The sequence below is a fragment of the Flavonifractor porci genome, assembly GCF_037572415.1.
GTDB classification, from domain to species: Bacteria; Bacillota; Clostridia; order Oscillospirales; family Oscillospiraceae; genus Flavonifractor; species Flavonifractor porci.
The window spans coordinates 52,134-109,028 of sequence record NZ_JBBHLB010000005.1; the positions used below are offsets into that span (position 1 = coordinate 52,134).

Annotated in this window: 53 protein-coding genes, 5 tRNA genes and 1 other annotated feature (2 of these 59 running past the window's edge); of the genes, 18 read left to right on the forward strand and 40 right to left on the reverse strand. The window is 58.7% G+C overall.

Annotated elements, in window-relative coordinates; all coding sequences use genetic code 11:
• Positions 1 to 366: the 3' portion of an HIRAN domain-containing protein gene (locus tag WHJ28_RS05915; protein WP_340040585.1), read on the forward strand. The gene continues 204 nt to the left of window position 1, outside the view; the window shows 366 of its 570 coding nt (coding positions 205-570); its start codon lies beyond the left edge, outside the window; it ends in the stop codon at positions 364 to 366.
• A gap of 88 nt (positions 367 to 454) precedes the next feature.
• Positions 455 to 1,663, forward strand: a complete 1,209-nt coding sequence (locus tag WHJ28_RS05920) for a tyrosine-type recombinase/integrase (RefSeq protein ID WP_340040587.1) — start codon at positions 455 to 457, stop codon at positions 1,661 to 1,663.
• 123 nt (positions 1,664 to 1,786) lie between these two features.
• Here the strand turns inward: WHJ28_RS05920 and WHJ28_RS05925 are convergent.
• The 5 genes from WHJ28_RS05925 to WHJ28_RS05945 all read right to left on the reverse strand — a co-directional run bounded on the left by WHJ28_RS05925 (position 1,787) and on the right by WHJ28_RS05945 (position 2,254).
• Positions 1,787 to 1,862: transfer RNA gene (locus WHJ28_RS05925), tRNA-Lys, on the reverse strand.
• A 3-nt stretch (positions 1,863 to 1,865) separates the two neighbouring features.
• Positions 1,866 to 1,940 (reverse strand) — tRNA-Gln (locus tag WHJ28_RS05930).
• Between the two features lie 61 nt (positions 1,941 to 2,001).
• Positions 2,002 to 2,077: transfer RNA gene (locus WHJ28_RS05935), tRNA-His, on the reverse strand.
• Between the two features lie 23 nt (positions 2,078 to 2,100).
• Positions 2,101 to 2,177, reverse strand: a tRNA-Arg gene (locus tag WHJ28_RS05940).
• Positions 2,178 to 2,180: 3 nt separating this feature from the next.
• Positions 2,181 to 2,254 (reverse strand) — tRNA-Gly (locus tag WHJ28_RS05945).
• Positions 2,255 to 2,425: 171 nt separating this feature from the next.
• Here WHJ28_RS05945 and WHJ28_RS05950 point away from each other — a divergent pair.
• Positions 2,426 to 3,088 carry an HD domain-containing protein gene (locus WHJ28_RS05950; RefSeq protein WP_340040589.1) on the forward strand — a complete coding sequence of 221 codons (663 nt, stop codon included), beginning with the start codon at positions 2,426 to 2,428 and terminating at the stop codon, positions 3,086 to 3,088.
• A 46-nt stretch (positions 3,089 to 3,134) separates the two neighbouring features.
• Here the strand turns inward: WHJ28_RS05950 and WHJ28_RS05955 are convergent, their stop codons facing one another.
• The gene (locus WHJ28_RS05955; RefSeq protein ID WP_340040591.1) at positions 3,135 to 3,911 is read right to left on the reverse strand and encodes a hypothetical protein; all 777 of its coding nucleotides are present in this window, start codon (positions 3,909 to 3,911) and stop codon (positions 3,135 to 3,137) included.
• Between the two features lie 218 nt (positions 3,912 to 4,129).
• Between WHJ28_RS05955 and WHJ28_RS05960 the strand changes: the two genes are divergently transcribed.
• The 6 genes from WHJ28_RS05960 (at position 4,130) to WHJ28_RS05985 (ending at position 8,041) form a co-directional block, all read left to right on the forward strand.
• Positions 4,130 to 5,164, forward strand: a complete 1,035-nt coding sequence (locus tag WHJ28_RS05960; protein WP_340040593.1) for an FAD:protein FMN transferase — start codon at positions 4,130 to 4,132, stop codon at positions 5,162 to 5,164.
• The gene (locus tag WHJ28_RS05965) at positions 5,145 to 5,546 is read left to right on the forward strand and encodes a NusG domain II-containing protein (RefSeq protein ID WP_340040595.1); all 402 of its coding nucleotides are present in this window, start codon (positions 5,145 to 5,147) and stop codon (positions 5,544 to 5,546) included. The genes WHJ28_RS05960 and WHJ28_RS05965 overlap by 20 nt, the downstream gene beginning before the upstream one ends.
• Before the next feature lie 46 nt (positions 5,547 to 5,592).
• Positions 5,593 to 6,102: a Gx transporter family protein gene (locus WHJ28_RS05970; RefSeq protein ID WP_340040597.1), complete on the forward strand. Its 510-nt coding sequence runs from the start codon at positions 5,593 to 5,595 to the stop codon at positions 6,100 to 6,102.
• A gap of 86 nt (positions 6,103 to 6,188) precedes the next feature.
• A complete protein-coding gene (gene cdd, locus WHJ28_RS05975; RefSeq protein ID WP_340040599.1) occupies positions 6,189 to 6,584 on the forward strand; it encodes a cytidine deaminase in 396 nt (131 codons plus the stop codon).
• Positions 6,584 to 7,744, forward strand: a complete 1,161-nt coding sequence (locus tag WHJ28_RS05980) for a DUF362 domain-containing protein (RefSeq protein ID WP_340040601.1) — start codon at positions 6,584 to 6,586, stop codon at positions 7,742 to 7,744. Before cdd ends, WHJ28_RS05980 begins: the two co-directional genes overlap by 1 nt.
• An 87-nt stretch (positions 7,745 to 7,831) precedes the next feature.
• Positions 7,832 to 8,041, forward strand: coding sequence for a DUF378 domain-containing protein (locus WHJ28_RS05985; protein ID WP_087187755.1), 210 nt, complete (start codon positions 7,832 to 7,834; stop codon positions 8,039 to 8,041).
• 56 nt (positions 8,042 to 8,097) lie between these two features.
• Here WHJ28_RS05985 and WHJ28_RS05990 read toward each other — a convergent pair whose 3' ends face one another.
• The 7 genes from WHJ28_RS05990 to WHJ28_RS06020 all read right to left on the reverse strand — a co-directional run bounded on the left by WHJ28_RS05990 (position 8,098) and on the right by WHJ28_RS06020 (position 15,573).
• A complete protein-coding gene (locus tag WHJ28_RS05990; protein ID WP_340040605.1) occupies positions 8,098 to 9,114 on the reverse strand; it encodes a S41 family peptidase in 1,017 nt (338 codons plus the stop codon).
• Positions 9,115 to 9,315: 201 nt separating this feature from the next.
• Positions 9,316 to 10,578, reverse strand: coding sequence for a murein hydrolase activator EnvC family protein (locus WHJ28_RS05995; RefSeq protein WP_340040607.1), 1,263 nt, complete (start codon positions 10,576 to 10,578; stop codon positions 9,316 to 9,318).
• A 39-nt stretch (positions 10,579 to 10,617) separates the two neighbouring features.
• Positions 10,618 to 11,850 (reverse strand): murein hydrolase activator EnvC family protein, encoded by a 1,233-nt coding sequence (locus WHJ28_RS06000; protein ID WP_340040609.1) that lies wholly within the window; start codon positions 11,848 to 11,850, stop codon positions 10,618 to 10,620.
• A 32-nt stretch (positions 11,851 to 11,882) separates the two neighbouring features.
• The gene (gene ftsX / locus WHJ28_RS06005) at positions 11,883 to 12,773 is read right to left on the reverse strand and encodes a permease-like cell division protein FtsX (RefSeq protein ID WP_340040611.1); all 891 of its coding nucleotides are present in this window, start codon (positions 12,771 to 12,773) and stop codon (positions 11,883 to 11,885) included.
• Complete coding sequence (gene ftsE / locus WHJ28_RS06010) at positions 12,757 to 13,449, reverse strand: cell division ATP-binding protein FtsE (protein ID WP_087187751.1); 693 nt, start codon at positions 13,447 to 13,449, stop codon at positions 12,757 to 12,759. Before ftsE ends, ftsX begins: the two co-directional genes overlap by 17 nt.
• Positions 13,450 to 13,538: 89 nt before the next feature.
• Positions 13,539 to 14,630: a PucR family transcriptional regulator gene (locus tag WHJ28_RS06015; RefSeq protein ID WP_340040615.1), complete on the reverse strand. Its 1,092-nt coding sequence runs from the start codon at positions 14,628 to 14,630 to the stop codon at positions 13,539 to 13,541.
• A gap of 217 nt (positions 14,631 to 14,847) precedes the next feature.
• Complete coding sequence (locus WHJ28_RS06020) at positions 14,848 to 15,573, reverse strand: pseudouridine synthase (protein WP_340040617.1); 726 nt, start codon at positions 15,571 to 15,573, stop codon at positions 14,848 to 14,850.
• 100 nt (positions 15,574 to 15,673) lie between these two features.
• Between WHJ28_RS06020 and WHJ28_RS06025 the strand changes: the two genes are divergently transcribed.
• Positions 15,674 to 16,147: a DUF4830 domain-containing protein gene (locus WHJ28_RS06025; protein ID WP_340040619.1), complete on the forward strand. Its 474-nt coding sequence runs from the start codon at positions 15,674 to 15,676 to the stop codon at positions 16,145 to 16,147.
• A gap of 18 nt (positions 16,148 to 16,165) precedes the next feature.
• On the opposite strand, the gene WHJ28_RS06030 is transcribed toward WHJ28_RS06025, so the two are convergent.
• The 11 genes from WHJ28_RS06030 to WHJ28_RS06080 all read right to left on the reverse strand — a co-directional run bounded on the left by WHJ28_RS06030 (position 16,166) and on the right by WHJ28_RS06080 (position 28,837).
• A complete protein-coding gene (locus tag WHJ28_RS06030) occupies positions 16,166 to 16,717 on the reverse strand; it encodes a hypothetical protein (protein WP_340040621.1) in 552 nt (183 codons plus the stop codon).
• A 14-nt stretch (positions 16,718 to 16,731) separates the two neighbouring features.
• On the reverse strand, positions 16,732 to 17,574 hold the full coding sequence (locus WHJ28_RS06035) for a mechanosensitive ion channel family protein (RefSeq protein ID WP_340040623.1): 843 nt from the start codon (positions 17,572 to 17,574) through the stop codon (positions 16,732 to 16,734).
• A 298-nt stretch (positions 17,575 to 17,872) separates the two neighbouring features.
• Entirely contained in the window at positions 17,873 to 19,075 is a 1,203-nt protein-coding gene (tuf, locus tag WHJ28_RS06040; protein ID WP_340040625.1) for an elongation factor Tu, read from the reverse strand.
• A gap of 149 nt (positions 19,076 to 19,224) precedes the next feature.
• Positions 19,225 to 21,330: an elongation factor G gene (fusA, locus tag WHJ28_RS06045; RefSeq protein ID WP_340040627.1), complete on the reverse strand. Its 2,106-nt coding sequence runs from the start codon at positions 21,328 to 21,330 to the stop codon at positions 19,225 to 19,227.
• A gap of 11 nt (positions 21,331 to 21,341) precedes the next feature.
• A complete protein-coding gene (rpsG, locus tag WHJ28_RS06050) occupies positions 21,342 to 21,812 on the reverse strand; it encodes a 30S ribosomal protein S7 (protein WP_009259261.1) in 471 nt (156 codons plus the stop codon).
• A gap of 216 nt (positions 21,813 to 22,028) precedes the next feature.
• Entirely contained in the window at positions 22,029 to 22,451 is a 423-nt protein-coding gene (gene rpsL / locus WHJ28_RS06055) for a 30S ribosomal protein S12 (RefSeq protein ID WP_204882449.1), read from the reverse strand.
• 74 nt (positions 22,452 to 22,525) lie between these two features.
• Positions 22,526 to 22,768: a ribosomal L7Ae/L30e/S12e/Gadd45 family protein gene (locus WHJ28_RS06060; RefSeq protein ID WP_340040645.1), complete on the reverse strand. Its 243-nt coding sequence runs from the start codon at positions 22,766 to 22,768 to the stop codon at positions 22,526 to 22,528.
• Positions 22,769 to 22,996: 228 nt separating this feature from the next.
• Positions 22,997 to 24,382 carry a YfcC family protein gene (locus tag WHJ28_RS06065; RefSeq protein WP_340040647.1) on the reverse strand — a complete coding sequence of 462 codons (1,386 nt, stop codon included), beginning with the start codon at positions 24,380 to 24,382 and terminating at the stop codon, positions 22,997 to 22,999.
• 39 nt (positions 24,383 to 24,421) lie between these two features.
• Positions 24,422 to 25,645, reverse strand: coding sequence for a M20 metallopeptidase family protein (locus tag WHJ28_RS06070; RefSeq protein WP_340040649.1), 1,224 nt, complete (start codon positions 25,643 to 25,645; stop codon positions 24,422 to 24,424).
• Between the two features lie 39 nt (positions 25,646 to 25,684).
• Positions 25,685 to 27,268 carry an amidohydrolase gene (locus WHJ28_RS06075; RefSeq protein WP_340040651.1) on the reverse strand — a complete coding sequence of 528 codons (1,584 nt, stop codon included), beginning with the start codon at positions 27,266 to 27,268 and terminating at the stop codon, positions 25,685 to 25,687.
• Between the two features lie 225 nt (positions 27,269 to 27,493).
• Positions 27,494 to 28,837 (reverse strand): sigma-54 interaction domain-containing protein, encoded by a 1,344-nt coding sequence (locus tag WHJ28_RS06080; protein WP_340040653.1) that lies wholly within the window; start codon positions 28,835 to 28,837, stop codon positions 27,494 to 27,496.
• Between the two features lie 341 nt (positions 28,838 to 29,178).
• On the opposite strand from WHJ28_RS06080, the gene rpoB reads away from it, so the two are divergent.
• The 5 genes from rpoB to WHJ28_RS06105 all read left to right on the forward strand — a co-directional run bounded on the left by rpoB (position 29,179) and on the right by WHJ28_RS06105 (position 39,500).
• Positions 29,179 to 32,886, forward strand: a complete 3,708-nt coding sequence (rpoB, locus tag WHJ28_RS06085) for a DNA-directed RNA polymerase subunit beta (RefSeq protein WP_340040655.1) — start codon at positions 29,179 to 29,181, stop codon at positions 32,884 to 32,886.
• Between the two features lie 22 nt (positions 32,887 to 32,908).
• A complete protein-coding gene (rpoC, locus tag WHJ28_RS06090; protein WP_340040657.1) occupies positions 32,909 to 36,697 on the forward strand; it encodes a DNA-directed RNA polymerase subunit beta' in 3,789 nt (1,262 codons plus the stop codon).
• A 90-nt stretch (positions 36,698 to 36,787) separates the two neighbouring features.
• Positions 36,788 to 38,176, forward strand: coding sequence for a conjugal transfer protein TraL (locus WHJ28_RS06095; RefSeq protein WP_340040659.1), 1,389 nt, complete (start codon positions 36,788 to 36,790; stop codon positions 38,174 to 38,176).
• A gap of 74 nt (positions 38,177 to 38,250) precedes the next feature.
• The gene (locus tag WHJ28_RS06100; protein ID WP_087187735.1) at positions 38,251 to 38,541 is read left to right on the forward strand and encodes a hypothetical protein; all 291 of its coding nucleotides are present in this window, start codon (positions 38,251 to 38,253) and stop codon (positions 38,539 to 38,541) included.
• A gap of 41 nt (positions 38,542 to 38,582) precedes the next feature.
• Positions 38,583 to 39,500, forward strand: a complete 918-nt coding sequence (locus tag WHJ28_RS06105) for a C40 family peptidase (RefSeq protein WP_340040661.1) — start codon at positions 38,583 to 38,585, stop codon at positions 39,498 to 39,500.
• Between the two features lie 110 nt (positions 39,501 to 39,610).
• On the opposite strand, the gene WHJ28_RS06110 is transcribed toward WHJ28_RS06105, so the two are convergent.
• From WHJ28_RS06110 to WHJ28_RS06150, 9 genes are all read right to left on the reverse strand, one after another.
• Positions 39,611 to 41,671 carry a hypothetical protein gene (locus WHJ28_RS06110; protein WP_340040663.1) on the reverse strand — a complete coding sequence of 687 codons (2,061 nt, stop codon included), beginning with the start codon at positions 41,669 to 41,671 and terminating at the stop codon, positions 39,611 to 39,613.
• Positions 41,672 to 41,686: 15 nt separating this feature from the next.
• Entirely contained in the window at positions 41,687 to 43,234 is a 1,548-nt protein-coding gene (locus tag WHJ28_RS06115; protein WP_340040666.1) for an XAC2610-related protein, read from the reverse strand.
• A gap of 13 nt (positions 43,235 to 43,247) precedes the next feature.
• A complete protein-coding gene (locus WHJ28_RS06120) occupies positions 43,248 to 44,912 on the reverse strand; it encodes a hypothetical protein (protein ID WP_340040668.1) in 1,665 nt (554 codons plus the stop codon).
• Positions 44,909 to 45,811: a M56 family metallopeptidase gene (locus WHJ28_RS06125; protein WP_340040670.1), complete on the reverse strand. Its 903-nt coding sequence runs from the start codon at positions 45,809 to 45,811 to the stop codon at positions 44,909 to 44,911. Before WHJ28_RS06125 ends, WHJ28_RS06120 begins: the two co-directional genes overlap by 4 nt.
• Complete coding sequence (locus WHJ28_RS06130) at positions 45,808 to 46,182, reverse strand: BlaI/MecI/CopY family transcriptional regulator (RefSeq protein ID WP_340040672.1); 375 nt, start codon at positions 46,180 to 46,182, stop codon at positions 45,808 to 45,810. The genes WHJ28_RS06125 and WHJ28_RS06130 overlap by 4 nt, the downstream gene beginning before the upstream one ends.
• Positions 46,183 to 46,309: 127 nt before the next feature.
• Entirely contained in the window at positions 46,310 to 46,657 is a 348-nt protein-coding gene (locus tag WHJ28_RS06135; protein WP_340040674.1) for a serine proteinase, read from the reverse strand.
• A gap of 98 nt (positions 46,658 to 46,755) precedes the next feature.
• Positions 46,756 to 47,163: a GtrA family protein gene (locus WHJ28_RS06140; protein WP_340040676.1), complete on the reverse strand. Its 408-nt coding sequence runs from the start codon at positions 47,161 to 47,163 to the stop codon at positions 46,756 to 46,758.
• Entirely contained in the window at positions 47,147 to 48,112 is a 966-nt protein-coding gene (locus WHJ28_RS06145) for a glycosyltransferase family 2 protein (protein WP_340040678.1), read from the reverse strand. The genes WHJ28_RS06140 and WHJ28_RS06145 overlap by 17 nt, the downstream gene beginning before the upstream one ends.
• Before the next feature lie 71 nt (positions 48,113 to 48,183).
• On the reverse strand, positions 48,184 to 48,384 hold the full coding sequence (locus tag WHJ28_RS06150; protein ID WP_340040680.1) for a helix-turn-helix transcriptional regulator: 201 nt from the start codon (positions 48,382 to 48,384) through the stop codon (positions 48,184 to 48,186).
• A gap of 119 nt (positions 48,385 to 48,503) precedes the next feature.
• Between WHJ28_RS06150 and WHJ28_RS06155 the strand changes: the two genes are divergently transcribed.
• Positions 48,504 to 48,782 (forward strand): hypothetical protein, encoded by a 279-nt coding sequence (locus WHJ28_RS06155; RefSeq protein ID WP_340040682.1) that lies wholly within the window; start codon positions 48,504 to 48,506, stop codon positions 48,780 to 48,782.
• Between the two features lie 79 nt (positions 48,783 to 48,861).
• Here the strand turns inward: WHJ28_RS06155 and WHJ28_RS06160 are convergent, their stop codons facing one another.
• The 6 genes from WHJ28_RS06160 to pyrB form a co-directional block, all read right to left on the reverse strand.
• Entirely contained in the window at positions 48,862 to 49,572 is a 711-nt protein-coding gene (locus WHJ28_RS06160; RefSeq protein WP_340040684.1) for a sigma-70 family RNA polymerase sigma factor, read from the reverse strand.
• Positions 49,569 to 50,012: an anti-sigma F factor gene (gene spoIIAB, locus WHJ28_RS06165; RefSeq protein WP_340040686.1), complete on the reverse strand. Its 444-nt coding sequence runs from the start codon at positions 50,010 to 50,012 to the stop codon at positions 49,569 to 49,571. Before spoIIAB ends, WHJ28_RS06160 begins: the two co-directional genes overlap by 4 nt.
• Before the next feature lie 15 nt (positions 50,013 to 50,027).
• On the reverse strand, positions 50,028 to 50,333 hold the full coding sequence (locus WHJ28_RS06170; protein WP_340040688.1) for an anti-sigma factor antagonist: 306 nt from the start codon (positions 50,331 to 50,333) through the stop codon (positions 50,028 to 50,030).
• 93 nt (positions 50,334 to 50,426) lie between these two features.
• The gene (locus WHJ28_RS06175) at positions 50,427 to 51,155 is read right to left on the reverse strand and encodes a hypothetical protein (RefSeq protein WP_340040690.1); all 729 of its coding nucleotides are present in this window, start codon (positions 51,153 to 51,155) and stop codon (positions 50,427 to 50,429) included.
• 178 nt (positions 51,156 to 51,333) lie between these two features.
• On the reverse strand, positions 51,334 to 53,967 hold the full coding sequence (locus WHJ28_RS06180; RefSeq protein ID WP_340040692.1) for a valine--tRNA ligase: 2,634 nt from the start codon (positions 53,965 to 53,967) through the stop codon (positions 51,334 to 51,336).
• 46 nt (positions 53,968 to 54,013) lie between these two features.
• Positions 54,014 to 54,224: a binding site (T-box leader), on the reverse strand.
• A 76-nt stretch (positions 54,225 to 54,300) separates the two neighbouring features.
• A complete protein-coding gene (pyrB, locus tag WHJ28_RS06185; RefSeq protein ID WP_340040694.1) occupies positions 54,301 to 55,359 on the reverse strand; it encodes an aspartate carbamoyltransferase in 1,059 nt (352 codons plus the stop codon).
• 201 nt (positions 55,360 to 55,560) lie between these two features.
• Here pyrB and WHJ28_RS06190 point away from each other — a divergent pair, with 201 nt between their 5' ends.
• Positions 55,561 to 56,103 (forward strand): putative ABC transporter permease, encoded by a 543-nt coding sequence (locus tag WHJ28_RS06190; RefSeq protein ID WP_340040696.1) that lies wholly within the window; start codon positions 55,561 to 55,563, stop codon positions 56,101 to 56,103.
• A gap of 42 nt (positions 56,104 to 56,145) precedes the next feature.
• On the opposite strand, the gene WHJ28_RS06195 is transcribed toward WHJ28_RS06190, so the two are convergent.
• Positions 56,146 to 56,358: a hypothetical protein gene (locus WHJ28_RS06195; protein ID WP_340040698.1), complete on the reverse strand. Its 213-nt coding sequence runs from the start codon at positions 56,356 to 56,358 to the stop codon at positions 56,146 to 56,148.
• A 116-nt stretch (positions 56,359 to 56,474) separates the two neighbouring features.
• Between WHJ28_RS06195 and WHJ28_RS06200 the strand changes: the two genes are divergently transcribed.
• Positions 56,475 to 56,895: the 5' portion of a gamma carbonic anhydrase family protein gene (locus WHJ28_RS06200; protein ID WP_340040700.1), read on the forward strand. The gene runs 110 nt beyond the window's last position; 421 of the gene's 531 nt are visible here — the first part of the coding sequence; it begins with the start codon at positions 56,475 to 56,477; its stop codon lies beyond the right edge, outside the window.

Here is a 56,895-nt window from a genome sequence, read left to right on the forward strand (position 1 = left end):
ACCCATCAGCACTTGAACTCAAACCCAAGAAAGGAAATCAAGCGATTAAAGGCCGGACAGCTCCTTGTACTTGTACCTGATCCAGATAATGAACACGACCATGAAGCCGTTCGGGTAATGACAACCTACGGCAAGCAAATTGGCTGGATTCCAAAAAACTATCCAGACAAAGCGCTCATTTTTAAAAGGCTTATGGAGCAGTATGAGCTTTTTTGCTGTATCTATGATTGTGGCATTTCAAAGTCTGATATACCTTGGTGCGAAATTACGATTGTTACATATGGCACCCCATTTGATCCAAGTCTGGAAGAAAAAAGCCCAAATTCTTACTCAACATTTATGCTCAAAATGAAAGGCCGCATTTAAGTTAAAAAGCCGGGGCTCACGCCCCGGCCTCTTAAAACGCCAAAAATTGAACATCCGTATTACAATAATATTACGAAAGGAGGAAGTCATGCCAAAACGCAACCTTCCCGAATTTTATTATGACGAAAAGCGGCAGCAATATCGCAAGCGGATCACGCTCCCCGACGGGCGCAAAAAGGACCTCTATGCCAAGGACAAAGCCACGCTCCGCAGGAAGGTAGCAGAGCTGCGCCGCGACATTGAGGAGTACGGCTATGACGCCGAAAACCCCACCCTGGCCGAGTACGCCATCCAGTGGTGCGCCAGGCGGCTTCCCGGCCTGTCTGAGGCCAGGAAAAGTGACTACAGAAATGCCATCAATAATCATATACTCCCCGGCCTGGATGGCAACAAGCGGCTGCGGGAGATCTCCACAGCGGACATAGATCTCTTTATGGCCAGCAAAGCAGATATCAGCAGCTCCCTGCACGGTAAGATCACCAGCACCCTTAAGCAGTTGTTTGCCGCTGCCGTCCGGGAGGGAAAGCTGCGCACCTCTCCCGCCGAGCACGTTCGCGCCGGAGGGAAAAAAGCCGCAGAAAAGACTCCCCTTTCCGAAGGACAGCAAGCCGCCCTCATCAAAGCTGTGGAAGGCACAGCAGCCTTTCCATTTGTCATGCTTGGATTGTATGCCGGTCTGCGGAAAGAGGAGATCCTGGGCCTTCAATGGGACTGTGTGGCCCTTTCAGGCCCGGCGCCTCATCTCTCCGTGGAGCGCACCTGTACCCACGCTTCAAACAGCGCCATCGTCACCTCCACGCTCAAGACCAAGGCAGCAAAGCGGAAAATCCCGTTGCCGCCTCCCCTACTCCACTGCCTCCAGTCGTGGCGCATTCAAAACCCCTATGATTATGTGGTGCCCAACTCGGAGGGCGGCCCCCGCAGCCGCCAGTCCTTCCGCCGCCTGTGGGAGATTGTGGAGAACCGCACCGCCGGTACCAGCTACCGCTGGGACCGGGAGAAAGGCCACAATATGCCGGTACAGCGGACCCTGGGGGAAAAGATCACCAACCATGCTATAGTCTGCTCCCTCGACTTCCACTGTACCCCGCACCAGCTCCGCCACACCTATATCACCAACCTGTGCGCTTCAGGTCTGGATATCAAAAAGATTCAGTACCTGGCCGGTCATGCCAATGTACAGATGACCCTCAACATTTATGCCCATGTTGTGGATAATCGTCCGGAAGATCTCTTTGACGATGTCTGTACGGCGTTCCACTCCACCCAAAGTGTCCCCCCTGCCAGTACCCCCTAAAGCAAGAATACCCCCTTATTTTACCCCCAAACATCTGGCGGCCTGTGCGTATTCTGACATAGTATGTGCAAATACAAAAAAGCCTTGAACCATTGCGGCTCAAGGCTTTTTTGCTTGTTTACTTGGTGACCCGTCGGGGATTCGAACCCCGGACCCACTGCTTAAAAGGCAGTTGCTCTGCCGACTGAGCTAACGAGTCATATGGCTGGGATGGCTGGGCTCGAACCAGCGAATGCGGGAGTCAAAGTCCCGTGCCTTACCACTTGGCTACACCCCAACATGGCTGGTCAATAGCAAAGGGGCCGGAGCGGACGCTCCGGCCCTTCCGCCATGAGTTATGGGGTGGATGACGGGACTCGAACCCGCGACACTCGGAACCACAATCCGATGCTCTACCAACTGAACTACATCCACCATAGGAGAACCAAACAGGAAAATGGCACGCCTGAAGGGACTCGAACCCCTGACCCACTGCTTAGAAGGCAGTTGCTCTATCCACCTGAGCTACAGGCGCGTATGGAGCGGGTGATGGGAATCGAACCCACGCGACCAGCTTGGAAGGCTGGGATTCTACCATTGAACTACACCCGCATGGGCGCTGACTGTTGTTAAGTACGTCAGCCAGAATATAATATCATGCCCTTCCCTATTTGTCAACGCTTTTTTACATAGTGCAGAAAAATTTTTCTTGACGTTGCAAAAGAGTCCTTCTCTGGTTATGATGAAAGCACAGGTTATCCTGCAGAGGAGGAACATCCCGATATGAAAATCAGTTATCAGATGGTACGCCAATCAGAGGAGGTCCGCATCTATATCACACAGGCCGACCATTCTCTGTCGGCATTGGGTTTTACCGAGCATAGCTTTGCCCATGTGACCCGCTGCGCTGAGGTAGCTGCTGATATCCTGGTACAGCTTGGTTATGATGCCCACCAGCAGGAACTGGCCCGCATTGCCGGTTTTATGCACGATATCGGCAACGTTGTCAATCGTCATGATCATGCTCAAACCGGTGCGGTAATGGCTTTTCGCATTTTGGATAACATGGGAATGGAACCTGCGGATATAGCTGCCGTGATTACCGCCATTGGCCATCATGACGACTCTACCGCCTTTCCGGTTAACCCCGTGGCTGCCGCTTTGATCCTGGCCGACAAGACCGACGTGCGCCGCAGCCGTGTCCGCAACAAGGAGCACCAGAGCTTTGACATCCACGATCGGGTCAACTATGCCGCCGAACGCTCTGATCTTTCGTTGGACAAGGATGCCGGTACCATCACCTTGACCCTGACCATCAATACGGCATTCTGCGCCGTTATGGACTATTTTGAAATCTTCCTGGAGCGGATGCTCCTGTGCCGCCGGGCAGCGGAACGCCTGGGACTTCAGTTTAAGCTGGTGATCAACGGTCTGGCTCTTCTGTAAAAGAAAACCCGGTTCGGCAAAAGCCGAACCGGGTTTTTGGATGTATTCACATAAGGCGCACGGTGTAGTAAACCGCCAGGATCAGCATCCAAGCCACTAACACACCATACAGCAGGGCCAGCGCTCCCAAGACCAGCGCCGCGATTACCACAACGGCCACCAGAGCGCAAGTCACATAAAGCATGGCATAGTTGGTGGTTTTGGGTAGAATCTCCTGAACTGTACCCTTGAAGTTCCACTGGCCCTTATGGGACTGAAGCAGCCGGAAGCACACGGCGGCAACAACGACGATCACTGCCAGCACCGTCAGATAGCCATACCCGACCAGAGGATTACCGCTGGTCTGAGAGGCAACCTTAACGCCCAGCAGGCCCAAAGCACCGAGTACCGCAGCAAAGAAAAACTCCCGCTGATAGAGATAGTAGATCAGCGCCAGCACGGCTACCGCGGGCACCGCGATGTACAGGAAATTGATGCCCTTATCATAGAAGTAATGGATGACCACCGCACATACGGCCAACACCAGAGAAATTCCGGTCAGAACCCCAGGCAAACAAAGAGAGCGACCCGCACGCCAGAACACCAGAGTCCAAATCAACAAAACCACAAAGCAGATCGGCAGCACAATCGCCAGTACATTAAACATACCCTGAAGGGCTACTGCAATGTAGACCTGTTCAGAGGGAAAGTTTACATACACCTTGTTCAGCAGAAGAAGCAGAGCCTCCAGCACCACAGCGCCCAGAATCCACCAGAGGACCTTGGTCAGGATAATGTCTTCTTCCCGTGCGCGCTGGGCTTTCTGTTGTTCTTTCTTATTCATGTATCCATCTCCTGTGGTAAAGTGTTCGGCGGACGACTCGAACAACCCGGAATTATCAATCCCATATAGTTTATCAGAATCTGCCGCACATTGCAAGTCAAGAATCCCTTTTCTCTTTTCAATCGTTAAAAACTATGTTAAAATAGTATCTGCAAAATTCCGAATCCGCGGCGCCATCGGTCTCTTGCAGGGCCGCACCATACAGAATGGAGTTCATCATGAAGCGTTTCCTTCCTTTCCTTTGCTGTCTGCTTTTCCTGGCTGGCTGTACCGCCCCCTCTGCCACTACGGACCCCGCTCAGGTCCAGTTCTTTTCCATGGATACCGTCATGTCCATCCGCGTATATAACGACAATGGCGAGGATGCCATCCAGGCTGCCCGGCAGGAGATCGAACGTCTGGACAAGCTGCTCTCCCGTACCGATCCAAACAGCCAGATCTCCCTTTTGAACAGCCATGCGGGCGACGGGACCCTGCTCCCTCTGGACCTTGAGGTAGCGGATCTGCTGTTCTTTTCCAAGTCAGTCTCCCATCTGCTGCCCGGCTGTTTTGACATCACCATTGCTCCTGTGATGGACGCCTGGGGCTTTACCAAGGAGGAGCAGCACGTCCCTTCGGCTGATACCCTGGCCGCCGCCATGGCTCTGGTGAACAGTGATGGACTGATCATTGAGAACGCCTCCTCGGCCCGGCTGGGGCAGGCCGGTATGGAAGTAGATCTGGGTGCGGTAGCCAAGGGCTTTGCTGCGGGCCAGGCGGACGCCGTACTGCGAGAGCATGGCGTCACCTCCGCTCTGCTGGATCTGGGCGGAAATGTCACCGCCATCGGCAGCAAGCTGGATGGCTCAGCCTGGCAAGTGGCGGTCAAAGACCCCAAGAGCACCGCGGAAGCCCTATGCGTTCTCTCTCTCGCAGACCAGACTGCCTCCACCTCCGGCGGATATGAGCGCTATTTTGAGGAAAACGGCCAGATCTATCACCATATCATTGATCCCAAAAACGGCTATCCCGCTGACAGCGGCCTCTTATCTGTGACAGTGGTCTCTCCTGATCATATGCTGGCCGATGCCCTCTCCACCACCCTCTTTGTGGCTGGGCCGGAACAGGCATTGGACTTTTGGCGAAGCCGGGATGATTTTGAACTTGTTCTCTGTACCCAGGACAACAGAGTGATCGTCACCGAAGGGTTGGAGGAGGGCTACCGCCCTGCCGGCGAGGATCGGGGGTATACCTATGAGATCGCCCGCCGCTGATCGCCGCCGTCCCACCCTGTGGGACGGTTTGGTGGCGCTGATCACAGTCGCTTTTGCGGTATTTCTGGTCTTTTTTCTGCGCCCCACAGAGGGCAGCGCCATCATCGCTGTTGTCACTTTGGATGGAGAGACGGTGGTCCAATATCGCCTGGACCAGCTTTCCCAGCCTGTTACACTGGATGTGGAGGATGGCGCTTATCCCCTGACCATCCGGGCAGAGCAGGGCCGCATCTGTATCGAGCACAGCGACTGTCCCAGTCAGGACTGTGTCCGCACCGGCTGGATCAGCCGTCCTGGACAGCAGATCATCTGCCTGCCCGACCGTCTGATCATCTCCCTGTCCGGTACAGAGCCTGAACCTTTCGACGCGGTAACAGGCTGAAAAGTTCCCCACTTGTGTTTATTTTTTCCTGGAAGGAGTCCTGCCTGTGTCCGTTTCCCTCCGGCGGCTCACCCGCTCGGCAGTGCTTACCGCACTGGCGCTGGCGCTCTCTGTAGCTGAGGGTTTAGTACCGCTGACTATCCTGTTTCCCCTCCCCGGCCTGCGTCTGGGTTTGGCAAATCTGGTCACCGTATACGCTTTGTGTTGCCTGTCCGGCCGGGAATCCCTGCTGATCCTCGTTGCCCGCTGCCTGCTGGGTTCCCTGCTGGGAGGCAACCTGATGGCACTGGCCTTCTCTCTCACCGGCGGCCTGCTGGCCCTTGGTATCATGGCCCTGCTGCTGCGCCTGCCCGGCCTGTCCCTGTTCGGCGTGTCCATCGCCGGCGCCGCCGCCCACAACACCGGACAGATCCTGGCCGCTATGGCAGTGCTGGGCACTTCCGCTCCTATGGTTTATCTGCCCCCCCTGCTGCTGTGCTCCCTGGTCACTGGAGCGGTCACCGGCGGAGTCTCCATTCTGCTGGTCCACCGGGTCCCCTTTCACGGAAAGGATTGAATGGGAGTTGTCACGCCTGAAAAAAGGTGGTAAAATGAGAGCCCAATCTCATTTTACCACCTTTTTATTTGTCAGGAGGGATTGCTATGACCGATCGGGAACTGGTGGATCTGGCTTTTACCATGCTGGAACGCTCCTATGTCCCCTACTCCCATTTCCCTGTGGGCGCTGCCCTGCTGTGCGCCGACGGAACGGTATTCACAGGCTGTAATGTGGAAAACGCCGCCTACGGCTCCACGATCTGTGCCGAGCGCACCGCTCTGGTTAAGGCCGTGAGCGAAGGCCACCGGGATGATTTCGTCCGGCTGGCTGTAGTGGGCAACTCCGCCGACTATTGCTGGCCCTGCGGCGCCTGCCGTCAGATGCTCTACGAATTTGCTCCCAATCTAACGGTGCTGGTGGGCCGCTCCGACCGAGACTTCGTCCGCCTCTCCCTCCATGAGCTGTTGCCCCACGGCTTCGGCCCCAAGTCTCTGGCGTGATGGGAAACCAGGTTTACGTCGTCTCCTGCACCGATTACGCCAAAGCGGAGACTTTCCTTCGGAAGACGGTGGATCGAATGGGCGGAATGTCCCGGTTTGTCCAGCCGGGGGAGCGCATCCTGCTAAAGGCCAATCTGCTCCGTCCCGCCCCGCCGGAGGCGGCGGTGTGTACTCATCCGGCGGTGATTGGCGCCATTGCCAAGCTGGTCCAGGAGGCGGGGGGCACTGCCGTCATCGCCGACAGTCCCGGCGGCGCGCTTCAAAAGGAATCGGTACTCCGCAATCTGTATGAAAAGACCGGCGCGGCCCAGGCCGCTCAGGAGTCTGGTGGGGAGGTCTGCATGGACCCCTCCGCCCGTTTGGTGGAGCTGCCGGAGGGAAAGGTACTTCGACAGGCCGAAATCATCTCCCCCGCCCTGGACTGCGACGGCATCTTCGATTTGTGCAAGATGAAAACCCATGTCTTTATGGGTATGACTGGCGCAGTAAAAAATAGCTTTGGCCTCATTCCCGGCCTGACCAAGGTGGGCTTTCACGGCTCCCACCCGGATCAGGCCCAGTTTGCCCAGGTACTGCTGGATCTCATTGGCTTTATGAAGCCTCGCCTCAGCGTTATGGACGCCGTCCTGGCCATGGAGGGGGAGGGTCCTGGTGCGTCCGGCACTCCAAGACAAGTCGGATTGCTGCTGCTCTCTGACAATCCGCTGGCCCTGGATGTGATCGCCGGAGAGATCATGGGTCTGCCCCGAAACAGCAACCCGGTTTTGCTGGCAGCGGAGGCCCGGGGGCTGTCTCCCACCCGTTGGGAGGACGTGGAGCTGATCGGCGCCCGTCTGGATGATCTGCGCATCCCGGACTATAAATTTCCCGCCAACGTACGAAGCAACCTGATGGAGTTCCTGGGTCCCCTCACCGGCGCCGCAGGGCGGCTGTGCAAAAGTCTGCTCTCCCAGGCCCCCAAAGTCCGCACCCAGATATGTGTGGGATGCGCCATCTGCAAAAATGCCTGCCCTGGCAAGGCCATCACCATGACCGCTCCCAACGGCACTGCCAAGATCCACCCTCGCGCCTGTATCCGCTGCTACTGCTGTCATGAGCTGTGCCCCCACAAGGCGGTGGAACTGAAGCGCAGCTGGTTGGGCAAGCTCTTGGGCAGTTAAAAGACGGCGTTGAAATTTTTTGAATATTGCACACAAAACAGGATATGCTAACAGCGGTATCTCAATTTGGAGGAGGCAGCATATCCTATGTTCCTGGACAAGATCGCCCTGGTCCTTGCCATCATCGGCGGACTCAACTGGGGCAGCATCGGCATTTTTCAGTTTGACCTGGTAGGTTTTCTCTTTGGAGGACAGTCCAGCACCTTCAGCCGCGTGATCTTTACCCTGGTTGGTCTGGCGGCTATCTGGTGTATCTCTCTGCTCTTCCGGGACCTGCGGGACAAAGATCACACTTAAGCGCAATTTTAAAACGGGCCTGCCGCAACACGACGTTGCGGCAGGCCCGTTTCCTGTTATGGTTGTTCCAGCAGGTCAAGCGCCGCCTCCAGCTGGGCATCTCCCTCATCGGTGAGATAGACTTCCCGATCCAGCGTCAAACCCGTCCCGATCAGCGACGTACCATTACCGGTAAAATAGGCCCCCGTGGAGATGGCCACAGCGCCGCCGTGAGGCAGGGCAAAGGTCTGCTGGGAATAGCCCTTGCCGCTGGTAGGCTCGCCCACAATGACAGCCACCCCCTGCTCCTGCAGTTCAGCGGCAAAGAACTCAGCGGCAGAATAGGTATTGGCATTGACCAGCACGGCCATGGGCAGATCCACGCAGGCGGCGTCCGACTGGGTGACCTCCTCGTTGCCCGCCCGGTCCCTGCTGATGAAGATGGGCCCCTCAGGCAGCAGGAAGTCCAGCATTTCGGTCAGCTCGCTGAGGTAACCGCCGCCGTTGTTGCGCATATCAAACACCAGCGCCTGGGCGCCCTCTTCCTGGAGCCGGGTGACTTCTTCTGACAGCCGGTCGGCGCTGTGGTCGTAGAAATTGGCCAGGGCCACATAGCCCACATTGCCCTCCAGCATCTGAGCCCGTACCGGATCGCTGTCCAGGCTGGCCCGGGTCACCTCCACCGTGCGGCTCTCTCCGTCGGTTCCACGGATCTCCAGGGTAACGGTGGTCCCTTCCTCGCCCTGGATGCGCTCAGCACCTTCATAGCGGGCCTCTCCGGTCAGCGAGAAGCCATCCACCGCGGTAATCACTTCGCCGCTCTGGAGGCCGGCAGCCTCGGCGGGCCCTCCGGCAGTCGCCTCTACAATGGTCAAACCGTCTTCCGACTCATAATTCACCGTAACGCCGATACCCACATACCGATTGGTACGGCGCTGGTTTTGAGCGGCATACTCCTCCTCTGTAAGGTAGTAGCTCCACCGGTCCCCCAGGCCGTCCACCATACCGCTCAGGGCGGAGTCCACCACCTGAGTCTCATCGTACTCCCCCACAAATCGGTTGTTCACCAGATAGAGGCCTTCCAACAGAGACAAGCCCCCCCTGCCGACCAATCCATAGAGAACAGCCAGCAGAATGCATGCTGTTACTGCCATAGCGACTGGCAGCAGTATGACAAGATGGAGGATGGAAAAGCGTTTTTTACGCACGTGAGATCAATTCCTTTCCAGCGAAATGAAACGGCAAGGGCAGAGGGATGCTCCCTCCGCCCTTGTCATTGGTTATATGTACTTCTCTCACCAGGGATGGGTAAGGCTCAGATTGGGATACTTATTCTCCGGGTCCACACGGGTATAGTTGTCCCGCACCTCAAAGTGGAGGTGGTTTCCGGTGGAACTGCCGGTGGTTCCCACATAACCGATGACCTGTCCCTGGGACACCATCTGTCCTTCGCTGACGGCACGGGAACTCATATGGGCGTACAGGGTGGAGTTTCCGTTTCCGTGGTCAATCACCACATAGTTGCCGTAGGAATAGTGGTATGCGGAGGTGACAACCTGGCCGCTTTTGGCCGCCAGAATGGAGGTACCGCCCGCCGCCGGGATATCAATGCCGGTATGGCTGTGGGCCTTACCGGTAATCGGATGAATACGGTAGCCAAACAGAGAGCTGAGGCGATAATATCCAGGCAAAGGCCACAGATAACCCGACTCTGAGGAAATCACAATATTGTTCTGCTTGCGCTCCTCCTCCAGCTGCTTCTGTTTCCGGGCAATTTCAGCCTGAATCTCAGAAGCCGCCGCGCTCTCCTCATCCAGCTGACGGTTGACCTCCGCCACGTCGGCGTTGATCTGATCCAGCAGCTTCTGGGCCTCAGCTATCTTGGCCTGCTGCTCGGACTTCTTTGCCTCCTGCTGCTCCTTGGCAGCCTGTTCTTCCGCCCGGGCGCTTTCCAGTTCGCCCTGGACCCGCTCCAGTTCCTCTCGGGTCGCAATCAACTGGTCCATGACCTCATTGTCGTACGCCATGACGGCGTCCACATCAGCGATCCGATCCAGCAAGTCGGAGAAACTCTCTGCGTTGAAGAGGATGGACCAGTAGGACACGGTCCCCTGCTCCTCCATCATTCGTACCCGCTGACAAAACAGGTCATACTGTTCCGCCTCCCGTGCCTCCGCTTCTTTCCGCTCCGCTTCCTTCTGGGCGATCTCTCCATCATAATAAGAGATCTGAGCGTCGATGTTGGCAATTTCGGCGTTGATGGCGTTAAGCTGCTGGGTCAAGAGCTGGCGCTTCTGCTGCGCAGCAGCCTGATCTGCCTCAGCCTCGGCCAGCTGATCTTTCAGTGCCTCCTGCTTGGCCTGGCTCTCCTGCTGCTCCTTTTTCAGGGCGTCAATCTCGCTCTGGGTCACAGCACCTGCGCTGCTGATGATCATGCTGATCATGGGCAGCAGCATCAGCAGTGCCATGACCGCGGCCAAAGCGCCTACGACCACGCGCCGGGGCTCTATCTTTTTGCCGCCGCTTTTCTGATTGGTTTTCTTACCGCTTTTTGCCACGATTCTTCTCCTTATCTGTCTGTACCATAAACCTGTGCTTTACCAATTATAGGCCCGAATAAAGGAATTGGACAGACCGGGGAAACACCCCTCCGGGTCCACCCGCCGGCCCCCTACCCGCACTTCCAGGTGCAGGTGGTTGCCCTTGGAATTTCCTGTATTCCCCACATAGCCGATGGTCTGGCCCTGGTTTACCAGCTGGCCCTCGCTCACTGCCCGGGAGCTCATATGGGCATACAGGCTGGTGGTGCCATCTCCGTGGTCAATGACCACAAAGTTGCCGTAGGACCAGTTGGCGCCGGAGCCGTACTCCGACAAGATGACCTGACCGCCCTTGGTAGCGTAAATTGGAGTGCCGCCTGCCGCCGACACATCAATGCCGGTGTGGCTATGGGCCTGGCCGCTGATGGGATGGATGCGGTAACCGAAGGCAGAGGTAATCGTCAGGCAGCGGCTCGGCAGGGGCCACTGATATCCCGAGCCAGTGGGAGGCAACGTCACGTTCTGCTGCTTACGCTCCTCTTCCAGCTGCTTCTGCTTCCGGGTGATCTCAGCCTGAATGCTGGCGGCGGCGGCATCCTCCGCCTCCAGCTGCCGGTTGACCTCCGCTGCATCCGCGTTGATCTGATCCAGCAGCTTCTGGGCCTCCGCCACCTTGGCCTGCTGCTCCGCCTTTTTGGCCTCCTGCTGTTCTTTGGCTGCCTGCTCCTCCGCCCGGGCACTTTCCAGTTCGCCCTGGACCCGCTCCAGCTCCTGACGGGTGGCAATGAGCTGATCCATGACCTGGTTGTCATAGGCCATCACCGAGTACACGTCAGCGATGCGGTCCAGCAGATCGGAAAAGCTGTCAGCGTTAAAGAGGATGGACCAGTAGGACACGGTCCCCTGCTCCTCCATCATTCGTACCCGCCGGCAAAACAAGTCATACTGCTCCGCCTCCCGGGCCTCCGCCTCTTCCCGCTCCGCTTCCTTCTGAGCGATCTCTTCGTCGTAGTAGGAGATCTGAGCATTAATGCTGGCAATCTCAGCATTGATGGCGTCCAACTGCTGGGTCAGGATCTTTCTCTTCTGCTGAGCGGCGGCCTGGTCCTCTCTGATATCGGACAGCTGGTCTTTCAGCGCCTCCTGCTTGGCCTGACTCTCCTGCTGCTCTTTTTTCAGGGCGTCGATCTCGCTCTGGGTCACAGCTCCCGCCTGGGTGGCCGCCGATGTACATAACGCCAGGGCCAGCACTCCGCATAAAAGCTGAAGTCTGGGATGTTTCCGTCTCATAGGGTCTCCTTATTCCGGATGACGCAGGCCGATCACACCTGCAGGAACTTGCGGATGGCCAGTATGGAACCCACCACGCCAATGAGCAGGCCGGTGACCAGGAACGCTCCCAGCACCCACAGAGCCATGGGCTGGAACGACAACACCTTCACCAGGTCAATGGTATCCGTACCGCCGACGGCACGGCTGACCAGGGTATATACGCCCCACTGGAGGAAGAATCCCACCACCGCGCCGGTAACGCCCAGGATCATACCCTCAAAGACAAAGGGCCAGCGCACAAAGGCATTGGTAGCGCCGCACATCTTCATGATTGCGATCTCCTCCCGCCGGTTGAAGGTGGCCAGCTTAATGGTGTTGGAGATGATGAACAGACTCACCAGCAGCAGGATGGCCACCAGAATCAGGGCCACACCACCTGCAATATTGCGGATCACGGTAAAGCCCTCGGCGATCTCAGGGGCAGACTTGGTGGAAGCCACACCCGCCACCTGCTTTACCGCCGTCTCGGTCTCGGCCAGCTTGCTGATATCCTCCAGATAGATGTGGAACCGGTCCCGGTACACGCTGGAGGGCAGACCCTCAAAGAGGGGGTTCCCCTCATAATCTGCCTCAAAATCAGTTTGGGCTTGCTCCTTGGTGACAAACTCGGCCCGCGCCACATTGGGCACTGCCTCAATGTCATCCTGGAGGGCCCGGGCATCCTCCTGGGAAAGGGTCTCGTCGATATATGCGGTAAACTGGTTCTCCTGCTCCAGGTCGGAGAAATTGTGCTGGGCGTTCACCGCTACCAGAGAAAAAGAGCCCATGATGAGCAGACAGCATACGATCATGCACACTGCTGCAAAGGACATGAATCCGTGGGTGAAAATGCTGTGGAACCCCTCGGAAAACAGATAGCCAAAGTTATATCGTTGTCTCATTGTTGTAATACCCGCCTGTCTCGTCGCTGATGATCCTGCCGTTCTCAATGGCCACCACCCGCTTGGAGAAGCGGTTGACCAGTTCTCGCTCGTGGGTGACCACCAGTACCGTAGTGCCCAATTCGTTGATACGCTCCAACAGCATCATGATCTCTAGAGAGCGCATGGGGTCCAGATTGCCGGTTGGCTCATCGGCAATGATCATCTGGGGATTGTTCACCAGTGCTCGTGCGATGGCCACACGCTGCTGCTCACCGCCGGAGAGCTGATCGGGGCGCTGATCTCCCTTCTCCAGCAGTCCCACCAGATCCAGCACATAGGCCACCCGCTTGCGGATCTCCCGGGAAGAGGCTCCCACCGCCTGCATGGCAAAAACCAGGTTCTCCTTTACGGTTTTCTTATCGATCAGGCGGAAATCCTGGAAAATAACGCCCAGCGTGCGTCGCATATAAGGCACCTGCCGGGGGGTAATGTTGTTCAGATTGTAGCCGTTGACCATGAGACGCCCGCCGGTGGGGGCGATCTCAGCGGTGATCAGCTTCAGAATGGTGGATTTGCCCGAACCGGAGGGCCCCACCAGAAAGACGAATTCTCCGTCATCAATGCGCAAATTGACCCCTTTCAGGGCCTTGGTCCCATTATCATAGGACTTTTGAATATCGATCAGACGTATCACGCTGTGTACCTCGTTTACAGGATTGGGGACAAACTCACGTGCCGCAGAAGACACCGGCCCCGGCGTCCTCTGCGGCTGATATCACTTGTTTAGTTGTCGATACCGCGGGAGATGAGATATTTCTTAACCATCAGGGCCACCTTGAAGGTAATGGCGTCGTCAAACTCCCGCAGGTCCAGACCGGTAAGCTTCTTGATCTTCTCCAACCGGTACACCAGCGTGTTCCGGTGGACAAAGAGCTTCCGGGCAGTCTCAGACACATTCAGATTATTTTCGAAGAACTTATTGATGGTGAACAGGGTTTCCTGATCCAGGGCATCAATGGGATTTTTCTTAAAGACCTCCTGGAGGAACATCTCACACAAGGTGGTAGGCAGCTGATAGATCAGCCGGCCGATACCCAAATTCTCATAGTTGATGATGCTCTTCTCGGTATCGAACACCCGGCCCACGTCGATGGCAATGCCGGCCTCCTTGTAGGCACGGGCCAGTTCCCGGATATGGCCCACGATAGTGCCAATGCCAATGACTACCCGAATATGGAGTTCCTCGTTGATCTTATCCTCGATCTGCTTGGCGATCTTGTACAAGTCCCGAGTCTCAGCTCCCTCGTTGAGCTGCTTGATGAGTGCCACATCGGTCTCGCTGATGGAGAGTACAAAGTCCACCTGCTTATCAGGGAACATGGCATGGACCACATCGATCAGGGCCGGATCGGTGGTTTCCACCTGACGAATCAGGAAGACCGCCCGGGGCGCTTCGGAGACAAAGTGCAGTTCCTTGGCTCTGACATAGATATCGCCCAAAAGAATATTGTCAGAAATAATATTCTTCACAAAGGTGGCCTTGTCGTGCTTTTCCTCATAATAGGTTTTGGCGCCGTTGAGGGCCACCGCAGCCATCGAGCAGACCATATTGGCCTCAGTATCCTCGCCCTTGGCAAAAACCGCATAGTCAAACTGGGAGCCCCAGCCGGCCAGCGCCTTGAAGGTGCGCCCTTCAAAGCGAACGGTATCGCCCTCGCCCCGGTTCACCGCCTCAACCGCACCGGGCCAGTGTTCTCCAATGCAGCTGAGTTCATTGCAGGCCACAACCGTTCCCTCAGAATCGATCACGCCAATGGCCCGTTCGGTGCTGTCTTTCATCTGTAAGACAACGCTTTGGAAAATTCTGCTGGACATGGTTGTATGCCTCCTTATTTTAGTCCCCGCTTCGGGATACTCCATCTATTACACGCAACACACATAGGCTGATGGCCCAGTTTCCTGCTTCAGCCAGTTCTTACACCACTGTTCATTCAACAGTCACTATTATACCGGTTCTTTTTGCTCTTTTCAATAGCTTTTTCAAAGTTTTTTGGTGATATTGACTAAAAGATGTAAAAAAGTGTAAATCCAGCTATCTTAATTGCTTATCACCACCTGCTGAGCGCAGTGCCGCCACTTCCGCCTGAGTCAACGGCCGCCATTCTCCCCGCTGCAACCCGGGATCCAGTTCCAGTGGACCCATGGTAAGCCGTTTGAGGTAGCGCACTGGCTTTCCCCGGCTGGCCAGCATTCTCTTGATCTGGTGATATTTCCCCTCTCGCAGGGTAACGATGGCGGTATCACGCTGATCCAGCAATGCCAGACCAGCCGGCATACACACCAGACCGTCCCCAAGCGTCATCCCGCTGGAAAAGACCTCTACATCCGTCTCATCCAACCGGCCCTCCACCCGGACAAAATAGGTCTTATCCACATGACGGCGGGGCGCCAGCAGCCGGTGGGCCAGCACACCATCGTTGGTAAGCAGCAACAGGCCCTCTGTATCCTTGTCCAACCTCCCCGCTGGAAACAACCCCACCCGTTTCAGGTGGTCGGGCAGCAATTCCAGCACCGTAGGCTGCCGAGGGTCCTCGGTAGCCGATACCAGACCGGACGGCTTGTGAAGCATGAGATAGACCATCGGCTCCCCGGAAATGGATGAACCATCTACTGTGAATTGGGCTGCCGGGTCATACTTCTCCTCCGGCGAACGGGCCATAATCCCATTCACCGCCACCCGTCCTGCCCGCACCAGTTCCCGGACCTCTTTTCGGGACCATCGGCCGGTATTAGCCAAAATTTTATCCAGACGTTCCAATGACGTACCTCCTTATCTGCTCTCCCCAGTTCCCCGCATAACCTGGGCTCTGGACACATACTCTTTGGATATCAGCACTTTGGGAAAGGGGCGTTGCGCTGTGTTTATCATTACCGCCAGGGTCCGCAAAGGACCTATACTGGCTGTGGCCGCCGCTGCCGCGGTGGTCTGCGGGGTCCTGCTTACCGCAGCAGGGTTGGGTGGCCGGGATGCGGCGGTCTCCGGCGTGGTCAGTCCCACCGGCGTAAAATCCAACGAGGACCGGATCGCATACCTGGAAAGCTATGGGTGGCAGGTCTCTCAGGAACCCTCTGCCGTGGAGGAACTGCTCATTCCGGAGTCCTTCGATGACAGCTACACCCAATACCTGGAGCTCCAATCCTCCCAGGGCTTCGATCTGACGGAATATTGCGGCAAGCGGGTCAAGCGGTACACCTATGAGATCAGCAACTACCCTACGGGGGAGACTGGTATCCAAGCGGGTCTGCTGATCTATAAGAATACCGTTATCGGAGGAGATGTGCTCTCTCCTCAGCTGGGCGGATTCATACATGGGCTGGAAATGCCCGCATAGGTTTGAAAACGGCGGCGCTTAAGAAGCGCCGCCGTTGGACCTTTCCTGTTCTTCAAAGGTACTGTAAACATGATATAGGTGCAGCAGCAAAATCATACCGATCACAAAGCGAATCCCCAGGTTGATGGCCACTATCAGCTCCATCATGCTCCAAAAGACAACTCTGCTGGTAACCACAGCCAGAGATATCATGTTCATTGCCACAATACCAAGCAGATAAATCTTCCATACCACTCTGCCCCATTTTGCCATATCCCTCTTCCCCAAGGCATCCAGCAGATCCGAGGTTACGGAGCAGATATAGTATACGATCAGGACATCCAGCACGGTCACGGCCACAGTAAGGATCAGCGAAGGGGTCCAGGCACTCAAAACTGCCACCAACAGTTCAGCTATCCCGCACACAAAGGCAGGCCGGAGCCGCACCTCTCCCTTGCCGGCAATATAAAGCCCCACCAGAAGTAAAACGGCGCTGATCAGGACCATCACAGGGAAAATTGAGAGTATGCCCAGAATCTGTCCAATAAAAATCAGCCACAGGCCTTTTCCTACCGTACCATAGCTTGTCATAGCCACCGCTCCCCTCATTTTATCAGATGCACATTCAAATGATTGTAGGTCATCTCAATCCCCTGCTGGTCAAAGGCAGCTTTCACTTGCTCAAGCAGATCATAATAGAGGTCCCAGTAATCGGCGGTAGCACACCATACCCGGAGGCTGTACTCAATGCTGCTGTCCTGATAGGCAGATACGCGAACAAAGGGTTCGGGTGTAAAAAAAGCTTTGGGATGAGCACCAATCACCTCCCTGATGGCGGCGATTACCCGTTCCGGAGCATCATCATAAGAGGCATTAAACTTCAGATCCACCCGCCGCTGCTCCGCGGTGGTATAGTTGATGATCTTTTCCGAAGAGATCTGGCCATTGGGCACCGAGATCACCTTGTTGTCAATGGTGCTCAGCTTGGTATAAGCCAGGCCCACCTCTTTCACCGTACCGCTGACTCCACCGGCCTCCACAAAATCCCCTGCTTTGAACGGCTTGGACACCAGCACCTGGATACCTCCCGCCAGATTGGACAAGGTTCCCTGAATGGCCAGGGATACGGCCAAACCGATCACGCCCAGCACAGCTACCAGACTGGTCATCGGCACGCCGATATAGTCCAGCACAATGCAGAGCGTGATGAGCCACAGAATGACCCGCAGCGCGGCATGAATAAAGGTATGGAGACTCTTCTCCATTTCCAGACGCACGAATGCCCGATCTGTCAGCCTGAGGATCACCTTCATTACTACCATACAGCCCACAAAAAGCAAAATTATGGTAATAATTTTTTCCAAATTCAGGTCATTAAAAAAGCCGGTCACTGTCTGGATCGTTTCCTCGGCATCCTCCGGCGTGATATTTGTAATGTTTGTAAGCATGACTTCCTTCCTTTCTGCGGCTATTCTATCATAGCTTTTCTATGCAGACAAGCCCTACAAGCTGCAGCTATAAGAAAAGCACCTACATCATGGCAGGCGCTTTGCGAACAACAACGCTTTTCCTTCGGGCGGACAACCTCCTGCTAAAAAAGGAAAAGAGCCAGCTTTTCAGCTGGCTCTTTTCTCAAAGGAGTAGATTACTCCTCGATGTCGATAACGACGCTTTTCCTTCGGACGGACTTTCTCCCATAGCAAAGAGGACCTGCCTTTCGGCAGGTCCTCTTTTAGGGAGTATTAATTACTCCTCGATGTCGATAACAACGCCGGAACCCACGGTACGGCCACCCTCACGGATAGCGAAACGCAGGCCCTTCTCGATGGCGATGGGGGTGATCAGCTCAACCTTCATGTCGACGTTATCGCCAGGCATGCACATCTCGGTGCCCTCGGGCAGAGTGATGACGCCGGTCACGTCGGTGGTACGGAAGTAGAACTGAGGACGATAGTTGTTGAAGAAGGGGGTGTGACGGCCGCCCTCGTCCTTGCTCAGGACGTACACCTGGCCCACGAACTTGGTGTGGGGGTGAATGGAACCGGGCTTACACAGAACCTGGCCACGCTCGATGTCGGTCTTGGCAACGCCGCGCAGCAGGGTGCCGATGTTGTCGCCGGCCTCAGCGTAGTCCAGCAGCTTGCGGAACATCTCGATGCCGGTAACGACGGTCTTCTTCTTCTCGTCGGTCAGGCCAACAATCTCAACTTCCTCGTTCATCTTGATCTGGCCACGCTCCACACGACCGGTAGCAACAGTACCACGGCCGGTGATGGTGAAGACGTCCTCAACGGGCATCAGGAAGGGCATATCAGCCTTACGGTCGGGAGTGGGGATATAGCTGTCAACAGCGTCCATCAGCTCCTTGATGCAGGCAAAGTCGGGATCGTCGGGGTTGCCGGACTCGCAGGTCAGAGCGTTCAGAGCGGAACCCTTGATGATGGGCAGATCGTCGCCGGGGAAGTCGTAGTTGGACAGGGTCTCACGGACCTCCATCTCCACCAGCTCCAGCAGCTCCTCGTCGTCGACCTGATCGCACTTGTTCAGGAAGACCACGATGGCGGGCACGCCCACCTGACGGGCCAGCAGGATGTGCTCCTTGGTCTGAGCCATGGGGCCGTCGGTGGCGGCAATAACCAGGATAGCACCGTCCATCTGAGCAGCGCCGGTGATCATGTTCTTGATATAGTCGGCGTGGCCCGGGCAGTCAACGTGGGCATAGTGACGAGCGTCGGTCTCGTACTCCACGTGAGCGGTGTTGATGGTGATACCACGCTCGCGCTCCTCGGGAGCCTTATCGATGCTGGAGTAGTCCTCGTACTGGGCCTGACCCTTCAGAGCCAGATACTTGGTGATAGCAGCGGTCAGAGTGGTCTTGCCGTGGTCAACGTGGCCGATGGTGCCGATGTTGACATGGGGCTTGGTGCGCTCAAATTTAGCCTTAGCCATTTTGGTTGTTCCTCCTTAATTACTCGTGTTGAGGTGGGGCTTATTTCCACAATAAATGCGAAAATATTGTATAGCATTGCAGAGTAAAATGCAATACTTTTTTCATTTGCTTTCCAATGGAAAACAATCAGGCAGCAAGTAAAGGCAGATTAGTCTTCCTTGCGGCCGCGCTCGGCGATGATCTTCTCGGCAATGCTCTTGGGGATCTCCACATAGCTGTGGGGCTCCATGGAGTACTGGCCGCGGCCCTGAGTGGAGGAACGCAGGTCAGTAGCATAACCGAACATACTGGCCAGAGGCACCAGGGCATCCACCTGGGTGGCGCCGGGACGGCTCTCCTGGCCCTGGATCATACCGCGGCGGCTGGTCAGATCGCCGATGACGTTGCCCAGATACTCGTCGGGCACGATAACGGAAACCTTCATCACAGGCTCCAGCAACACGGCGTCAGCCTTGCGGCAGGCCTCCTTGAAGGCCATGGAACCAGCGATCTTAAAGGCCATCTCAGAGGAGTCGACCTCGTGGTAAGAACCGAAGGTCAGGTGGACCTTCACGTCCACAACAGGATAACCGGCCAGGATACCCGCCTGCATGGCGCCCTGGATACCGGCGTCAACAGCGGGGATATACTCCTTGGGAATGACGCCGCCGGTGATCTCATTGAGGAACTCGTAGCCCTTACCGGGCTCGTTGGGCTCCACAGTGATGCGGACGTGGCCGTACTGGCCCTTACCGCCGGACTGACGGGCATACTTGGTATCCTGCTCAACGCTCTTCTTAATGGTCTCCTTGTAGGCGACCTGGGGAGCGCCCACGTTGGCCTCCACCTTGAACTCGCGGAGCAGACGGTCCACGATGATCTCCAGGTGGAGCTCGCCCATGCCGGCGATGATGGTCTGACCAGTCTCCTCGTCAGTCCAGGTGCGGAAGGTGGGGTCCTCTTCAGCCAGCTTCACCAGCGCCAGGCCCATCTTCTCCTGACCAGCCTTGGTCTTGGGCTCGATGGCCACGCGGATCACGGGGTCGGGGAACTCCATGGACTCCAGAATGATGGGAGCCTTCTCATCGCACAGGGTGTCGCCGGTGGTGGTGTTCTTCAGACCCACGGCAGCGGCGATATCACCGGCGTAGACTTCCTCGATGTCCTCACGGTGGTTGGCGTGCATCTGCAGGATGCGGCCCAGACGCTCCTTCTGGTTCTTGGTGCTGTTGAGCACGGAAGAGCCGGTGGTGAGCTTGCCGGAGTACACACGGAAGAAGGACAGACGGCCCACATAGGGGTCGGTCATGATCTTAAAGGCCAGAGCGGAGAAGGGGGCATTGTCGTCAGCGGGACGCTCGTCCTCTTCCTCGGTCTCGGGGTTGACACCCTTAATGGCGGGAATATCCAGAGGAGAGGGCATGAAGTCCACGATGGCGTCCAGCAGCTTCTGCACGCCCTTGTTGCGGTAAGAGGTACCGCAGGTCACGGGAACCAGCAGGTTCTCAATGGTGCCACGGCGCAGAGCGGCGCGGATCTTATCCTCGGGGATGGGCTGCTCCTCCAGAGCCAGCTCCATGATCTCGTCGTCGATATCGGCGCAGGCATCGATGAGCTTGGTCCGGTACTCCTGGGCCAGCTCCATCATGTCAGCAGGGATATCCTCCACACGCATATCCTTGCCCAGCTCATCGTAATAGATGTCAGCCTTCATCTCCACCAGGTCGATGATGCCCTTGAAGGTATCCTCGGAGCCGATGGGCAGCTGAATGGGCACGGCGTTACACTTCAGGCGGTCATGGATCATGTTCAGCACGTTGAAGAAGTCGGCGCCCATGATGTCCATCTTATTGACGTAGATCATGCGGGGGACCTTATAGTGGTCAGCCTGACGCCATACAGTCTCGGACTGAGGCTCAACGCCGCCCTTGGCGCACATGACGGTCACAGAACCGTCCAGCACGCGCAGGGAGCGCTCCACCTCCACGGTGAAGTCCACGTGGCCGGGAGTGTCGATGATGTTGATACGGGTCTGGGGGAACTGCTGCTTGGAGCCAGTCCAGTAGCAGGTGGTAGCAGCGGAAGTGATGGTGATGCCGCGCTCCTGCTCCTGAGCCATCCAGTCCATGGTGGCGGTGCCGTCATGGGTCTCACCGATCTTGTAGTTTACGCCGGTGTAGTACAGGATGCGCTCGGTGGTAGTCGTCTTACCGGCGTCGATGTGAGCCATGATGCCGATATTTCTGGTATTCTGTAAAGTAACTTTCCTAGGCATACTCTAACTCCTTACCAGCGATAGTGAGCGAACGCCTTGTTGGACTCGGCCATCTTGTGGGTATCCTCGCGCTTCTTGACGGCGGAACCCAGGTTGTTGGCGGCGTCCATGATCTCACCGGCCAGACGCTCCTTCATGGTCTTCTCGCTGCGGGCGCGGGAGTAGTTGGTGAGCCACCGCAGACCCAGGGTCTGACGGCGCTCAGGCCGAACCTCGATGGGCACCTGATAGGTAGCGCCGCCCACACGACGGGCCTTAACCTCCAGGGACGGCATGATGTTCTCCAGAGCGGTGGTGAACACGTCCAGGGGGTCCTTCTCGGTCTTTTCCTTGATGATATCGAAAGCTCCGTAGACCACCTTCTGGGCCACGCCCTTCTTACCGTCCAGCATGATGCTGTTGACCAGCTTGGTCACCAGGACGGAATTGTAGATAGGATCGGGCAGAACCTCCCGCTTGGGTACGTTTCCTCTTCTGGGCACTTTGCTTCCCTCCTTCATAGTATGATTTCATAGGTACTCGAAGGCGTTTAAAACGCCCCCGTGTAAGACAAGTGCCTGCTTGTCCAGTGCCTCACAGGAAAACGTCCCTATATCTATAGGAAACGCTTCTGCAAGGACAACTGCCTTGCGCGATTGCGCGTTAATTCGATTCATGCGGCTGCAAACTTGCAGCGTGGTTGGAAGTAATCGTTAAAATTACTTCTTGCCGGCCTTGGGCCGCTTGGCACCGTACTTGGAACGGGCCTGCATCCGGTTGGCAACGCCCTGGGCATCCAGAGTGCCGCGGATGATGTGGTAACGAACGCCGGGCAGGTCCTTAACACGACCGCCGCGGATCATGACCACGGAGTGCTCCTGCAGATTGTGGCCAACACCAGGAATGTAAGCGGTCACTTCGTAGCCGTTGGTCAGACGCACACGGGCGATCTTACGGAGAGCGGAGTTAGGCTTCTTCGGGGTGGAGGTACGAACAGCAGTGCACACACCTCTCTTCTGGGGAGAAGGCAGGTCGGTCTCGCGGTTCTTCAGGGTGTTCAGGCCCTTCTGCATGGCAGGAGAATTGGACTTGTAGGTCACGGCCTCGCGTCCCTTGCGAACGAGCTGGTTAAACGTAGGCATGGTTTTCCTCCTTTCTTTGTTTCTGAGAAATATATTTTAACGGAATAATCAAAAATTATACCGTTAAAACCAAATCAGTGCAGCAGCGCAGCCACGGCGCTGCCTACGGCAATGCCGCAGGCGGAACCCAGTTCCTTCATCTGCGCCACCTTTTCCACCGGCACGCCCTTTTCGGCGCACAGCGTCTCCACAGGGCCGGTCAATGCCGGATCGGCGTCCTGGGCAAGAAAAACACGGGCGGCCCGCCCATCATCGATGGCACGGCGGGTCTGCTTGACCCCCACCACTTTGGCGCCCTGCTTGAGTTGGGTGAGCATCGGTAAGCCTCCCGTTTCTTGAAATCGCGGAGAAGCGCAGCAATTTTGCCGCATTTTTCCTGTTGGCAGGCACACCTGCGCAATTCCGGATTATATCATACCCCAAAATGTAAGTCAATCAGAAAATCACTGGATTTTCCAACAGTTTCGGGGCGTTTCCCGTCGGAATGCCGAGGGGCGGCGTACCGACCGGCACGCCGCCCCTCATTGGGGAGTATTCGGGAAGGCTCAGAAGGGTCCGTAGCCGATCTGGTTGGCGACGACAACAAGAGCGAAGCCGGCCGCGATCAGACAAGCATAGATCTTCCAGGCAAACTTAAACCAATGACCGTAATCCATATCGCACAGGGAGAGAGCCAGCAGGGCGGAGGTGGGCCAGAAGGTGTTGGTAAAGCCGTCTCCGTACTGATAAGCCAGCACCATGACCTGCTGGTTGATGCCCAGGACCTGGCCCATGGGCTGGAGGATGGGCATCAGGACCACAGCCTTGCCGGAGCCGGACCCCACAAAGAAGTTGAAGGCGGTAACAAACGCATAGACCACCAGCAGAGTAAGCACCGGGCTCTTGCCATCCAGCACATTGGCCATGGCGTTGATGATGGTGTCGGTGATGTTGCCTTTCGTCAGGATCACAGATACCGCCCGGCTCAGACCGATGACCATAGTGGGCGCCACCACGCCGGCCATGCCCTTGCCAAACTCAACGCAGGCGGTATTCACGTTGGTGCGGGAAAGGATGATGGCCAGGATGGTAATGGGGAAATAGCAGGCAGTGATCTCAGGCAGCCCCCACTTCCACATCAGGGAACCCACCACGGAGACTACGATGGCAGCCAGGAAGGCCAGGATAATAATGATCCGGGCTTTTGTGAACCTCAGACCTTCCTCAAATTCCATGGGCGCGGTCTGTTCCTGGAGGTAGTTTTCGCCCATGACGCTGTTTTTGGGGTCCTTTTTGATCTTAATGCAGTAGCGGACCAGGAAAAACAGGGCGATGGCGTAGAAGATCACCAGGCCCACAGCCCGGAATCCGATACCGGAGTACATGGGCAGGCCCACCAGAGTCTGGGCCACACCGGTGGTGTAGGGGTTGACCATGCCGCAGGTGAAGCCCACGGCGGTGGACAGCAGGATAATGGCGGTACCCACCATTTTATCATAGCCCAATGTAATGAACAGAGAAATGATGATGGGGTAGAAGGGGTAGAGAGCATCCAGATAGCCGATGACGCCCAGACCGGTGAACAGGGTGAAGAACAGGATCACCATGACGAGGCCCTTGCCTCTGGCGCCGCGGATCAAAGACTGGATACCGGCGGAGAAAGCACCGGTGTACTGAATGATCTGGATGCAGCCGCTGATGAGCAGCACGGCACCGATGATGTTTGCACTCTCCACAACGCCCTGGTGAATGGCGGTAAAGAAGTCCAGGAAGCCCACCGGGGTCTGCGCCGCATAAGCAAAACTGTCGGGGTCCACCGCACCGTCCACCCGAACGTAGCTGCCGGCGGGCACCACATAGGTCATGATGGTCACCAACAACATCAGAATCAGGATGACCGCGTACACATGGGGCATACTGAAGCCCCTTTTCTTCTGCAATGTCTTGCCCATTCTCAAGTCCTCCTCATTATATTATCATCCGTCAGGGGCTTATTTCCCCGCCTTGCTCTTGAGCCACTTTACCGCACTGTTGGCCAGAATGGCGGTGCCGATGGCAAAAGCGCTCTCGTCCAGCACCATATTGGGGTTATGCAGGGGATAGCCGCCGGGGGAGCCAGCTCCCATAAAAGCGTAGAAGCCGGGCACATGGCGGGTTACATGGCCGAAATCCTCGGCCCCCTTCATGGGGGGCACGGGCTTTACGTTCTCTTCACCCAGGATCTCAGCGGCGAAGGGGACGATCTCCGCGGAGAATTCAGGATCGCACACGGTGCTGGGGGTCTTGAGCACCCGCACGTCGTAGGTGCCCCGCCAGGCCTTGATGTAGTGGTCCAAGATTTCAGGGATGCGCTGGATCAGGTGATCATAGGCCTCAGGACTGAGGGTACGGAAGGACACCATGATCTCCGCCGTGTCAGGAATGATGTTGGAGGCCCGACCGCCGTTGAGGGCGCCCACCGTCATGGTGGCGAAGGCCTCCGGGTCCACCTCCCGGGGAATGAGCATATTGAGGGCGGAGCACACCTGAGTGGCAATGTTCACCGGGTCGATGGTCTTTTGAGGCTCGGAGGAGTGCCCCCCCTTGCCCTGGATGCTGACAATAAAGGTGGCCATGGCCCCGGAGGCCACGCCGGGAGAGTAGTTCAGCTTGCCCACTTCCACCTGGGAGCCCACATGGAGCGCCATGGCGGCGTCCACCTTGGGATTCTCCAGCAAACCGTCGTCCACCATGGTGCGGGAACCGTAGCCCATCTCTTCGCCAGGCTGGAACATCAGCTTTACGGTGCCGGGCAGCTCATCCTCCATCTCCTTCAGGATCTGAGCGGCGCCCAGCAGCATGGCGGCATGGGCGTCGTGGCCGCACATATGGGCGGTGTTTCCCTTGGATGCAAACTCCAGACCGCTGGTCTCCTCCATGGGCAGACCGTCCATGTCAGCCCGCAGCAGGATGCAGGGGCCGCCCTTACCGATGAGGCCCACCACGCCGGTGGATTCAGGTGCGTCGGGATACCCGGCAAACACCATCTTTTCCCGCTCTTCCTGGGTATGGATTCCGCAATCATGATGAGATATGCCCATCTCGCTCAGACGCCTCTTCACATACTCCGCCGTTTTGGGGGTATATACGCCGACTTCCGGGATCTGATGCAGACAACGCCGGTCAGCGATGATCTGCTTCTCAATGGCACGGGCCTTTTCCAGCATCTCATTCATAGGGAGTTCTCCTTTCTATGGTCCACGCGGAGCACCGCGTTATGCCTGATAGACTGTGACGCCGTTGAGCACGGTTTCCAATACCTTCACCTGGGTGAACTGACTGGGCCGGACCTCAAACAGATCCTGATCCAGCACCACCAGATCGGCCTGCTTGCCCACCTCCAGGGTGCCCCGTACCCCCTCGTCCCGGCTGGGCCAGGCGGCGTCAGAGGTAAAGAGGCGGATGGCCTGCTCCACGGTAAGGGCCTGCTCAGGCAGGTAGGTCCTGGTGCCCGTCCGGTTCTGGCGGGTGATGGCGGAGCGCATATTATCCAGCACATGGAAGGGTTCCACCGGGCAATCGGAGCCTCCGCTGACGTGAAGGCCCAGGTCCAGCATGGCCTTCCAGTTGTAGCAGTCCCTGGCGTGCTCCTCTCCCACCCGCTCGGCGATGATATCCATGTCGGCGTCGATAAAGATGGGCTGGATGTAGGCCTGCAGGTCCAGCTCCTTCATCCGCTCCAGCAGAGCGGGAGTGGTGATCTGGGCATGGACGATACCGTGGCGGTGATCCGGCCAGGGATTGGCCCCCTCAGCCCGCTCCATAGCGTCGCATACCTTCTTCAGAGCCAGGTCACCAATGGCGTGGACCGCCACATCCATCCGGACGTCATGGGCTGCCTGAATACGGCGGCACAGCTCTTCCTCTGTATAAATAGGAATACCGTGGTTGTCCCGCTCGTCCACATAGCCATCGATCATCTCGGCAGATTTGGCACCCAGGGAACCATCCTGGAGCAGCTTGCGGGGACCGGTACGGAAGAGGCTGCTCCGGTCCGCCGGATCACTGCGTATGCCTTTCAGCCGCTCAAAGTCCTCCGGCTCTACCAGACACTGCTCATAGACCCGCAGGGTCAGCTCCCCGTCGGCCTCCATCTCCCGGAAAATACCGATGAGCCGGATGGGGTCCATGCCCGCGATGGCCATCAGGTCATCGGAGTGGATACAGGTAATACCGGCGGCATTCAGCTCCTTCTGTCCTTCCCGGATCAGCTGGCGCACATAGGCGTCATCCGCCTGGGGCAGCACATCCATATAGAGCCGGGCGGCGTTCTCCCGCAGGATACCGTGCTCAAAGTCCACCAGAGCCATCACCTCGGGCTCCACGTTCTCCAAAGCCCGAATCCTTTCCAGCATCACCGTATTGCAGGCAGCAATATGGATGCAGGTCCGCAGCATACATACCGGGATCTCGGTGGAAATGCGATCCATATCCTCTTTGGTCAGCAGCCGTCCCTCTTCCATGGTTTCCTGATTCCAGCCCATGCCGATGAGGTAATCGGGATGCTCCGCCTCGATCCTGGCCTGACAGCGCGCCACCACTTCATCGATATTTTTGACGCCCAGCAGAGGCACATTCCGCCGGAACATGGCATAGTGGAGCAGGTGCATATGGGTATCATTAAAACCAGGCAGCACGCAGGCGCCGTTCAGATCCTTTTCCTCATCCCATTGCCGGGTCAGCGCCTCCTGCGTTGTTCCCAAAAATACGATCTTTCCATCCTGAACGCCAATGGCCTCATATCGGCTTATGGTCTGATCCATCGAAAGAATCGTTCCGTTATAGCGAAGGGTTCGCATATCGATCTTCCTTTCTTCCCATTCAGTCTGTCGCCTCTCTACACAAGAAGCAACCCCCGTGCCAACTGGAGGCCGAAATACAAAAAGGCCGTCCTGTTTGTCTTATCATGCAGAAAGAAGGGCTTCTGCTCCTCTTTCCGCCGACAAACAGGACGGCCTTTGCCGCTCTCTGCGGGAAGTTCCTCCCTTTATCGCAGGCAAAATTTTTTGCAGGCGCAAAATTTTTTACAGGTTATATTTTTGCAGTTTATATTTCAGGTTCTGTCTGGACAGACCCAGCAGGCGGGCTGCCTGAGAGATGGAGGAGGATTGTTCCATGGCCTTGTGCAGCAGATCCTTTTCGTATTGTTCCAGCGCCTTGGTCAGGGAAAAGCCCGGGTCGAGATCGCCTTCCCGGACCTCTTCCGCCACGGGCACCTCCTGATGCTCCAGGGCGTCCTCCATATGGTCCAGCACCAGCAGCTCAGAGCGGGCGGAGGCAAAGGCTCCCTCGATCACATTCTGCAGTTCCCGCACGTTGCCGGGCCAGCTGTACCGTTCCAGCCGGCGCAGTGCCTGATCGCTGATTCCCCGGATGCTGCGCTTCATCTTCCGGTTATACTGGTCAATAAAATAGCGGATAAGCAGCGGGATATCTCCCACCCGCTTCCGCAGGGGAGGCAGGGTGATCCGCACTACGCCCAGACGGTAGTACAGGTCCTCCCGCAGCCGGTGTTCCCGGATCAGCTGGGCAGGCTCCTCGTTCACCGCCGCCACAATGCGCACGTCAAAGGGGATATCCCGGCTGCCGCCCAGACGGCGGACCTTCTTTTCCTCCAATACCTTTAATAATTTAGCCTGGAGGCCAATCTCCATAGAGTTGATCTCATCCAGAAACAGCGTGCCGCCGTCGGCCTCCTCCAGCAGGCCCTTCCGGGTCAGCGCGCCGGTATAGCAGCCCTTTTCGGTACCGAAGAACAGACTCTCCAGCAGATTGGCCGGAATGGCCGCACAGTTTTGGGAGACGAAAGGCTTACCGGAACGCCGCCCCTCGCTGTGAAGGGATTCAGCCACTAATTCCTTGCCGGTGCCCGTCTCACCGTAAATAAGTACCGAGGAGTCCAGTGGTGCCACATCCCGTATGCGCTCCTTCAGTGCCAGCATGGCAGGATCCTGCGTAATGATACGATCCAGGGTTGAGATCCCGCCTTTTCCCCGGATGATCCGCTGATCAATGGAGTGAAACTTGGATGAGTCGATGACGCACGCCACCTGTCCATCCACCACAATGGGGATGGTGGTGGACTCCAGCAGCACCCGCTCGCCCCGGCGGTTATTGATGTCCTGCAATACATTATAACTAGGTTTTCCGGTCCTCAGCGCCTGGATGATGGTACTGCTCTCCTCATCCAGCTCGGGATACAGTTCAAAAATGTGCAGTCCCACTGTCTCCCCCGACTTCCATAAATTATCCAAAAAAATCCGCTGGAACTCCACAATACCGTCCCGGTTGGCAACGAGCAGCCCGTCCGTGTCCTCACAGAGGCGAATCACATCCGCGATCTGCTCCGCAACCTGTCTGTCCTGCATCCGTTTTCCTCCATCCCGCCTGCCTCAGATATAAAAAAAATCTGGATTTCTCCAGATTTTCACCAAACAGACGTTGACTTTTCCTATGATTTCATGGTATACTAAAACGCTCTTAACTTCCGATTGCGTCTGAGCATTCTTCCCCACTGTGTGGCCAGTTTAACACAGCAGGGCGGAAAGCGCAAGAGGAAATCAGAATATTTTTATCCACGCACCCGGGTGTTTGCGCCCGGTGCTCTACCGCCCCTTTTGTATGATTTGACGGAAAGCAGCAACCTTCGCCGGAGCCGTCCCCCTGTGGCGGCGGTTCCAGACAATGAAATCGAGGTGTTTTTTCTACGATGGTCAAGGACGTCTACTTCGGCAAGACCCTCCGCAAGAGCTTTGCCCGCCATGAAGAGATCCTGCAGATGCCCAACCTGCTGGAGGTGCAGAAGAACTCCTATCAGTGGTTCCTGGAGACAGGACTGCGGGAGGTCTTTAAGGATGTGGCCTCCATCACCGACTATGCCGGTAACCTGGAGCTCTCCTTTATTGATTATTCCATGGATGAGCCTCCCAAGTACAACGTGGAGGAATGTAAGGCCCGTGACGCCACGTACGCCGCTCCCATCAAGGTCTGGGTGCGCCTGCGCAACAAAGAGACCGATGAGATGAAGGAGCAGGAGATCTTCATGGGAGATTTCCCCCTGATGACCAAGGCCGGTACCTTCGTCATCAATGGCGCCGAGCGCGTCATCGTCTCCCAGATCGTCCGCTCTCCCGGCATCTACTACTCCCGCACCGAGGATAAGACCGGTAACGTGGTGTACGCCACCACTGTCATCCCCTACCGGGGCGCCTGGCTGGAGTATGAGACCGATCTCAGCGACATTTTCTATGTCCGTATCGATAAGAACCGCAAGCTGCCCATCACCTGCCTGATCCGGGCCGTAGGTCCCAAGACCGACTCCGAGATCCTGGAGCTGTTCGGCAACGATCCCCGCATCGTGGCCACCCTGGAGAAGGACGCCTGCAAGACCTACGAAGAGGCCCTGCTGGAGATCTACCGCAAGCTGCGTCCCGGCGAGCCCCCCACGGTGGACTCCGCCGAGAGCCTGCTCAACGCCCTTTTCTTCGATCCCCGCCGGTACGACCTGTCCGCTGTGGGCCGCTACAAGTTCAACAAGAAGCTGGCTATCTGGACCCGCCTGTCCGGCCAGAAGCTGGCCATGCCCGTGGTTGATCCCACCACCGGCGAGATCCTGGCCGAGCCCGGCGAGGTCCTCACCCGTGAGCGCGCCCGGGAGCTGGAAGCCAAGGGCGTCAACGAGGCCATTCTGGACCTGGACGGCGGCGTTCAGCTGAAGGTGTTCTCCAATAACATGGTGGATATGGCCGGCTTTGTGGACTTTGATCCCGCTGAGTGCGGCATCACCGAGAAGGTCCGCTTCTCCGTCCTGCAGGAGCTGCTGCAGAACTACTCCGGTGAGGAGCTGAAAGAGGCCGTCAAGGACCGCATCGATGACCTGATCCCCAAGCACATCATCGTGGACGACATCATGGCGTCCATCAACTACCTGAACTGCCTGGCCCACGGCGTGGGCAACGCCGACGACATTGACCATTTGGGCAACCGCCGTCTGCGCTGCGTGGGCGAGCTGCTGCAGAATCAGTTCCGCATCGGCTTCTCCCGCATGGAGCGCGTCATCCGGGAGCGCATGACCATTCAGGACCTGGACATCGTCACTCCCCAGTCCCTGATCAACATCCGCCCCGTTACCGCCGCCATCAAGGAGTTCTTCGGTTCCTCCCCCCTGAGCCAGTTCATGGACCAGACCAACCCTCTGGCCGAGCTGACCCACAAGCGCCGTATGTCCGCTCTGGGCCCCGGCGGTCTGTCCCGTGACCGCGCCTCCTTCGATGTACGAGACGTTCACTACTCCCACTACGGCCGTCTGTGCCCCATTGAGACCCCCGAAGGTCCCAACATCGGCCTGATCTCCTACCTGGCCTCCTACGCCCGCATCAACCGCTACGGCTTCATCGAGGCTCCCTACCGTAAGGTGGATAAGGCCACCGGCAAGGTCACCGACCAGGTGGAGTATATGACCGCCGACATGGAGGACGAGTTCACCATCGCCCAGGCCACCGAGCCTCTGGATGAGAACGGCTGCCTGAAGAACGCCCGTATCACCTGCCGTCACCGCAACGAGATCATCGACGTGGACCGGGATCAGGTGGACTACATGGACGTGTCCCCCAAGATGATGTTCTCCATCGCTACCGCCATGATTCCCTTCCTGGAGAACGACGACGCCAACCGTGCTCTGATGGGCGCCAACATGCAGCGTCAGGCCGTGCCTCTGCTGACCACCCAGGCCCCCATCGTGGCCACCGGTCAGGAGCACAAGAACTGTATCGACTCTGAGGTCGCCATTCTGGCCGAGGAGGACGGCGTGGTCACCAAGGTATCCGCCCAGTACGTCACCGTCCGCTACGACAGCGGCCGTGTGGAGGAGTACAAGCTGACCAAGTACCTGCGCTCCAACCACGGCACCTGCATCAACCAGCGTCCCATTGTCAACGCCGGTCAGCGGGTGGAGAAGGGCGAGGTCATCGTGGACGGCCCCTCCACCTCCAACGGCGAGATCGCCCTGGGCAAGAACATCCTCATGGGCTTTATGACCTGGGAAGGTTACAACTACGAGGACGCCATCCTGCTCAACGAGCGTATGGTGAAGGAGGACGTGTTCACCTCCATCCACATCGAGGAGTACGAGACCGAGTCCCGCGACACCAAGCTGGGTCCCGAGGAGATCACCCGCGACATCCCCAACGTGGGCGACGACGCCCTGAAGGATCTGGACGAGCGCGGCATCATCCGCGTGGGCGCCGAGGTCCGTGCCGGCGACATCCTGGTGGGCAAGGTCACCCCCAAGGGCGAGACCGATCTCACCGCCGAGGAGCGCCTGCTGCGCGCCATCTTCGGTGAGAAGGCCCGCGAGGTCCGTGACACCTCCCTGAAGGTGCCTCACGGCGAGAGCGGCATCATCGTGGACGTGAAGGTGTTCACCCGCGAGGCGGGCGACGAGCTGTCCCCCGGCGTCAACATGGTAGTTCGCGTCTATATCGCCCAGAAGCGCAAGATCTCCGTGGGCGACAAGATGGCCGGCCGTCACGGTAACAAGGGTGTTGTGTCCCGCATCCTGCCTCAGGAGGATATGCCCTTCCTGCCCGACGGCACTCCTCTGGACATCGTGCTGAACCCCCTGGGCGTGCCTTCCCGTATGAACATCGGTCAGGTGCTGGAGGTCCATCTGGGCTACGCCGCCAAGACCCTGGGCTGGAAGGTCGCCACCCCCGTCTTTAACGGCGCCGATGAGAAGTACATCGCCGAGACCCTGAAGATGGCCGGCCTGCGCCCCGACGGCAAGAGCTGGCTGTACGACGGCCGCACCGGTGAACGGTTCGACAACCCCGTTACCGTGGGCTACGTTTACTTCCTCAAGCTGCACCACCTGGTTGACGATAAGATCCACGCCCGTTCCACCGGCCCCTACTCCCTGGTCACCCAGCAGCCTCTGGGCGGCAAGGCCCAGTTCGGCGGCCAGCGCTTCGGCGAGATGGAGGTGTGGGCCCTGGAGGCTTACGGCGCCGCCTACACCCTGCAGGAGATCCTCACCGTCAAGTCCGACGACGTCACCGGCCGTGTGCGCACCTACGAGTCCATCGTCAAGGGCCACAACGTGCCCAAGCCCGGCGTGCCTGAGTCCTTCAAGGTTCTGGTCAAGGAGCTGCAGTCCCTGTGCCTGGATATGAAGGTGCTGGACGACCAGGGCAACGAGATCGAGCTGAAGGACGACGAAGAGGATACCTACCAGCCCGGCAAGTTCCGCGACGATGACGACGACTTCTACGGCTACAACGCCGGCGGAGAGTCCGACTTTGCCGCCGCGGGCTACACCCTCAAGGAAGGCAGCGACGACGATGATCTGGCCGTTGCCGACGACAGCGATGATTTTTCCGATGCGGAGGATGATTACTCCGATGATGACGATATGGAATAAGTAAGGGAGGTCGAGCAGAAACATGAGTTACGCTGAATTTGACGCCATCAAGATTGGCATCGCCTCCCCGGAGCAGATCCGCGAGTGGTCCTATGGCGAAGTCAAGAAGCCGGAGACCATCAACTACCGCACCCTGAAGCCTGAGCGGGACGGCCTGTTCTGCGAGCGCATCTTTGGCCCCACCAAGGACTGGGAGTGCCACTGCGGCAAGTACAAGAAGATCCGCTACAAGGGCAAGATCTGTGACCGCTGCGGCGTTGAGGTCACCCGGGCCAAGGTGCGCCGTGAGCGTATGGGCCACATCGAGCTGGCCGCCCCCGTGTCCCACATCTGGTACTTCAAGGGTATCCCCTCCCGGATGGGTCTGCTGCTGGACATCAGCCCCCGCATTCTGGAGAAGGTACTCTACTTCGCCAGCTATATCGTGACCGATCCCGGCTTCTCCCCTCTGGCCAAGAACCAGATCCTCTCCGAGAAGGAGTACCGCGATATGCGGGAGAAGTACGAGGATGACTTTGAGGCTGGCATGGGCGCCGAGGCTGTGAAGAAGCTGCTCCAGGACATCAACCTGGAGGAGCTCTCCACCCAGCTCCGTGCCGAGCTGAAGGACGCCTCCGGCCAGAAGAAGGCCCGCATCGTCAAGCGGCTGGAAGTGGTGGACGCCTTCCGCATCTCCGGCAACAAGCCTGAGTGGATGATCATCGACGTGCTGCCCGTTATTCCCCCCGAGTTGCGCCCCATGGTGCAGCTGGACGGCGGCCGGTTCGCCACCTCCGACCTGAACGACCTGTACCGCCGGGTCATCAACCGCAACAACCGCCTGAAGCGCCTGATCCAGCTCAACGCCCCCGACATCATCGTGCGCAACGAGAAGCGGATGCTGCAGGAGGCTGTGGACGCCCTCATTGACAACGGCCGCCGCGGCCGTGCCGTTACCGGCGCCAACAACCGCGCCCTCAAGTCCCTGTCTGATATGCTGAAGGGTAAGCAGGGCCGCTTCCGTCAGAACCTGCTGGGTAAGCGTGTTGACTACTCCGGCCGTTCCGTTATCGTGGTTGGCCCCGAGCTGAAGATCTATCAGTGCGGTCTGCCCAAGGAGATGGCCATCGAGCTGTTCCGTCCCTTCGTCATGAAGAAGCTGGTGGAGGACGGTCTGGCCAACAACATCAAGTCCGCCAAGAAGATGGTGGACAAGGGCAAGGCTGAGGTTTGGGACGCCCTGGAGTTCGTCATCAAGGACCACCCCGTTATGCTCAACCGCGCCCCCACCCTGCACCGCCTGGGCATCCAGGCCTTTGAGCCCGTGCTGGTGGAAGGCCGCGCCATCAAGCTGCACCCCCTGGTGTGTACCGCCTTCAACGCCGACTTCGACGGCGACCAGATGGCCGTCCACGTGCCTCTGTCCGCCGAGGCTCAGACCGAGGCCCGGGTGCTGATGCTCTCCGCCAACAACCTGCTGCGTCCTCAGGACGGCGGCCCCGTCACCGTGCCTACTCAGGACATGGTGCTGGGTTCCTACTACCTGACCTACGAGAAGTACGCCGAGCACACCGCCGAGGAGACCTATGACGACGTCGCCGCCGTCAAGGCCGCCCTGGACGCCGGTACTCTGACCCCCGGCGACCTGGTGTGGGTCAAGAACCCCGGCTCTCTGGATGACATCCCCACCTACGCCGGTATCTGTGCCGAGACCGAGGACGGCCAGCTGCCCCGTGAGGTGCTCCACGTCTTTGGCAGCGACACCGAGGCCCGCCTGGCCTACGATGAGGGCGAGCTGGAGCTCCATGTGCCCATCCTGGTCCGCCGTTCCGCCGAGGTGGACGGCCAGACCCGCTACAAGCTGGTGCGCACCACCGTGGGCCGGCTGATCTTCAACGAGGGTATTCCTCAGGATCTGGGCTTTGTGGACCGCACCGATGCCGAGCAGATGTTTGAGCCCGAGATCAATTTCGTGACCGGCAAAAAGCAGCTGGGCAAGATCATCGACAAGTGCATTGTCAAGCACGGCTTCACCGTGTCCGCCGGCGTACTGGACACCATCAAGGCCAAGGGCTACAAGTTCTCCACCCGCGGCTCCCTCACCGTGTCCATCTACGATATGACCATCCCCGAGAAGAAGTACGGTCTCATCGAGAACACGGAAAAGGAGATCGTGAAGATCGAGCGCCAGTACAAGCGCGGCTTCCTGACCAACGAAGAGCGGTATCGCCTGGTGGTTGAGGCTTGGGAAAAGACCACCAAGGACGTGACCGACGCCCTGATGGCCGGTCTGGACCGCTACAACCCCATCTGGATGATGGCCGACTCGGGCGCCCGTGGTAGCTCCGCTCAGATCCGTCAGCTGGCCGGTATGCGCGGCCTGATGGCCGACACCTCCGGCCGCACCATCGAGATCCCCATCAAGTCCAACTTCCGTGAAGGCCTGTCCGTGCTGGAGTACTTCATCTCCTCCCGAGGCGCCCGAAAGGGTATGGCCGATACCGCTCTGCGTACTGCCGACTCCGGTTACCTGACCCGCCGTCTGGTGGACGTGTCTCAGGAAGTCATCATCCGTGAGGACGACTGCGGCACCGACGACGGCATCCTGGTCAGCGAGATCGTGGAGAACGGCCAGGTCATCGAGACCTTCGGCGAGCGTCTGAAGGGCCGCTACCCGGTGGAGGACATCTGCGATCCTCAGACCGGCGAGGTGCTCATCGACCACCACACCATGATGACTGCCGACGACGCCAAGCTGCTGGAGGCTCACGGCATCCATCAGGTCAAGATCCGCTCCGTGCTCACCTGCCGTGCCCGCAGCGGCGTATGTTCCAAGTGCTACGGCATCAACCTGGCCATCGGCGAACCTGTGGGCGCCGGCGAGGCCGTTGGTATCATCGCCGCTCAGTCCATCGGTGAGCCTGGTACCCAGCTGACCATGCGTACCTTCCACACCGGCGGCGTGGCCGGCGGCGATATCACCCAGGGTCTTCCCCGTGTTGAGGAGCTGTTCGAGTCCCGCAAACCCAAGAAGATGGCTCAGCTGGCCGAGGTAAGCGGCAAGGTCACTCTGGAGGAGGCCAAGCGCAACTCCATGTGCAACGTGACCATTACCGCCGATGATGGCGAGGTCGTCACCTATATGCTGCCCTATGCCGGCCTGCGGGTGAAGAACGGCGACACCGTGGAGAAGGGCTTCGCCCTCACCGAAGGCGCCCTCTATCCCCAGGACGTGCTCCGTGTCCGCGGCATCCACGCTGTGTACGACTACCTGATCCAGGAAGTGCAGAAGCCCTACCGTCAGCAGGGCGTGGATATCAACGACAAGCACATCGAGGTTATCTGCCGCCAGATGATGCGGAAGGTCCGCGTGGAAGACGCAGGCGACTCCGACCTGCTCTCCGGCTCCACCATTGAGCTCATTGAGTTCGAGGACGCCAAGGCCGCGGTTCAGGCCCGCATCGACGCCGGTGAGACCAACGACGGTATCGAGCTGCGGCTTCCCACCTGCACCCGTCTGCTCATGGGTATCACCAAGGCATCTCTGGCCACCGATTCCTTCTTGTCCGCCGCCTCCTTCCAGGAGACCACCAAGGTCCTCACCGAGGCCGCCATCAAGGGTAAGGTGGACCACCTGCTGGGTCTGAAGGAGAACGTCATCATCGGTAAGCTGATCCCCGCCGGCTCCGGCCTGTCCATGTACCGCAAGTACGACCAGATGGACGACGAGGGCACCGCCCAGAGCGGCGAGGCTGTCGAAGAGATCGCCGAAGTCGTTGAAGATGCTCCTGTTATGGAGGAGCCCATCCTGACCGACAGCGCAGATCTTTAATCCCAATGTTTTGGGGGGCGTTGCAGCGATGCAGCGCCCCCCTTTTCTATGGTTGCTCCTGTCCCATCCGACCGACAATGAGGTATCACGATGAAACGATGTTCCTCTCTCTCTTTGTTCGCCGGCTCCGGCGGTCTGGCGCTGCTGTTCTTTGCCCTGCTTCCGGTCTCCGAGCTGTCCCGGGGCGGTCCGGGAGAGAAAGCCGCCGTCTTTGTGCTGCTGGCCGCCCTGGCCGGACTGGCGCTGTGGCTGCTCCGCCGTTCTGGCTGCTCCCTGGACCGGCTGTGTACCTTGCTGCTGCCCATTGGCCTGGCTTTCTTCCTCCGGTCCACTCTGCTGAACTATGCGGCAGACGACTATGAGATCTTCCTGTCCCAGTGGGTGGCCACCTTCCGGGACAACGGCGGCTTTGCTGCCATCAAGCTGCCTATCGGCAACTATAATGTGCCCTACCTCTATTTCCTGGCCGCCATCTCCTACCTGCCGGTTCCCGACCTGTACCTCATCAAGCTCTTCTCTATCCTGTTTGATGTTCTGCTTGCCTGGGGTGGCCTGCGGCTGGTGCGCCGCTTCACCGGCAAAGACAGCATCCGTCCCCTGGCGTGCTTCTGCGCCCTGCTGCTGCTCCCCACCGTGGTGCTCAATGGCTCCCTGTGGGGTCAGTGTGACGCACTGTACGGCGCCCTCACCCTCCACGCCCTGGCTGACGCGTTAAGCGGCTATCCCAAAACCTCTGCCGCTCTGCTGGGGATCGCCTTCTCCTTTAAATTACAGACCGTGTTTATCCTTCCCCTGTGGGCAGTGCTGTGGATCGCCCGGCGCACCCGATTCCGGGACCTGTTGTGTTTCCCCCTGGCCTACGCCGCTACCTGCGTCCCCGCACTGCTGCTGGGCAAGCCACTGGGGGATATCCTGGGGGTCTATATTGGCCAAACCCAGGAGGGGGCCGGGGCGCTGAACTACAACTGCGCCTCTATCTTTTCCATGGTCCCCTACGGCACTCAAATTGATGAGGCTTTCGGCGCCCGCCTGGGTATCCTCGCAGCCTTCGCCCTGGTGGCCACCCTGCTGGTGCTGGCCTTCCTGTTCCGGAACCGGCTGGACGACGGGGCTCTGCTGCTCTTCGGCATCATGCTTACGCTGGGCGTGCCCTTCTTTCTCCCCTACATGCACGACCGCTACTACTTCCTGGCCGATGTGCTCACCCTGGTCTGGGCCTGTACACATCCCTCAGGCCTGCCTCCGGCAGTCCTGGTCCAGCTCTCCTCTCTCAGTGCCTATCTGACCTATCTGCGGATGAAATATACCCTGGTCCTCACCCTGGGCGGTCGGATGTTCACCATGCTGTTGGAGAGCCTGATGGTGCTGGCTGGACTCATCTTTACAGCAGTCCTGCTGATCCGGCATTTGTACGCCTCTTCCCCCTGTCTGCCTCAGGGTTTGGGCGAAAAAAACAAGAAATCCCGGAAAAGCGGTTGACGGCTTGGAAACAATGTGTTACAATTTGGTTACAGTTTTTAAAAAGCAGTAACAACTTTCTAAAGGAGGCCAAAATGGCTACGCAAAGCATCCCTCTGACTTACAAGGGCCATCCGCTGCGCCGGAAAGATAGTCTGATCTATTACGGCAGCATGGCCGAAAAATATATCATTATGCTTCAGGTTCTGGATCAGAAGAAGGATCAGGATCTGGACATGGCCACCCGGGTATCCGTTCAGCTTCAGCTCACCGATCCTGATTTGAAGAGCCGGGACCGTGTGGTCAAGAAGACCGAGAAAGACAGCCTGTACGCCGCTATGGACGTGGCTTCCGTCTGGCTGGACCGGGCTCTGTCCGGTAAATAAGTTTCTATCCACCCAACGATCAGAACGGAGGAATTCTACCAATGATAACGCCTGCCAAGCTTCTGCGCACCACGCTCCTGACCGTCGCCGTCTCCGTCGCCTGTATGATCGGCGCTTCCGCCGCCAGCGGCGTGGGCACCGTCAATACCGATGCCCTTCGCCTCCGCAACGAGGCCAGCACCACCTCCACCATCCTGGCTACCGCCTCTGAGGGTGACACTGTTGTTATTCTGGAAGACGCCGGCAACGGCTGGTATAAGGTGGACTACAACACCGTCGAGGGCTATATGTCGGGCGAATATCTGACGGTCTCCGCTCAGGCTGATGTGACCATCGGCTACGGCCTGGTCCAGGCCGGCGGCTCTACCCTGAATGTGCGCAGCGGGCCTGGCACCACCTGTAGCAAGGTGACCACCCTCAATGACAACGCGGTTGTCACCATTGTGGGTATCAATAATGGCTGGTATAAGGTCAAGACCTCCAGCGGCGCTGTGGGCTATGTTAGCAGCGAGTACATGGTGACCTGCAAGGATTCCGCCGGCTCCCGCGGCGACGGCGCCACCGCCGTGGCTGTGGCCTCCGACAACAGCATGGGCCAGCAGGTTGTGGACTATGCCAAGCAGTTCCTGGGTGTCCCCTATGTCTACGGAGGCAATGGTCCCAGCTGTTTTGACTGCTCCGGCTTTACCAGCTACATATATCGCCACTTCGGTTACACCCTGAACCGCACTGCTTCCACCCAGCTCTCCAACGGTACCCCCGTTTCCAAAAGTGAGCTGCAGCCCGGCGATCTGGTATTCTTCCGTTACAACACCTCTTACCCCGCTTCCCACGTGGGCATCTACATCGGCAATGGCCAGTTTATCCACGCCTCCACCAATAAGTACATGGTGCAAATCGATCAACTGATGACCGGCCATTACGCCAACGTGTATATCGCTGGTCGCCGCATCCTGTGATTTTTGCTTGGCAGGTAAAATCATATGACGATAAAACAACCCCGCTTGCAATTGCAAGCGGGGTTGTTTTTCTACAAAAGTAACCGTCGCAGCAGGCGCTTTGTTTCGTATCAGTTAAACATATTGTTGAGTACGATACGGCTTACCCCATCCCCGTCGAAGAAGAAGAGAATGACCGCCCCCCAACCTGCCGGGTCGGCACAGTACCACAGATAATCCTCCCCGGGATACAGCCCCCAGTAGTCGGTATGGGACAGCTTTTCGCCGTAGGCAGCCTCCACCTCCGCCCGGGTGGAACCCACCCGGATGCCCCGGTCGGTAGAGAGATCGGTTCGTGTGGTCTCCAGACGCTGGATGGCGTAGCTGCCGTCGGCATTGCAGTAGCACAGGGCGGAAAGGCCCTCCCACGCCATCTGCTGCCACCAGTCCCCCTCCTGGTAGATGGGCTCGGCCCCCTCCAGAACGGTAACCACAGGCTCCTCCCAGAAAAAGTCCGCCTCGCTCCCCGGCCCCGCCGGGTTGGGGTATCCGTCCCGCCACAGTGCCACCGCCCCATCCACCAGATGGTATCCCTGCTCCAGCGCCGCCTGCTCCACCGTTTCTCTGGGCACACTTTCGCCCAGAACGGTAGTCATGTCTCCTCCCTGGCCCAGTTGGAACACCAGCCACAGGGGTTCCGGATAGGAATACCAGTTTCCATCCTCCCAGCCGCTGCAAGTCAGCTGATAGACCACGCCGTAGGTCTCGTAAAGCTGCCGCAGACCCAGGTAGCTTGCTTCATCGATCCGCATGGTGCGTCCTTCCGGCTGGAGCGGCGCCTGGTCGGCAAAGAAAATCGACATATCCTCCGGCCTGTTGCTGTAAAAATAGGCCACCGCGGCGTTCCGGGCCGCCAGCGGCATGGGCGCGTCCCGCAGCATGACATCTACTTCCGGGAAGGCGGTCAGGATGCCCTGCTCCAGCATCCAGTACATCATCCGATAATTATAGGTGCCTACAGCAGCCAACCGCGTGGGCTCCACCTGTTCGGAATCATACTCTCCCAGCGATCCGACAAAGGTATACTGCTCGCCCTTACGGAAAAAGAGCAGATCTTCACCCACATAGGTACCATTGGCGCCATAGGTAATTCCATAGCACTCCAGAGCGTCCATATCCCGCCATTCTTCCGCCAGATCCAACCGGCTCAAATCAGTAAAGCTGGTACGAAGGATCAGCTCCATGGGCAGTTCCGAATAGCCCACATGGTCTACCATATATTGCAGGACTTGTTCCTCCACCTGGGGAGGAATCTGCTCCATCGCAAATCCCCCTTCCGGCTCCCCGCCGGAGGGCCCCCACTGATACCACAGGGGTATTTCAAAGGACGCCAACTCGTCCGCCGGGATGAGCAATTCCTCCCCCAGAAGGGCGGACAGCTTGTAGTTGTAGCGACGGTAGCTGCCGTCAGCATACACCAGCAGGCGCCGCCAGCCGTCCACAGCGTCCACCGCCGGGTCGGCATCGTCGGTCATACAGGTGAGGTAGAACTCCACGCCCCCGTCATCCCGGATGCGGAACCCGGTCACCGTCCCACCCTGCGCGGCCAGGGCCACCTCCGCATCCGCCAGCTCCCCGTTCAGGTACTCCTCCGCGCCCCGGCAGAGGGCATCCTCCGTAGTTCCCGCCAGTTCCAGGGCCTCCGTCAGGGTGACCACCCGATCCTCCTGCCGGTCGTAGACCAGGGTATAGAGATCACCGTCGTTGCCGGAGCTGGCAGAGTCCAGATAGAAGATCAGGTTATCGTACCGTTCGGTGACCGCAGGATAAAACAGGCACCGCTGGCCCCCTACCATATTCATGGGGGCATCCATAACAGTCCGATACTGGCTTTTAAGGACAGCCAGGGCTTGGTTGATCTCCTGGGCGCCCTCCCCCTCCGCCGTCAGTCTGGGAATCTCAATGTAGTTGCCCAGGACGTCGTAATACTGGGTATCCATCGTCAAACCTCCGGCCTGGGTGGTACTTCGGCAGGCCACCAGTCCTCCGCACAGGCCGATGGCCAGGGCTACCACCGTCACCAAAAGCAGTGCGGGCCGCTTGTGCCGGGCAAAGAGATTACGCAGGCGCTGCTCGGTGGCCTTTGCCGAGCCGCTCATATGGGTGGACAGCCGGGTATGGGGCACGTTCATAAGGACCCTCCTCTCTCATGACCATCTGAGCTGTCTGTAGCTGATCTGCTCCAGGGTACCGTCTTCAGTCCAGACATACACCGCCTCCTCCGGCCGGCCCGCATCTCCCCGGATATGTTCCACCACCTGCCGGCGCTCCGCATCAATGGTAAGTTCCGAGAACAGATAGGTGGAAAAGGAAAACCGGCTCGTCTCCTCGTCCCACAAAAACCACACATAGCTTACATTGTGGGGGAAGCTCGACTCCGCCAGCAGGCCCAAATCGGGGGAACCGTCAAAATTCAGGTCCCGGATATCCGGCTCCCCAATATTGGGGTCCCGGATCAGAAACAGGCCCCGGTAGAAGCTGTCCGGCGTATACACATCGTCCTCCACCGCCATGAACTGAAGCGGTGTGTCACCCTCATAGACCCGGATCTGCTCGATTGCCAGACAATAGGGCTGCTGGTCCAGAGGCTCCAGTTCCAGCTCCAGGGACAGGTTTCGCCCGGTGGCGGTGGTCATGGTAATCCGCTGGCTCTCTACCTGCCGGTTTTCCTCCCGCAGGGCCTTCCGCACCTCCTCTTCACTCCCTGTGACCACCCGGATGAGATTGGGCCAGAGCTGCTCCTCACCACTCCAGAACGTGGGGCAGAGCAGCACCTCCATTCCCAGCCACTCCTCCCCCGTCAAAACAGAGCAGGCCAGCAGGGTGTACCGCTGTCCGCACAGGGTATCTTCCCCCGGCGTCACCTGGACGATCTGCCACTGGGCGGAGGTGTTGCTGGCCTGCCAGGGGTTGTCCTGGTCTCTGGTTCTGTACTCCAGCACCCGGCGCAGTTCATTCATGACCCTTTCCGGCGCATGGTATCCCCCCGTCAGCTGAATCCGCTCCCGAAAGGCCCATTGGGGTCCCCGGCCATACAGGCGCCAATCATCCGCCCCCTGAAAGATCTCTACCCCGCCGGGACATGGCAGGGGTATTTTGTCCTCCCAGTAGTTCTGGTACTCCACCCAAACCTGGGCGTCCTCCTGCCGCAGGTCCCCCTTCATGGGCCAGACCCAGGTGAAGTCGGTACCGTCAAAGGCCAGCAGCCCCCCCTCTCCATAGGTGTAACCCTGCCCTCCGCCGTTGACGGTGTAGAGGAGATAGTCCACATCGTCCTTTCGGAAGGTGGAAACCTGGGGCCTGCCGCCGCTGGAGGTGGCGGAAAACACCGGCCCGGTAAGCTGGCCCCGGTCATCCTCAACGCCGATGATCAGGGTATAGCGGGGGTAGTCGTCGTAAAAATGGCCGGCCACCAAGGTTCCCCCCTGGCCCTGGATGCAGGCCAGCTCCTGCCGCTGAGGCTCCCCATCAAAGCTGATCTCAGCAGCATCATACAGGGCATCCAGCCGCTGTTCCTGGCTGATCTGAGCCCGGCAGGCCACCAGGGAGCCGCACAGGCCAATGGCGAAGCCCACTGTCATTACCAGTGCCAGCGCAGGCCGCCGGTGCTTGATAAAGAGATTGCGTACCCGTCCCTCGGTTTCTCGGGCCGAGCCACTCATACGGGTGGACAGCCGGGTTTTGGGCAATTTCATAGCGTTCCTCCTGTCATGTTTCCGATTGCAGTACCAGGTTGCCCTGGCTGTCCCAGCCGTAGGTGCGGGTCACCATAGCGTCCCACTCCCGGTTCCACATCCGCTCCTCCAGCTGCCCCTCCTCAGGCTGCAGGGTCAGGTCCCCGGCCAGGGTAGCCAGATGGCGGAACTGCCCCGCCTCACTGTCCCACACGAACCAGCAGCGGCAGGCGTTCTGGGTGGCGTCGCACAGCAGGCCGAACTCCTCCACCCCGTCAAAGTTGATATCCCGGGTCTCCACCGGGCCACCTGCCGGGGTGTCGATGAGGAAGCCCTGGAAGGTGTGGACTCCGTCGGCGGCCACATCCTCCGCCGTGATGGTCTGGACCACCTGACCATCATTCAGGATGGCGATCCGGTCATACTCCCGCTGTGTCTCGTCCTGAGGCGGGGTACACCGCAGGGACAGTGTCAGTGTCTCGTCCCCGCCCACGTCCAACTCATAGGTATCGGTGAAGTAGCCGTCGGAGGCATAGGTGATCTGGCTTCCGTCCCAGGACACCGTCCCCCAGATGGGGCTGTGCCATTGGTCATACAGTTCCGGGATACGCAGGACCTGCAGGCCGTTCTCCCCGGTCTCCACATAGGAATGATCCACATAGAAACCGTCCACGGCGTCCAGCCGGAACTGCTCCGCCAGCTTGCCCTCCTCCACCTCCAGCACCGCATAGACACAGGCGCCGTAGTTGGACATGGGAATCGCCAGGGCGGCCAGCAGGGACTGCCGCTCTCTGGAGGTCATATGGAGTGGGGAGACCATAGGGTTGGTGACGCTGGGATAACGCCAGGACAGCACCTCTCCCGTACCCAGGGTCACCTCCACCTCCGTGGAACCCTGGTCCTGCCCGTCCGGCCAGGTGGTTCTGGTCACCAGATGGTCGTCGCCCTTACCCTGGCTGTCCAGGGTAAGGTTCTCCAGATAACTGAGGCTGCTCCCCTTTGGCAGGGGCTGTCCCTCCGGGTTAAGCACCACCTCGCTCCAGTTGGCCGCCTCCAGCAGTTGAGACAGGGGCACCCGCTCCTCCATCTCTCCCACGTCGTCATAGGGCCAGACGTGGATGACCACCGTCCCATCCTCCGGCTGGAAGGCCAGCTCCACCATTCTCCCATAGTCCCCATCCAGGCCCAGCAGACCGGCTGCCGCCGCCTGGAGCTGCTGGGTACGCAGGGACCCGTCGGGCCAATACCGCCACACCTGCAGAAAGAATTCGTTCTCCAACAGAGTATCTATCGCCCCGTCCCCGTCCAGATCCACCTGGTACAGGGGCTCCCCGGCCTGGGTCAGCGGGAAGTCAGTTCCGTCCGCCAGTCGGATCTGATAGGCGTAATTATGCACTCCATCCTCTGTCAAAGTGTGGGTCACGGTGCCTGAAAGACCTAAAAGATCCGCAAAGGGCACCGTCTCCTCTCCCGGCTCAGTGAGGGCAAAGGCCAGTTTCTCTCCCGCCGGGGCGGCGGAAATGGCCGTCTCCGACCGGCAGGCCACCAGGGAGCCGCACAGGCCGATGGCAAAGCCTACTGCCAACACCAGAGCCAGAGCAGGCCGCCGGTGCTTGATAAAAAGATTGCGAACCCGTCCCTCGGTCTCCCTGGCCGAGCCGCTCATGGCTGTGGACAGCCGGGTCTTGGGCAATGTCATGCTTTCTCCTTTCTCAGGGCCGCCACGGCCTGCAAAATGGCTCTGCCGTAGGCGGCGTGTTCCTCCTGGGGCAGCCGTTTCAAGGCCCCCTCGTCGCAGGCCAGCTCGGTGTCCCGCTCCACGGAGCGTACCATCAGCCACACCAGGGGGTTAAACCAGTGGACGGCATTGACCCACAGCACCAGGGTTTTCAGCCAAATGTCCCGGCGGCGGTGGTGAATCAGCTCATGGAGCAGGGCGTAGCGCAGTCCCTGACCTCCGGCCTCCTCCGGCAGCAGCAACACCGGCTTGAACAATCCCGCCAGCATAGGTACCGCCAGGCCGGGACACAGGCGCAGCCGGGGTCTGCGGTGGAGAGAGAGGCTGTCGCACAAGCCGTTGAACAGGCGGATGGTATCCGCATCCTCCGCCGGGCAGCACCACCGGGCCAGGTATCTTTTAAAACGGAGATGGGCGATGAGATTCCACCCCAGCACCGCCGCCCCGCCTGTCACCCACAGGGCCAGCAGCACACCGCCCACCGTGATGGGGGCAGGCTGGTCCTGCTCTGCGGGCAGAACCTCAGGCGCGGGGGTGAAGACCGGGACAGACGAGGGCACCGCGGATGGGGCCGCCGTCCGGACCGGCCGGGAGGGCTGGGCCGCGCTGGGCCGGGGCGTCCCCGCCGGCTGGTAGATCACCCGGTCCGGGGGCACCTGGATCTGGATGGGGGCAGAAGCCGATCCGGCGGGCAGCAGAGGCAGAGGAACAGCCAGTCGGAGGGCCAATAGCAGCCAGGCCCAGCACCGCCATCTGGCGCCGTACCGTCCCCGGGTCAGTTTGGCCAGCACTGCCAGCAGCAGGACCACCGCCCCGCCTCCCAGGCTTACCCCCGCCATGGAGGTCAAAAAGTCCGTCATACCTGCTTCTCCCCGCTGAGCTCATCCAGCAGATCCCGCAGCTCGTCCAAGTCCCGCTCCTCCAGGCCGTTCTTGGCCAGAGCCGCCAGGAAATTCCGGGGGGAGCTGCCGTACAGTTTGGAGAGCACCGCCCGGCTGTCAAAGGCCAGGTAATCCTCCCGGCTGACCAGCGGGGTGTACAGGTTGCTCTTCCCCTCCCGGCGGACGGCCACAAAGCCCTTCTCCGCCAGGCGGGTCAGATAGGTATTCACCGTATTGGAGGCCCAGCAAAACCCCTCCAGGGCGGTCTCCAGGGCGGAACGCGGGGTATCCGGTCCGGAGGCCCACAGGGCCTTCATCACTTCCAGTTCTGTATCAGGGAGTCGTTTCATCTCTATCACCAACTTCATTTGTAGTGGATATTATTATACTACATTTGAAGTGGATGTTTGTCCAGTTACAATCCAGTTACATGGATGCAAAAAGCCCTCCGCCAAACGGCGGAGGGCTTCTGGCACCTTATTCCACAGTATAATCGCTGACTTCAGCCTGTGCGGCTGCCTGGGAGATGTCCTCGTCGGACAGGACCCCGTCCTGCTTAATCTGGGCGATGCGGGCCTTGTTCTCCTCAATATTGATCTTGGCGGTGGTGATCCGCTGGCAGAGGGCCGCATAGCCCGGTTCCGGGGCGCCGCCCCGCTCGGCATAATAGAGCTTGCCGATCTCCAGATAGGCCTTGCGGATAGCGTCCTCCTCTCCGGAATTATTGAGAGACAGCTTGGTGATCTCCATCAGCTGCTTGGACTTGGCCATGCCGGCCCGGCCCAGATCGGTGGCTTTATCCTTCAAATCGTCAAAAAAGGCCATTTTCTTACCTCCTTGCGGTATACTGGCTGAAATGCTGGCCCTATTCTACCCCCATTTTCCGGCGGACGCAAGAGAAGGCCGGGGGATTTCACATAAATTTAATGCTTCTTTTTCTGGAAGGCAAAGAACCGCTGGCCAAAATAATTGAGAATCGTGTACAGGGCCATGCCCCCCAGCTTGGTGAGCCGCTCCTGCCAGATGGGTTCCATACCCGTGTTGCCCAGCACCCAACCGGCGATGGGTTGGGCCAGGGCGTAGGCAATTACATAGCACACCGCCACGTTGATGGCGAACTTCACCGCCGAGCGCAGGAAGGTCTCCTCGCTGTGGAAGGTAAAGTGGCGGTTGAGGAAAAAACTCATCACCGCTCCCGCCACATAGGCGATGGCGGTGGAGGGCCAGTAGCCCAGCCCCTCCAGCAGGAACATGAGTACCATGGACAGCAGGGTATTGCCCACCCCCACCAGCAGGAACTTGGGGATGGAATTATCAATCAGCTTTGCCATGCTTGTCCTCCAATACCTCACGAATCAGGAACCGGGGCCGCTCCTTGGTCTCCAGATAGACCTTGCCGATGTACTCACCAATGACGCCCAAAGAGAGCAGGATCAGTCCCCCGATGGCCCACACAGAGCAGATCAGACTGGCCCAGCCCAAAATGGTCTCGCCCATGGCCCAGCGGACGATAGAGTAAATGAGCATGGCGATGCTCACCAGGAACACCAGGAAACCCAGGCCGGTGATCATGCGGATGGGTTTCACCGACAGAGAGGTGATACCCTCCATGGCGAAGGAGAGCATCTTTTTCAGGGGGTACTTGCTCTCACCAGCAAAGCGTTCTCCCCGCTCATACTCCACAGTGCCGGTGCGATAGCCGATCATGGGCACGATACCCCGGAGGAAGAGGTTGACCTCCTTGAACTCCGCCAGCCCCTCCAGCGCCCGGCGGGACATCAGGCGGTAGTCGGCGTGGTTGAACACGGTCTCCGCTCCCATGGAATTCATCAGCCGGTAAAAGCCCTCGGCGGTAAAGCGCTTGAAAAAGGTATCCTTCTTCCGGGAGGAACGCACGCCGTACACGATGTCACACCCAGCATAATACTGCTCCACCATGGCGTCCACCGCGTCGATGTCGTCCTGGAGGTCGGCATCCATAGAGATGGCCATGTCGCACCGCTCCTTGGCGGTCATGAGTCCCGCCAGCAGGGCGTTCTGGTGGCCCCGGTTGCGGCTCAGGTCCACACCGGAGAAAATGGGGCAGCTCTCATGCAGTTCTTCAATGATCTGCCAGGTCCGGTCCTTGGAACCGTCGTTGACAAAGAGTACCCGGCTCTCCCGGGAAATAGTTCCGGCAGCCATCAGGGCTTCCAGCTTCTCTTTCAGCCGCCGGGAGGTCTCGGGAAGCACTTCTTCCTCATTGTAGCAGGGAACAACAATATAAAGAATATCTTCCATATCAATCCAGCTTTCTTGTGTTTCTGTCTCTGTTATCTGCCATTATATGCTTCTTGGACGAAAAAACAGCGTTAAGGTTCCTCTTTGCCAAACAATGAGATCTCCAATACGGTACAGATCCGCATTAACACGTCCACAGAAGGCTTTTTTCGTCCGCTTTCAATCTCCGCAATAAAAGGCTGCGATACCTGGACTAGTTGGGCCAGTTTGCCCTGGCTCAACCCCTTTTCTTTCCTCTTTTCCCGGATCAGCGTCCGATAGTCCATCTGCATCACTCCTTTTCTCCTATTATAGCTGATAGCAATACCCTTTTCATCTATAGCTTTCAGCTATTGACTTTCTTCCATGGATGTCGTAACATAGCTATAAGCTATATTCCGGAGGTGTTACCATGGAACCACCCTTTGCGCTGTTGGAACAGGTCAAAACCCTGCTGCTCCAGAAAAAACTGTCCTCCCTGTCCCCCTATGAGGAGGCCAGGGAGGACAGCGAAGCTGCCTGGAAGAAATTCTGCCTCGCCCATACAGGGGAGATGCGGGGCGAGGTGCTGGACCTGCTGGACCGCCGGGACGGGGTATGGAGCATACAGCGGGACGCCGCCTTCTGCCTGGGGCTCCAGCTGGGCATGGAGCTGGGGCAGCTGGCGCGCTTTGGGGAAACAGATGGATAAGCCACGGGCGGATGTGGGCATCCGCCCCTACGGTTACAGACACCCCGTCGTAGGGGCCGATGCCCTCATCGGCCCGCCGTCACTCCTCCAATTTGTGCCGCAATCGCTCCACTGCCTTTCGCTCAATGCGGGACACCTGGACCTGGCTCACCCCCAGCACCCGGGCAGCCCGGTCCTGGGTCATGCCCCGGTAATAGCGCAGCAGGATCACCTGCCGCTCCCGGTCAGGCAGGGCGGCGATGGCGGTGCGCAGGGCCTCCCGCTCCACAATCCCCTCCTCAATGCCCTCGGTGCCCAGAACGCTCTCCAGGGTCATGCCGTCTCCGGTCTCCATCTGGAGGGAGGCCACCGGCAGCCCCGCCTCCTCGGCGGCGGCGATCTCCTCCGGCTCCAGTCCGGTGGCTTCAGACAACTGAGACAGGGTGGGTTCCCGGCCCAGGGAGGCCGACAGCCGCTCCCGGGCCGCCCGGATGGCCATCCCTCGCTCCTTCAGGCCGCGGCTGACTTTAATAGCCCCGTCGTCCCGCAGATAGCGCCGGATCTCACCGGCGATCTTGGGTACGGCATAGGTGGAGAACTGACAGCCGAAGGCGGGATCGAAGCCCCGCACCGCCTTCACAAAGCCCAGACAGCCCAGCTGGTACAGGTCCTCCGGCTCCACCCCCCGGCCATAGTAGCGGCGGACGATGGACCAGATCAGCCCGCCGTTCTCCTCAATGAGCCTGGCACAGGCCTCGTTGTTCCCCTGACGGGCCTCCTCCAGCAGGTCGGGGGTATCCGCCACATTCATTGCGCCCCTCCCAGCCGGCGGGAGATCCTGCGGCGCATGGTCACCACCGTCCCCTTTCCCGGCGTGGAGCGCACCTTCACTGTGTCCATGAAACTCTCCATAATGGTAAAGCCCATGCCGCTGCGCTCCTCTCCGCCGGTGGTAAACATGGGGCGTCGGGCCTGCTCCACATCAGGGATGCCCACGCCCTTGTCCTTGATCTGGATCTCCAGAGTGTGGTCCTCAAAGAGCCGCAGCCGCATCTGGACTGTGCCCAGCTTGTCCGGATAGGCGTGGACGATGCAGTTGGTCACGCCCTCACTTACCGCCGTTTTGATGTCGTTGACCTCCTCCAGGGTGGGGTCCAGCTGGGCGGCGAAGCAAGCCGCTGTAGTACGGGCAAAGCCCTCGTTGGCCGAACGGCTGAGAAAGACCACTGTGGCCTCATTCATCGGTTTCATTATGTAGTTCCTCCGTCATTCAAATTTCATCAACCGGTCCAGCCCGGCCGCCCGAAGCACCTTGCCCGCCTGCTCGGGCACATGGACCACCTCCACGGTCCCCTCCAGCTCGCTCATCCGGCGGCTGGCTCTCAGCAAGACGGCGATGCCCGAGCTATCCATAAAGCTGACGCCGCCCAGATCCACCGTCAGATGACGGGGCATGGTCAGGTCGATCTGCCGCACCAACTCACCTAAAATCTGTTTGGCCCGGTGGTGGTCCACCTCGCCGTCAATGGCCGCGTACAGCGCCCGATTCTCTGCTTTGCAGGTCACTGCCATGGCATATCCCCCCTGTACAAAAAAATCGCAGTATACCAATTTTTGGTATACTGCGATCCTATCACAGATGGGGCATATATTTTGTCGAAGAGGTCACCGGACCAGGGAAAAATCGGTAAAGATCCACTTCTCACCCACTTTTTCGTAGGGGAAGTCAAAGGTCAGGGTATCCACCACCGCGCCGTCCTGTGTCGGGTCCAGCACCTCCACCGTCACCCGAACAGTACAGCGATTGGGATCTCCGTCCCGCAGGACCTGAGCGGTCTCGGCGCCCCGGGTGATATCGGTACCCCGGCCTCCGTCCTGCACATAGAGCACACCGTCAATGTCCACATACTGGGTGCCGTCATAAGGCAGCAGCTTTTCCACCAGATCATCGGAAAACAGGCTCTTGAGGTAACCCCGCAGGGTGATGGTACTGTCAATGCCGGGATAATCCACCCGATAATAAGTGACGCCGTCCACCGCCCGACCGTCCGTCTCGTCAAAAGGCAGAGGCTCCACCTGGAACCACCAGAACGCCTCCACCGCCGCCCGATAGGCCGACAGCACCTCCTCGTCGTTAGGGCCATCATAAACGATGGGGGTGGGAGAAGGCTCCACGGAGGGCTCCGGCGTGGCTGTTGGCTCCGGCGTAGCTGTGGGTCGAGCCGTCGGCGTAGGAGAAGGCTTCGGGGTGGAGGTTGGCACCGCGCTCTGCTCCACCTCCGGCGTTGGGGAAGCGCTGGGCAGCACGGTGGACACCGCCTCGGTATCCCGACAGGAACCGGTGCAGCCGCCCAGCAGCAACAGCACTGCAAGCAGCGGGATCAGCCTTTTCAACACTCTAACCTCCTTTCCACGGCCTCCGTCAAACCAGGCCCCAGGATATGATGCTACATTTTATCCGATTCTGCCCGGGAGCACAACCACAGTTGTGTAACAAAGTATGACAATACGGGCACAGAAACGCCGCCATTCGCGTCCGATGGCGGCGTTTCTCTGTTTTTCGTGAATTTTATTAGCCCAGTGTGGCAGCGGATTCTTCCAGCTTCACCAGCAGAGCCTTCAGTTTGTCGGCCCGCTCCCGCTCGGCCTCCACCACCTGGGCGGGGGCCTTGTTCACAAAGCCGGGGTTATTCAGCTTGGTCTCCAGCTTGTCCAGTTCCTTGCGGTTCTTGTCCACTTCCTTCTGGATGCGGGCCCGCTCCTTGTCCAGGTCCACCAGTTCGGCCAGGGGCAGGTACAGTCGGGCAGCATGGGTAGCGATGGTCACCATGCCCTGAGCATCCACCGTATCGGTAGCCGCCACCACCTTCACGTCGCTGGCGTAGGCCAGACGCTTCAGGAAGGGGATACCTTGGTGGAACACTGCCTGCTCCAGAGTGGAGACGGTGAGCTGCGCCTTTTTGGAGGGGGGCACATTCATCTCGGCCCTTCTGGCCCGGATGGCCCGGATGGCGTCCATGATGAGTTCCATGGCCTTCTCCTCCTCGGGGAAGTCCAGGTTGGCGTGGTGTTCCGGCCACTGCTGGAGCATGAGGTAGTCACCCTGATGGGGCAGCGCCTGCCAGATCTCCTCGGTGATGAAGGGCATGAAGGGGTGGAGCAGCTTGAGGATCTGGGTGAGCACATAGCACAGCACCTGCTGAGCACGGATCTTGCTGTCCTCGTCGTCGCCCTGGAGGCGGGTCTTGGTCAGCTCGATATACCAGTCACAGTAGGAATCCCAGATAAAGTCGTACACCTTCTGGGCTGCCACGCCCAGCTCGTAACGCTCCATATTCTCGGTGATCTCGGGAATGACGCTGTTGAGCTTGGACAGGATCCACTTGTCCTCCAGCTCCAGCTTGTCGGGCAGCTGGCACTGGTCGATGGTCAGGTTCATCATCAGGAAGCGGGAGGCATTCCAGATCTTGTTGGCGAAGTTCCGCATGGCCTCACACCGCTCGGTGTAGAAACGCATATCGTTTCCGGGCGAGTTGCCGGTCACCAGGTTGAAGCGCAGAGCGTCGGCGCCGTACTGGTTAGCCATCTCCAGGGGATCGATGCCGTTGCCCAGGGACTTGGACATCTTGCGGCCCTTATCGTCCCGCACCAGGCCGTGGATGAACACGGTGTGGAAGGGGGGGCGTTTGGTATGCTCACAGCCGGAGAAGATCATGCGGGCCACCCAGAAGAAGATGATGTCGTAACCGGTGACCAGCACATCGGTGGGATAGAAATACTTCAGATCCTCGGTCTCCTGGGGCCAGCCCAGAGTGGAGAAGGGCCACAGGGCGGAGGAGAACCAGGTATCCAGCACGTCCTCCTCCTGCTTGATGTGCTTGGAGTGACAGTGCTCGCACTCGGTGGGATCGTCCTCGGAGACGGTGATGTGGCCGCACTCTTCGCAGGTCCAGGCGGGGATCTGGTGGCCCCACCACAGCTGACGGGAGATACACCAGTCGTGGACGTTCTCCATCCAGTTGGTGTAGATCTTGGAGAAGCGGTCGGGAACAAACTTGACCTCGCCCTCATTGACCACCCGCAGGGCCTCCTCGGCCAAGGGCTTCATCTTCACAAACCACTGAGCGGAGATCAGGGGCTCCACGTCGTTGTGGCAGCGGTAGCAGGTGCCCACGTTGTGCTGGTGAGGCTCCACCTTCACCAGCCAGCCGCCGGCCTCCAGATCAGCCACAATGGCCTTCCGGGCCTCGTAGCGGTCCATGCCGGAGTAGCGGCCGTAGCCCTCCACCACCTTGCCGTTGTCGTCCAGCACACGAATGGTCTCCAGGTTCTGCCGCAGACCCACCTCAAAGTCGTTGGGGTCGTGGGCGGGGGTCATCTTCACGCAGCCGGTACCGAACTCCATGTCCACGTAGTCGTCGGCCACGATGGGCATCTCCCGGCCCACCAGGGGCAGGATGCACTTCTTGCCCACAATGTCCTTATACCGCTCGTCGTTGGGGTTGACGGCCACGCCGGTGTCGCCCAGCATGGTCTCAGGCCGGGTGGTGGCCACGATGACATAGCGTCCCTCCTCCCCCTGGATGGGGTAGCGGATGTGCCAGAAGGAGCCGGGCTTGTCCTGGTACTCCACCTCGGCGTCAGACAGGGCGGTAACACAGTTTGGGCACCAGTTGATAATGCGGGAACCCTTATAGATCAGGCCCTTCTTGTACAGGGAGACAAACACATGGCGGACAGCCTTGCTGAGGCCCTCGTCCATGGTAAACCGGGCGCGGGACCAGTCGCAGGAAGCGCCCAGCTTCTTCTGCTGCTCCACAATGCGGTTGCCGTACTTGTGCTTCCAGTCCCACACCCGCTCCAGGAATTTCTCCCGGCCCAGGTCGTAGCGGGACAGGCCCTCGTTCTTGCGCAGCTCCTCCTCCACCTTGATTTGGGTGGCGATGCCGGCGTGGTCGGTACCGGGCACCCACAGGGCGGCGTAGCCCTGCATCCGCTTGAAGCGGATCAGGATGTCCTGGAGGGTGGAGTCCATGGCGTGGCCCATGTGGAGCTGGCCGGTGACGTTGGGGGGCGGCATAACGATGGTGAAGGGCTTCTTGTCGGGATCACGGTGGCCCTCAAAGCAGCCGTTTTTCTCCCACATCTCATAGACGCGGCCCTCCACCTCCTGGGGTTCATAGACCTTGGGAAGTTCTTTCTTCATTTGTTACACTCCTTTTCGGGGCAAAAAAGGTTCGCCCCAAGCCTTTGCTCAGGGCGAACCTGTCAGTCCGCGGTACCACCTGAATTTCCCTTGCGGGACACTCATTGCCTCTGTAACGGGAGGATTCCGCCGCCCCCTACTGTGCTTCAGGGGCAGAGCTCTGGGACGACCTTCCCCCCACCGCCGGAGAGCCTTGCACCAAACCGGCTCCTCTCTGCACCTTTCGCGGGGGTACTCCTTCCCATCTTCGCCTTTGGGACATAGTATATGCACTTTTCAGGGCGTTGTCAAGGGGGCACGCCATGTAGGGGCGCGCATTGCGCGCCCGGCCGCTTATCGCAGTTCCTTATCGCAGTAAGCGCAGCAGTCCACGCCGCCGTTCTGCTTCACCAGAGGGGGCAGATAATGCTCGGTCTGGGTGATGCAGTTGGGGTTGGAGCATACCGGCTTGGTGCCGATCTCTACCGTGCCGGGACTCATGCGGTCCTGATTGGCCAGGTCAGTGAGCAGGGCCATACGAGCAAACATACCATAACGGGCCTGCTCAAAGTAGACCGCCCGGGGATCGTCGTCCACATCGATGGCGATCTCATCCACACGGGGCAGGGGGTGCATCACCAGCAGATCCTTTCGGGCCCGATCCAGCTTCCGGCGGGTGAGGACATAAATGCCCTTACAGCGCTCGTACTCAAGGGGGTCCACAAAGCGCTCCCGCTGGATGCGGGTCATATAGAGCACGTCCAGCTGGGGAATGACGGCCTCCAGGCCGGTGACCTCGGTAAACCACATATCATTCTCCCGCATGAAGGCCCGCATATATTCGGGCACTGCCAGCTCACGGGGCGCAATGAGGAAGAACTTGATGCCCTTGAACTTGGCCAGCGCTTTGATGAGGGAATGAACGGTACGGCCGTTCTTCAGGTCGCCGCACAGACCCACGGACAGGCCGTCCACACCGCCCCGCAGCCGGGTGATGGTGGTCAGGTCGGCGGTGGTCTGGGTCGGGTGCATATGGCCACCGTCGCCGGCGTTGATCACCGGCACATCGGAATAGAGAGAAGCAGCCTTGGCAGCGCCCTCCTTGGGGTTGCGCATCACCACCACGTCGGCGTAGCCGGACACCATTTTAATGGTATCCTTCAGGGTCTCACCTTTAGCGGTAGAGGTGGATTTGGGATCAGCAAAGCCAAACACCGTACCGCCTACCCGCAGCATGGCGGTCTGGAAAGAAAAGTTGGTGCGGGTAGAGGGTTCATAGAACAGGCTGGCCATCACCCGCCCCCGGCAGGCGTCCATAAAATCGGCGGGGTGGTCCATAATATCACTGCACCGCTGGTACAGGGAATCCCACTCCGCCCTTGACAGGTCTCCAAAGTCGATCAAATGCCGCATGACGCTTCATTTCCCCTTTTGAATTTTTTCTATCGTATCATATTTCCCCCTGTTCCGGCAAGAGCAGAATGGACAAATTTCCTGCTTTTTTCCCACTTCTCCTTGACGTCCGCGCCGTTCACTCTGTCCGACCGTATACAAAGACTGACAGGTATCCTTCGCTCCGGTTGTGTCCACACTAAAACCAAAGGAGGCGGGACCATGTCACTGTTTTGGATCTTTCTGATCTACAGCTTTTTGGGCTTTCTGATCGAGGTTATTTATGCCCGTACGAACGGTGAATCCAAGCTGGATCGGAAGTGTCGGTTACTGCTGCCCATCTGTCCAGTTTACGGGCTGGGCGCTCTGGGAATCCAACTCCTGCCGGAGAACGTGCGGGCCCAGCCCCTGCTGCTCTTCCCCGCCGCTGTGCTGGTCTGTACAGGAGCGGAACTGCTGGCAGGCGTTTTTTATGAGAAGGTCTTTCTGGTTTCCTTCTGGGACTATTCCCACCTCCCACTCCATCTGGGACGGCACGTCTGCCTTCGGTTTTCTCTGTACTGGGGCGCATTGACTCTGGCTCTCTATTATTTGCTCCATCCGGCGGTCTCCTGGTTGGCCGCCGCCATTCCACCCTGGGCCATCCCGCCTGCTGCGGCACTGCTGTGCATGGATACGGTGCTGACCGCCCTTCTGCTGCGCCGCACCCGGGATACCGGCGTTCTGCGCTGGTATGTCCGCCTGTTCCGGCGGAGAACCGCATAAAAGGCCCCCCTTCAGGTATCAAAACCTGAAAGGGGGCGTCCGTCATGCCCGCTTTAGTTCATTCAGGGTCTCGTCGATCTTCTTCTGGGATACGTAGGCCTGGGCAACCGAGAGGATCTGCTCCAGTGTGATAGAGCGGGCGGCCCCCAGGATGGGATGCTTGAAGAGCATGGGAAACCTGCGCTGAAGCACCGCCCGGCTGCCCGGATGGTCCAGCAGTTCCCCCACTGTGATCTGATTGCGTTTGAGTTCCATGCACTCACCTCCACCCCAGTCTATGCGCCTGTTGGTCAGATTTGACTTGCGGCCTGGTGTGAGGCAAGCTATAATGATGTCCATATCATATATCCGGATAAGGAGGCCCCATTTTTATGATCCATTCTCTGGATAACAATGTTCCCCAGCTTCACCCGACGGTCAGGATCGCCGCCAATGCCACCCTGGTGGGTAAGGTATCCGTCGGTCCCGCCGCCAGCATCTGGTATGGCGCAGTCCTGCGGGGAGACGAGTGTTCCATCCACCTGGGCGCAGGCTCCAATGTACAGGATCAGGCGGTGATTCACGGCGAACCCGACTTCCCCACCGTGATCGGACAGGACGTAACTGTAGGCCACGGAGCCATTCTCCATGGGTGCAGGATCGAGGACGGCTGTCTCATCGGCATGGGGGCCATCCTGCTCAACGGATGCGTGATCGGCGCCGGCAGTCTGGTAGCCGCCGGGGCGCTGGTCACCCAAAACACGGTGATCCCGCCGGGCAGCCTGGTAATGGGTTCCCCTGCTAAAGTGGTCC

Bases quoted from the DNA above. Each gene is read 5' to 3' on its own strand.
- WHJ28_RS05960 (WP_340040593.1), top strand. From the start codon at position 4,130: ATGAAGCGTTTCCTTCCTTTCCTTTGCTGTCTGCTTTTCCTGGCTGGC.
- WHJ28_RS05985 (WP_087187755.1), top strand. From the start codon at position 7,832: ATGTTCCTGGACAAGATCGCCCTGGTCCTTGCCATCATCGGCGGACTC.
- WHJ28_RS06170 (WP_340040688.1), bottom strand. From the start codon at position 50,333: ATGGCAGTGACCTGCAAAGCAGAGAATCGGGCGCTGTACGCGGCCATT.
- rpsL (WP_204882449.1), bottom strand. From the start codon at position 22,451: ATGCCTACGTTTAACCAGCTCGTTCGCAAGGGACGCGAGGCCGTGACC.
- WHJ28_RS06145 (WP_340040678.1), bottom strand. From the start codon at position 48,112: ATGGAAGATATTCTTTATATTGTTGTTCCCTGCTACAATGAGGAAGAA.
- WHJ28_RS06080 (WP_340040653.1), bottom strand. From the start codon at position 28,837: ATGCAGGACAGACAGGTTGCGGAGCAGATCGCGGATGTGATTCGCCTC.
- WHJ28_RS06135 (WP_340040674.1), bottom strand. From the start codon at position 46,657: ATGGCCTTTTTTGACGATTTGAAGGATAAAGCCACCGATCTGGGCCGG.
- WHJ28_RS06000 (WP_340040609.1), bottom strand. From the start codon at position 11,850: ATGAGACGGAAACATCCCAGACTTCAGCTTTTATGCGGAGTGCTGGCC.
- WHJ28_RS06095 (WP_340040659.1), top strand. From the start codon at position 36,788: ATGAAACGATGTTCCTCTCTCTCTTTGTTCGCCGGCTCCGGCGGTCTG.
- fusA (WP_340040627.1), bottom strand. From the start codon at position 21,330: ATGCCTAGGAAAGTTACTTTACAGAATACCAGAAATATCGGCATCATG.
- WHJ28_RS06125 (WP_340040670.1), bottom strand. From the start codon at position 45,811: ATGACGGACTTTTTGACCTCCATGGCGGGGGTAAGCCTGGGAGGCGGG.
- WHJ28_RS06035 (WP_340040623.1), bottom strand. From the start codon at position 17,574: ATGCTTACAAACATTACAAATATCACGCCGGAGGATGCCGAGGAAACG.
- WHJ28_RS06115 (WP_340040666.1), bottom strand. From the start codon at position 43,234: ATGAAATTGCCCAAAACCCGGCTGTCCACCCGTATGAGTGGCTCGGCC.
- spoIIAB (WP_340040686.1), bottom strand. From the start codon at position 50,012: ATGAAACCGATGAATGAGGCCACAGTGGTCTTTCTCAGCCGTTCGGCC.
- WHJ28_RS06155 (WP_340040682.1), top strand. From the start codon at position 48,504: ATGGAACCACCCTTTGCGCTGTTGGAACAGGTCAAAACCCTGCTGCTC.
- WHJ28_RS06060 (WP_340040645.1), bottom strand. From the start codon at position 22,768: ATGCTCACCCAACTCAAGCAGGGCGCCAAAGTGGTGGGGGTCAAGCAG.
- WHJ28_RS06100 (WP_087187735.1), top strand. From the start codon at position 38,251: ATGGCTACGCAAAGCATCCCTCTGACTTACAAGGGCCATCCGCTGCGC.
- WHJ28_RS06180 (WP_340040692.1), bottom strand. From the start codon at position 53,967: ATGAAGAAAGAACTTCCCAAGGTCTATGAACCCCAGGAGGTGGAGGGC.
- WHJ28_RS06150 (WP_340040680.1), bottom strand. From the start codon at position 48,384: ATGCAGATGGACTATCGGACGCTGATCCGGGAAAAGAGGAAAGAAAAG.
- tuf (WP_340040625.1), bottom strand. From the start codon at position 19,075: ATGGCTAAGGCTAAATTTGAGCGCACCAAGCCCCATGTCAACATCGGC.
- WHJ28_RS06015 (WP_340040615.1), bottom strand. From the start codon at position 14,630: ATGTCCAGCAGAATTTTCCAAAGCGTTGTCTTACAGATGAAAGACAGC.
- ftsX (WP_340040611.1), bottom strand. From the start codon at position 12,773: ATGAGACAACGATATAACTTTGGCTATCTGTTTTCCGAGGGGTTCCAC.
- WHJ28_RS06030 (WP_340040621.1), bottom strand. From the start codon at position 16,717: ATGACAAGCTATGGTACGGTAGGAAAAGGCCTGTGGCTGATTTTTATT.
- WHJ28_RS06120 (WP_340040668.1), bottom strand. From the start codon at position 44,912: ATGACATTGCCCAAGACCCGGCTGTCCACAGCCATGAGCGGCTCGGCC.
- WHJ28_RS06140 (WP_340040676.1), bottom strand. From the start codon at position 47,163: ATGGCAAAGCTGATTGATAATTCCATCCCCAAGTTCCTGCTGGTGGGG.
- WHJ28_RS05950 (WP_340040589.1), top strand. From the start codon at position 2,426: ATGAAAATCAGTTATCAGATGGTACGCCAATCAGAGGAGGTCCGCATC.
- WHJ28_RS06190 (WP_340040696.1), top strand. From the start codon at position 55,561: ATGTCACTGTTTTGGATCTTTCTGATCTACAGCTTTTTGGGCTTTCTG.
- WHJ28_RS05980 (WP_340040601.1), top strand. From the start codon at position 6,584: ATGGGAAACCAGGTTTACGTCGTCTCCTGCACCGATTACGCCAAAGCG.
- WHJ28_RS06195 (WP_340040698.1), bottom strand. From the start codon at position 56,358: ATGGAACTCAAACGCAATCAGATCACAGTGGGGGAACTGCTGGACCAT.
- WHJ28_RS06160 (WP_340040684.1), bottom strand. From the start codon at position 49,572: ATGAATGTGGCGGATACCCCCGACCTGCTGGAGGAGGCCCGTCAGGGG.
- rpoB (WP_340040655.1), top strand. From the start codon at position 29,179: ATGGTCAAGGACGTCTACTTCGGCAAGACCCTCCGCAAGAGCTTTGCC.
- WHJ28_RS06105 (WP_340040661.1), top strand. From the start codon at position 38,583: ATGATAACGCCTGCCAAGCTTCTGCGCACCACGCTCCTGACCGTCGCC.
- WHJ28_RS06130 (WP_340040672.1), bottom strand. From the start codon at position 46,182: ATGAAACGACTCCCTGATACAGAACTGGAAGTGATGAAGGCCCTGTGG.
- pyrB (WP_340040694.1), bottom strand. From the start codon at position 55,359: ATGCGGCATTTGATCGACTTTGGAGACCTGTCAAGGGCGGAGTGGGAT.
- WHJ28_RS05965 (WP_340040595.1), top strand. From the start codon at position 5,145: ATGAGATCGCCCGCCGCTGATCGCCGCCGTCCCACCCTGTGGGACGGT.
- WHJ28_RS06075 (WP_340040651.1), bottom strand. From the start codon at position 27,268: ATGCGAACCCTTCGCTATAACGGAACGATTCTTTCGATGGATCAGACC.
- cdd (WP_340040599.1), top strand. From the start codon at position 6,189: ATGACCGATCGGGAACTGGTGGATCTGGCTTTTACCATGCTGGAACGC.
- rpoC (WP_340040657.1), top strand. From the start codon at position 32,909: ATGAGTTACGCTGAATTTGACGCCATCAAGATTGGCATCGCCTCCCCG.
- WHJ28_RS05955 (WP_340040591.1), bottom strand. From the start codon at position 3,911: ATGAATAAGAAAGAACAACAGAAAGCCCAGCGCGCACGGGAAGAAGAC.
- WHJ28_RS06110 (WP_340040663.1), bottom strand. From the start codon at position 41,671: ATGAACGTGCCCCATACCCGGCTGTCCACCCATATGAGCGGCTCGGCA.
- WHJ28_RS05920 (WP_340040587.1), top strand. From the start codon at position 455: ATGCCAAAACGCAACCTTCCCGAATTTTATTATGACGAAAAGCGGCAG.
- WHJ28_RS06070 (WP_340040649.1), bottom strand. From the start codon at position 25,645: ATGAATGAGATGCTGGAAAAGGCCCGTGCCATTGAGAAGCAGATCATC.
- WHJ28_RS06065 (WP_340040647.1), bottom strand. From the start codon at position 24,382: ATGGGCAAGACATTGCAGAAGAAAAGGGGCTTCAGTATGCCCCATGTG.